Source organism: Candidatus Pseudomonas auctus (assembly GCF_048654275.1).
Classification (GTDB): Bacteria; Pseudomonadota; Gammaproteobacteria; order Pseudomonadales; family Pseudomonadaceae; genus Aquipseudomonas; species Aquipseudomonas pharyngis.
On the sequence record NZ_JBJYZK010000015.1, the window covers coordinates 112,124 to 166,995 of the forward strand.

Annotated in this window: 59 protein-coding genes (2 of these 59 running past the window's edge); 27 read left to right on the top strand and 32 right to left on the bottom strand. The window is 62.0% G+C overall.

Going from position 1 to position 54,872, the window contains the following annotated elements:
• From ACKUG4_RS23675 to ACKUG4_RS23695, 5 genes are all read right to left on the bottom strand, one after another.
• A protein-coding gene (locus ACKUG4_RS23675) for a YfhL family 4Fe-4S dicluster ferredoxin (protein WP_003195146.1) crosses the window boundary here: on the bottom strand, nt 1-239 show its 5' portion. The gene continues 13 nt to the left of window position 1, outside the view; only the first 239 of its 252 coding nucleotides appear in the window; its start codon is at nt 237-239; its stop codon lies beyond the left edge, outside the window.
• Nucleotides 240-341: 102 nt separating this feature from the next.
• On the bottom strand, nt 342-821 hold the full coding sequence (gene coaD, locus ACKUG4_RS23680) for a pantetheine-phosphate adenylyltransferase (RefSeq protein ID WP_007953414.1): 480 nt from the start codon (nt 819-821) through the stop codon (nt 342-344).
• Nucleotides 822-936: 115 nt separating this feature from the next.
• On the bottom strand, nt 937-2,532 hold the full coding sequence (locus ACKUG4_RS23685) for a GMC family oxidoreductase (protein WP_445434943.1): 1,596 nt from the start codon (nt 2,530-2,532) through the stop codon (nt 937-939).
• A gap of 42 nt (nt 2,533-2,574) precedes the next feature.
• Complete coding sequence (locus tag ACKUG4_RS23690; RefSeq protein WP_445434944.1) at nt 2,575-3,120, bottom strand: twin-arginine translocation pathway signal protein; 546 nt, start codon at nt 3,118-3,120, stop codon at nt 2,575-2,577.
• Nucleotides 3,121-3,144: 24 nt separating this feature from the next.
• Nucleotides 3,145-4,575, bottom strand: a complete 1,431-nt coding sequence (locus tag ACKUG4_RS23695) for a coniferyl aldehyde dehydrogenase (RefSeq protein WP_445434945.1) — start codon at nt 4,573-4,575, stop codon at nt 3,145-3,147.
• A gap of 146 nt (nt 4,576-4,721) precedes the next feature.
• On the opposite strand from ACKUG4_RS23695, the gene ACKUG4_RS23700 reads away from it, so the two are divergent.
• Both ACKUG4_RS23700 and ACKUG4_RS23705 read left to right on the top strand, forming a co-directional pair.
• Nucleotides 4,722-5,393, top strand: a complete 672-nt coding sequence (locus tag ACKUG4_RS23700; protein WP_039767914.1) for a TetR/AcrR family transcriptional regulator — start codon at nt 4,722-4,724, stop codon at nt 5,391-5,393.
• A 28-nt stretch (nt 5,394-5,421) separates the two neighbouring features.
• Nucleotides 5,422-6,276, top strand: coding sequence for a sulfurtransferase (locus ACKUG4_RS23705; protein ID WP_445434946.1), 855 nt, complete (start codon nt 5,422-5,424; stop codon nt 6,274-6,276).
• Nucleotides 6,277-6,280: 4 nt separating this feature from the next.
• Here ACKUG4_RS23705 and ACKUG4_RS23710 read toward each other — a convergent pair whose 3' ends face one another.
• The 6 genes from ACKUG4_RS23710 to ACKUG4_RS23735 all read right to left on the bottom strand — a co-directional run bounded on the left by ACKUG4_RS23710 (nt 6,281) and on the right by ACKUG4_RS23735 (nt 11,968).
• Nucleotides 6,281-7,111 carry an AraC family transcriptional regulator gene (locus ACKUG4_RS23710; protein ID WP_064600108.1) on the bottom strand — a complete coding sequence of 277 codons (831 nt, stop codon included), beginning with the start codon at nt 7,109-7,111 and terminating at the stop codon, nt 6,281-6,283.
• Between the two features lie 4 nt (nt 7,112-7,115).
• Nucleotides 7,116-8,114 (bottom strand): hydrolase, encoded by a 999-nt coding sequence (locus ACKUG4_RS23715; RefSeq protein ID WP_445434947.1) that lies wholly within the window; start codon nt 8,112-8,114, stop codon nt 7,116-7,118.
• 63 nt (nt 8,115-8,177) lie between these two features.
• Nucleotides 8,178-8,786, bottom strand: a complete 609-nt coding sequence (gene rsmD, locus ACKUG4_RS23720) for a 16S rRNA (guanine(966)-N(2))-methyltransferase RsmD (RefSeq protein WP_445434948.1) — start codon at nt 8,784-8,786, stop codon at nt 8,178-8,180.
• Complete coding sequence (locus ACKUG4_RS23725; protein ID WP_445434949.1) at nt 8,786-10,273, bottom strand: M16 family metallopeptidase; 1,488 nt, start codon at nt 10,271-10,273, stop codon at nt 8,786-8,788. Before ACKUG4_RS23725 ends, rsmD begins: the two co-directional genes overlap by 1 nt.
• Entirely contained in the window at nt 10,266-11,621 is a 1,356-nt protein-coding gene (locus tag ACKUG4_RS23730) for a M16 family metallopeptidase (protein WP_064600101.1), read from the bottom strand. Before ACKUG4_RS23730 ends, ACKUG4_RS23725 begins: the two co-directional genes overlap by 8 nt.
• Nucleotides 11,622-11,773: 152 nt before the next feature.
• Nucleotides 11,774-11,968, bottom strand: a complete 195-nt coding sequence (locus ACKUG4_RS23735; RefSeq protein ID WP_445434950.1) for a hypothetical protein — start codon at nt 11,966-11,968, stop codon at nt 11,774-11,776.
• Between ACKUG4_RS23735 and ftsY the strand changes: the two genes are divergently transcribed.
• The 4 genes from ftsY (at nt 11,967) to rpoH (ending at nt 16,171) form a co-directional block, all read left to right on the top strand.
• Nucleotides 11,967-13,511: a signal recognition particle-docking protein FtsY gene (gene ftsY / locus ACKUG4_RS23740; RefSeq protein WP_445434951.1), complete on the top strand. Its 1,545-nt coding sequence runs from the start codon at nt 11,967-11,969 to the stop codon at nt 13,509-13,511. The genes ACKUG4_RS23735 and ftsY overlap by 2 nt on opposite strands.
• Nucleotides 13,508-14,179, top strand: a complete 672-nt coding sequence (ftsE, locus tag ACKUG4_RS23745; protein ID WP_007953396.1) for a cell division ATP-binding protein FtsE — start codon at nt 13,508-13,510, stop codon at nt 14,177-14,179. The genes ftsY and ftsE overlap by 4 nt, the downstream gene beginning before the upstream one ends.
• The gene (gene ftsX / locus ACKUG4_RS23750) at nt 14,176-15,201 is read left to right on the top strand and encodes a permease-like cell division protein FtsX (RefSeq protein WP_445434952.1); all 1,026 of its coding nucleotides are present in this window, start codon (nt 14,176-14,178) and stop codon (nt 15,199-15,201) included. The genes ftsE and ftsX overlap by 4 nt, the downstream gene beginning before the upstream one ends.
• Nucleotides 15,202-15,316: 115 nt before the next feature.
• The gene (gene rpoH, locus ACKUG4_RS23755) at nt 15,317-16,171 is read left to right on the top strand and encodes an RNA polymerase sigma factor RpoH (protein WP_007953393.1); all 855 of its coding nucleotides are present in this window, start codon (nt 15,317-15,319) and stop codon (nt 16,169-16,171) included.
• A 70-nt stretch (nt 16,172-16,241) separates the two neighbouring features.
• Here rpoH and mtgA read toward each other — a convergent pair whose 3' ends face one another.
• Nucleotides 16,242-16,964 (bottom strand): monofunctional biosynthetic peptidoglycan transglycosylase, encoded by a 723-nt coding sequence (gene mtgA / locus ACKUG4_RS23760; protein ID WP_445434953.1) that lies wholly within the window; start codon nt 16,962-16,964, stop codon nt 16,242-16,244.
• Between the two features lie 74 nt (nt 16,965-17,038).
• Here mtgA and ACKUG4_RS23765 point away from each other — a divergent pair, with 74 nt between their 5' ends.
• From ACKUG4_RS23765 to trmB, 4 genes are all read left to right on the top strand, one after another.
• On the top strand, nt 17,039-17,419 hold the full coding sequence (locus ACKUG4_RS23765) for a DUF423 domain-containing protein (protein WP_064600093.1): 381 nt from the start codon (nt 17,039-17,041) through the stop codon (nt 17,417-17,419).
• Nucleotides 17,420-17,491: 72 nt separating this feature from the next.
• Nucleotides 17,492-17,692 carry a sulfur carrier protein ThiS gene (gene thiS, locus ACKUG4_RS23770; protein WP_007953386.1) on the top strand — a complete coding sequence of 67 codons (201 nt, stop codon included), beginning with the start codon at nt 17,492-17,494 and terminating at the stop codon, nt 17,690-17,692.
• Between the two features lie 212 nt (nt 17,693-17,904).
• A complete protein-coding gene (locus ACKUG4_RS23775) occupies nt 17,905-18,699 on the top strand; it encodes a thiazole synthase (RefSeq protein WP_007953385.1) in 795 nt (264 codons plus the stop codon).
• A 9-nt stretch (nt 18,700-18,708) separates the two neighbouring features.
• Entirely contained in the window at nt 18,709-19,434 is a 726-nt protein-coding gene (gene trmB / locus ACKUG4_RS23780) for a tRNA (guanosine(46)-N7)-methyltransferase TrmB (RefSeq protein ID WP_085646976.1), read from the top strand.
• Between the two features lie 130 nt (nt 19,435-19,564).
• Here the strand turns inward: trmB and ACKUG4_RS23785 are convergent, their stop codons facing one another.
• From ACKUG4_RS23785 to ACKUG4_RS23830, 10 genes are all read right to left on the bottom strand, one after another.
• Nucleotides 19,565-19,888 carry a DUF3392 domain-containing protein gene (locus ACKUG4_RS23785; RefSeq protein WP_011336381.1) on the bottom strand — a complete coding sequence of 108 codons (324 nt, stop codon included), beginning with the start codon at nt 19,886-19,888 and terminating at the stop codon, nt 19,565-19,567.
• 19 nt (nt 19,889-19,907) lie between these two features.
• Nucleotides 19,908-21,113, bottom strand: a complete 1,206-nt coding sequence (gene hemW / locus ACKUG4_RS23790; RefSeq protein WP_445434954.1) for a radical SAM family heme chaperone HemW — start codon at nt 21,111-21,113, stop codon at nt 19,908-19,910.
• Nucleotides 21,110-21,706, bottom strand: coding sequence for an RdgB/HAM1 family non-canonical purine NTP pyrophosphatase (rdgB, locus tag ACKUG4_RS23795; protein WP_011336379.1), 597 nt, complete (start codon nt 21,704-21,706; stop codon nt 21,110-21,112). Before rdgB ends, hemW begins: the two co-directional genes overlap by 4 nt.
• Entirely contained in the window at nt 21,703-22,137 is a 435-nt protein-coding gene (locus tag ACKUG4_RS23800) for a DUF4426 domain-containing protein (protein WP_011336378.1), read from the bottom strand. Before ACKUG4_RS23800 ends, rdgB begins: the two co-directional genes overlap by 4 nt.
• Nucleotides 22,138-22,163: 26 nt before the next feature.
• Entirely contained in the window at nt 22,164-22,784 is a 621-nt protein-coding gene (gene metW, locus ACKUG4_RS23805) for a methionine biosynthesis protein MetW (RefSeq protein ID WP_011336377.1), read from the bottom strand.
• Nucleotides 22,785-22,791: 7 nt separating this feature from the next.
• On the bottom strand, nt 22,792-23,931 hold the full coding sequence (gene metX / locus ACKUG4_RS23810; protein ID WP_007953360.1) for a homoserine O-succinyltransferase MetX: 1,140 nt from the start codon (nt 23,929-23,931) through the stop codon (nt 22,792-22,794).
• 65 nt (nt 23,932-23,996) lie between these two features.
• Complete coding sequence (locus ACKUG4_RS23815) at nt 23,997-24,287, bottom strand: DUF167 domain-containing protein (RefSeq protein ID WP_064600087.1); 291 nt, start codon at nt 24,285-24,287, stop codon at nt 23,997-23,999.
• The gene (locus ACKUG4_RS23820) at nt 24,284-24,874 is read right to left on the bottom strand and encodes a YggT family protein (RefSeq protein WP_085646972.1); all 591 of its coding nucleotides are present in this window, start codon (nt 24,872-24,874) and stop codon (nt 24,284-24,286) included. Before ACKUG4_RS23820 ends, ACKUG4_RS23815 begins: the two co-directional genes overlap by 4 nt.
• Before the next feature lie 10 nt (nt 24,875-24,884).
• Nucleotides 24,885-25,703 (bottom strand): pyrroline-5-carboxylate reductase, encoded by an 819-nt coding sequence (gene proC, locus ACKUG4_RS23825; RefSeq protein ID WP_445434955.1) that lies wholly within the window; start codon nt 25,701-25,703, stop codon nt 24,885-24,887.
• Between the two features lie 23 nt (nt 25,704-25,726).
• The gene (locus tag ACKUG4_RS23830) at nt 25,727-26,413 is read right to left on the bottom strand and encodes a YggS family pyridoxal phosphate-dependent enzyme (RefSeq protein WP_440812897.1); all 687 of its coding nucleotides are present in this window, start codon (nt 26,411-26,413) and stop codon (nt 25,727-25,729) included.
• Nucleotides 26,414-26,469: 56 nt separating this feature from the next.
• Between ACKUG4_RS23830 and ACKUG4_RS23835 the strand changes: the two genes are divergently transcribed.
• The gene (locus tag ACKUG4_RS23835; RefSeq protein ID WP_039767934.1) at nt 26,470-27,504 is read left to right on the top strand and encodes a type IV pilus twitching motility protein PilT; all 1,035 of its coding nucleotides are present in this window, start codon (nt 26,470-26,472) and stop codon (nt 27,502-27,504) included.
• A gap of 47 nt (nt 27,505-27,551) precedes the next feature.
• On the opposite strand, the gene ACKUG4_RS23840 is transcribed toward ACKUG4_RS23835, so the two are convergent.
• On the bottom strand, nt 27,552-28,169 hold the full coding sequence (locus tag ACKUG4_RS23840; protein WP_039767935.1) for a C40 family peptidase: 618 nt from the start codon (nt 28,167-28,169) through the stop codon (nt 27,552-27,554).
• 249 nt (nt 28,170-28,418) lie between these two features.
• Between ACKUG4_RS23840 and ACKUG4_RS23845 the strand changes: the two genes are divergently transcribed.
• Nucleotides 28,419-28,853, top strand: coding sequence for an NINE protein (locus tag ACKUG4_RS23845; protein ID WP_445434956.1), 435 nt, complete (start codon nt 28,419-28,421; stop codon nt 28,851-28,853).
• Between the two features lie 36 nt (nt 28,854-28,889).
• Here ACKUG4_RS23845 and ACKUG4_RS23850 read toward each other — a convergent pair whose 3' ends face one another.
• From ACKUG4_RS23850 to gshB, 7 genes are all read right to left on the bottom strand, one after another.
• Entirely contained in the window at nt 28,890-30,161 is a 1,272-nt protein-coding gene (locus ACKUG4_RS23850) for a dihydroorotase (protein WP_064600076.1), read from the bottom strand.
• The gene (locus tag ACKUG4_RS23855; RefSeq protein WP_007913665.1) at nt 30,158-31,162 is read right to left on the bottom strand and encodes an aspartate carbamoyltransferase catalytic subunit; all 1,005 of its coding nucleotides are present in this window, start codon (nt 31,160-31,162) and stop codon (nt 30,158-30,160) included. The genes ACKUG4_RS23850 and ACKUG4_RS23855 overlap by 4 nt, the downstream gene beginning before the upstream one ends.
• A gap of 27 nt (nt 31,163-31,189) precedes the next feature.
• Nucleotides 31,190-31,693, bottom strand: a complete 504-nt coding sequence (gene pyrR / locus ACKUG4_RS23860; protein WP_236187499.1) for a bifunctional pyr operon transcriptional regulator/uracil phosphoribosyltransferase PyrR — start codon at nt 31,691-31,693, stop codon at nt 31,190-31,192.
• A gap of 81 nt (nt 31,694-31,774) precedes the next feature.
• A complete protein-coding gene (gene ruvX, locus ACKUG4_RS23865; RefSeq protein ID WP_007953334.1) occupies nt 31,775-32,212 on the bottom strand; it encodes a Holliday junction resolvase RuvX in 438 nt (145 codons plus the stop codon).
• Nucleotides 32,212-32,784 carry a YqgE/AlgH family protein gene (locus tag ACKUG4_RS23870; protein WP_011336368.1) on the bottom strand — a complete coding sequence of 191 codons (573 nt, stop codon included), beginning with the start codon at nt 32,782-32,784 and terminating at the stop codon, nt 32,212-32,214. Before ACKUG4_RS23870 ends, ruvX begins: the two co-directional genes overlap by 1 nt.
• A 170-nt stretch (nt 32,785-32,954) precedes the next feature.
• A complete protein-coding gene (locus ACKUG4_RS23875; protein WP_445434957.1) occupies nt 32,955-33,854 on the bottom strand; it encodes an energy transducer TonB in 900 nt (299 codons plus the stop codon).
• A gap of 107 nt (nt 33,855-33,961) precedes the next feature.
• A complete protein-coding gene (gene gshB / locus ACKUG4_RS23880) occupies nt 33,962-34,912 on the bottom strand; it encodes a glutathione synthase (RefSeq protein ID WP_445434958.1) in 951 nt (316 codons plus the stop codon).
• 224 nt (nt 34,913-35,136) lie between these two features.
• Between gshB and pilG the strand changes: the two genes are divergently transcribed.
• The 6 genes from pilG to ACKUG4_RS23910 are packed head-to-tail and all read left to right on the top strand — an operon-like array spanning nt 35,137 to nt 45,002.
• Entirely contained in the window at nt 35,137-35,541 is a 405-nt protein-coding gene (pilG, locus tag ACKUG4_RS23885; protein WP_007953330.1) for a twitching motility response regulator PilG, read from the top strand.
• Between the two features lie 60 nt (nt 35,542-35,601).
• Nucleotides 35,602-35,967 carry a twitching motility response regulator PilH gene (gene pilH / locus ACKUG4_RS23890; protein ID WP_011336365.1) on the top strand — a complete coding sequence of 122 codons (366 nt, stop codon included), beginning with the start codon at nt 35,602-35,604 and terminating at the stop codon, nt 35,965-35,967.
• Between the two features lie 10 nt (nt 35,968-35,977).
• Nucleotides 35,978-36,517, top strand: coding sequence for a chemotaxis protein CheW (locus tag ACKUG4_RS23895; protein ID WP_007953327.1), 540 nt, complete (start codon nt 35,978-35,980; stop codon nt 36,515-36,517).
• 13 nt (nt 36,518-36,530) lie between these two features.
• A complete protein-coding gene (locus ACKUG4_RS23900) occupies nt 36,531-38,591 on the top strand; it encodes a methyl-accepting chemotaxis protein (RefSeq protein ID WP_085611970.1) in 2,061 nt (686 codons plus the stop codon).
• Between the two features lie 35 nt (nt 38,592-38,626).
• The gene (locus ACKUG4_RS23905; RefSeq protein ID WP_445434959.1) at nt 38,627-44,542 is read left to right on the top strand and encodes an Hpt domain-containing protein; all 5,916 of its coding nucleotides are present in this window, start codon (nt 38,627-38,629) and stop codon (nt 44,540-44,542) included.
• Entirely contained in the window at nt 44,535-45,002 is a 468-nt protein-coding gene (locus ACKUG4_RS23910; protein ID WP_236187497.1) for a chemotaxis protein CheW, read from the top strand. The genes ACKUG4_RS23905 and ACKUG4_RS23910 overlap by 8 nt, the downstream gene beginning before the upstream one ends.
• A 264-nt stretch (nt 45,003-45,266) precedes the next feature.
• Here the strand turns inward: ACKUG4_RS23910 and ACKUG4_RS23915 are convergent, their stop codons facing one another.
• Entirely contained in the window at nt 45,267-47,078 is a 1,812-nt protein-coding gene (locus tag ACKUG4_RS23915) for a glycosyltransferase family 8 protein (protein ID WP_445434960.1), read from the bottom strand.
• A gap of 349 nt (nt 47,079-47,427) precedes the next feature.
• Nucleotides 47,428-47,790 (bottom strand): DUF6124 family protein, encoded by a 363-nt coding sequence (locus tag ACKUG4_RS23920; protein ID WP_445434961.1) that lies wholly within the window; start codon nt 47,788-47,790, stop codon nt 47,428-47,430.
• Between the two features lie 276 nt (nt 47,791-48,066).
• Here ACKUG4_RS23920 and mdcA point away from each other — a divergent pair, with 276 nt between their 5' ends.
• From mdcA to madM, 9 genes are all read left to right on the top strand, one after another.
• Nucleotides 48,067-49,737: a malonate decarboxylase subunit alpha gene (mdcA, locus tag ACKUG4_RS23925; RefSeq protein ID WP_445434962.1), complete on the top strand. Its 1,671-nt coding sequence runs from the start codon at nt 48,067-48,069 to the stop codon at nt 49,735-49,737.
• Entirely contained in the window at nt 49,737-50,609 is an 873-nt protein-coding gene (locus ACKUG4_RS23930) for a triphosphoribosyl-dephospho-CoA synthase (RefSeq protein WP_445434963.1), read from the top strand. Before mdcA ends, ACKUG4_RS23930 begins: the two co-directional genes overlap by 1 nt.
• Nucleotides 50,609-50,908, top strand: coding sequence for a malonate decarboxylase subunit delta (locus ACKUG4_RS23935; protein WP_003229075.1), 300 nt, complete (start codon nt 50,609-50,611; stop codon nt 50,906-50,908). The genes ACKUG4_RS23930 and ACKUG4_RS23935 overlap by 1 nt, the downstream gene beginning before the upstream one ends.
• Nucleotides 50,901-51,752 carry a biotin-independent malonate decarboxylase subunit beta gene (locus ACKUG4_RS23940; RefSeq protein WP_064380119.1) on the top strand — a complete coding sequence of 284 codons (852 nt, stop codon included), beginning with the start codon at nt 50,901-50,903 and terminating at the stop codon, nt 51,750-51,752. Before ACKUG4_RS23935 ends, ACKUG4_RS23940 begins: the two co-directional genes overlap by 8 nt.
• Nucleotides 51,749-52,534, top strand: coding sequence for a biotin-independent malonate decarboxylase subunit gamma (mdcE, locus tag ACKUG4_RS23945; protein WP_445434964.1), 786 nt, complete (start codon nt 51,749-51,751; stop codon nt 52,532-52,534). The genes ACKUG4_RS23940 and mdcE overlap by 4 nt, the downstream gene beginning before the upstream one ends.
• A complete protein-coding gene (locus tag ACKUG4_RS23950; RefSeq protein WP_445434965.1) occupies nt 52,528-53,148 on the top strand; it encodes a malonate decarboxylase holo-ACP synthase in 621 nt (206 codons plus the stop codon). The genes mdcE and ACKUG4_RS23950 overlap by 7 nt, the downstream gene beginning before the upstream one ends.
• Nucleotides 53,145-54,065, top strand: a complete 921-nt coding sequence (gene mdcH / locus ACKUG4_RS23955; RefSeq protein WP_445434966.1) for a malonate decarboxylase subunit epsilon — start codon at nt 53,145-53,147, stop codon at nt 54,063-54,065. The genes ACKUG4_RS23950 and mdcH overlap by 4 nt, the downstream gene beginning before the upstream one ends.
• A 64-nt stretch (nt 54,066-54,129) precedes the next feature.
• Nucleotides 54,130-54,546, top strand: coding sequence for a malonate transporter subunit MadL (gene madL, locus ACKUG4_RS23960; protein WP_064380127.1), 417 nt, complete (start codon nt 54,130-54,132; stop codon nt 54,544-54,546).
• A gap of 1 nt (nt 54,547) precedes the next feature.
• Nucleotides 54,548-54,872 carry the 5' portion of a malonate transporter subunit MadM gene (madM, locus tag ACKUG4_RS23965; protein WP_007953314.1) on the top strand. Its footprint extends 440 nt past the window's final position, so the window shows 325 of its 765 coding nt (coding positions 1-325); the start codon lies at nt 54,548-54,550; the stop codon falls past the right edge of the window.

A 54,872-nucleotide genomic window follows, 5' to 3' on the forward strand; every position in this document is an offset into this window, starting at 1 on the left:
GTGATCTTGCGGTACTTCTCCATCAACTGTTCTTCAGTCTCCGGATGGGCTTCGTCCAGTGGAATGCAATCCACCGGGCAGACCTGCTGGCACTGCGGCTCGTCGTAGTGACCGACGCACTGGGTGCACAGGTTCGGGTCGATCACGTAGATCTCTTCGCCTTGGGAGATGGCGGCGTTCGGGCACTCGGGTTCGCAGACGTCGCAGTTGATGCAATCGTCGGTGATGATCAGGGACATGCTAACTCCAGCCGGGGCGGGGAGCCCGGGCGCTATGAATCAATGCGCGCAATTGTGCCGCATTGGCGCCCGTAGTGCACGCGGGCGCCGTTTGAACGGTCGTTACTTCTTGAAGCGCAGGGTCAGGGCCTCGGCCACCGCCGGGTGGACGAACTTGCTGATATCGCCGCCCAGGGCCGCGATTTCCCGCACCAGGGTCGAGGAAATGAACGAATAACGTTCGGACGGGGTGAGAAACAGGCTCTCCACATCCGGGGCCAACTGGCGGTTCATGTTGGCCAGCTGGAATTCGTATTCGAAGTCCGATACCGCGCGCAGGCCACGCAGGAACACGTTGGCGTTCTGCTCTTTGGCGAAATGCGCCAGCAGCGTCGAGAAGCCGACCACTTCCACGTTCGGCAGGTGTTTGGTGACCTCGCGGGCCAGCTCGACCCGTTGTTCCAGCGGGAACAGCGGATTCTTCTTGGGGCTGGCGGCGACGGCGATGATCACGTGGTCGAACAGGCGCGAGGCGCGTTCGACCAGATCGCCATGGCCCTTGGTAATAGGGTCGAAGGTACCTGGGTACAACACTCGGTTCATCGCGTCGTCCTGGCGGGAATCCGTTGGGGAGTCGGATGGTATCGCAGCCGTCCCGGTCGGGAAAGTCGCCTGTTGGATAAGAAAGCACTATAGACGAGCGGAATTTTCGTCTTTTTCACGGGTTTCTCAGCCGTTCGCCGAGAGATGTCGCCAGTTGCGCCGTCAGCCCATACACCGACAACTGCGGGTTGGCGCCGATGCTGGTGGGGAACAGCGAGCCGTCGTGAATCGACAGATTGCGCAGTTGATGATGGCGGCCGAGGCTGTCGGTGACCGCGCTTTTCGGGTCTTCGCCCATCGCGCATCCGCCCATGACGTGGGCGCTGCCCAGGCGGGTGCGATACAACTCCAGACTCAGGCTGTCGATCAACGAGCGGGCCTCGGCCAGGCTGTTCACGTAGCGCGCATCGGCGTGCATCGGCATCACCGCTTTGGCGCCGCCGGCGAACTGGATCTCGGCCATGCTGTGGAAGGATCGGCGCAAGCCTTCCCAGGTGTAAGGCGACACCTGATAGTCGAGCACTGGCGAGCCGTCACCGCGCAGCTCGACGCTGCCGCCCGGGCTGTCCGGGTGAAAACCGTCACGCAGCAGGGCCAGCATCGCGTGGGTGTGGGGCAGGTCCGCCATGTGTTGCGCGCTTTCCTGACCGAACCCGCCGAGCAACGTGGCGGCCAGCGCCGGGTGCAGCGGCGGCACTTCGAGTTTGTAGGCCATCGGGCCGGTGGTGCCGTCCTTCCACTGGAAATGGTCCGAGTAAATCGACTGCGGCGCACCGTAGAACGGGTTGATCACCTCGTCGAAACGCCCGGCGGACATGTTCACCAGATGCAGGAAGGTGCGCTTGCCCAGGCGTTTGTGCGGATCCGGCGCGTCCGAACGCATCAGCAGCGCCGGGCTGTTGATCCCGCCGCCGGCCAGCACGTAATGCCGTGCCTTGACGGTGATCGTGCGTCCAGTCGGCTCGACGCAACGTTCGTCCATCGCCACGCATTGCAGGCCGATGACCTTGTCGCCGTTGATCAAAAGCTTTTCGGCCCGGGCCAGATAGAGCAGTTCGCCACCCTTTTCCAAAGTCGCCGGAATGGTCGTGACCATCATCGATTGCTTGGCGTTGGTCGGGCAGCCCATGCCGCAGTAGCCCAGATTCCAGCAGCCGCGTACGTTGCGCGGGATCACGTGCCAGCTGTAGCCGAGTTGTTCGCAGCCTTTGCGGATCACGTCGTTGTTGGCGTTGGGCGGCACCATCCACGGGGCGACCCCGAGTCGCTGCTCCATTTTTTCGAACCACGGCGCCATGTCGGCGGGGCTGTGGCCTTTGACGTTGTGTTCCCTGGCCCAGTGTTCGAGGGTCGGTTCGGGGGTGCGAAAACTCGATGTCCAGTTGATCAGCGTGGTGCCGCCGACCGCGCGGCCCTGAAGGATGGTGATCGCGCCGTCCTTGCTCATGCGGCCGATGCCTTCCTGATAGAGGCTGCTGTAGGCCTGGTCTTCCAGCAGTTTGAAATCGCTGCTGGTCTTGAGCGGGCCTTCTTCGATCAGCAGCACTTTATAGCCGGCGGCGCTGAGGATTTCCGCCGTGGTGCCGCCGCCGGCGCCGCTGCCGATGATGGCGACATCAGCTTCCAGGGTCAGGTCATCGCTGAGTTGCGCGCCGTTGTAGGTTTTCCAGCCACGGGCGAGGCCTTCGCGAAACGGGTCGGGTACGGGCATCGATCAGGTTCTCTTATTATTGTTTTGCGTGGGTCGCCAGGCTCAAACGGCGGGCGGGCCGGGGTAACCGCAATGGGCCCAGGATTCGGCGCGGGTGTACCAGGCCATCATCACCATTTGCAGCAATGAGCTGTGGCCCATGCGCAGCAGGCTCAGAGAGCTGTTTTCCCAGCGTTCGAGGAAGTGGCGGATCGCCTCGGGGCTGGCGTTTTCCCAACTGCCCCAGATTCCGGTCAATGGTCCGCGCGTCACGGCCATGCCCAGCACGTCGAATAGTTGTCGCGTGAGCTTGAGCATTTCCGGCGACAGGTGATCGAGGCTGTAGTCCAGCGACTTAAGCGTTCCGTCGACAGCAGCGGGCATCTTTTCCACAGCAACGGCGCCCTCCAGCATCACTGGAATCAGCGCGCGCAGAAACAGCAGATCAGCGCTGCGCAGCGTGGCGAACCCGTTGGCTGAAACGCTCGACGAACAGCCGCTGAGGCTGGCACCAAGGCCAGCGGTGGCGAGGAAAGCCGTGGCACCCAGGCTGAATTTCAGCAGGCCGCGGCGCGACAGGGCAGGTGTTTCGGTCAGGCTTGGGTGCATTGTTGTTATTACCCGGCGATGACGTTAGCGAATGAACAGTTTCTGGATCAGTTTCTGAATGGATTTGCCGTAGGGCGGGTAGATCAGCTTCGCCGCATTGAAGCGCTGTTTGACCAGCACGCCCTTGGCCTTGCTGAACGTCAGAAAACCTTCGTGACCGTGGTAATGCCCCATGCCTGACGGGCCGATGCCGCCGAACGGCATGTCGTCCTGCGCCACGTGCAGCAGCGTGTCATTGAGGCAGACGCCACCGGAATGGGTTTCGCTGAGCACGCGTTTCTGTTCGCGCTTGTCGTAGCCGAAGTAGTAAAGAGCCAGAGGACGTGGCCGCTGATTGATGTAAGCAAATGCCTGATCCAGATCCTGATACGGCACGATCGGCAGCAACGGGCCGAAGATCTCGTCCTGCATGACCGTCATCTCGTCGCTGACATTCAGCAGCAGGCTGTGGGGCATGCGCCGGCCCTGGCCTTGGTCAAACAACGGAATCAGCAGCGCGCCCTTGCTGGTGGCGTCGCTGAGGTAGCTGTTGAGCCGCGCCAGTTGGCGCTCGTTGATGATGGCGGTGTAGTCCGGGTTGTCGGCGAGTGTCGGATAAAACCCGCGCACGGCCTGGCGATAGGCTTCGACGAAACCGCCGATGCGCTCTTCCGGCACCAGCACGTAGTCCGGGGCCACGCAGGTCTGGCCGGCGTTGAGGGTCTTGCCGAAAGCGATGCGCTCGGCGGCGTCCTTGAGCGGCACGTCGCGGGAGACGATGGCCGGGGACTTGCCGCCCAGTTCCAGGGTCACCGGCGTCAGGTTCTCTGCCGCTGCGCGCATCACGTGCCTGCCGACGCTGGTGGAGCCGGTGAACAGCAGGTGGTCGAAGCGCATTTTCGAAAACGCCACGCCGACATCGGCCTCGCCGAGCACCACGCACACCAGATCCTCGGGGAAGATCCGCGCCAGCAGTTCCTTGAGCAAAAGGCCCGTGGCCGGGGTCGATTCGCTGAGCTTGAGCATCACCCGATTGCCGGCCGCAAGGGCGCCGGTCAGCGGGCCGATGGCCAGGAACAGCGGGTAGTTCCACGGCACGATGACGCCCACCACGCCCAGCGGCTGGTACACGACTTTCGCCGACGCGGGCTGGAAAGCAACGCCGACTTTGCGTTTTGAAGGTTTCATCCACTGGCTGATGTGCCGACTGGCGTAGTGAATGCCGTGCAGGCTCGGCATCAGCTCGGCGAGCAGGGTTTCATCGGCGCTGCGGTGGCTGAAGTCGGAGCTGATGGCGTCGATCAAGGCCTGCCGCTCGCTGCTCAGCAAATCGCGCAGGGCCTTGAGCCATTGCTGGCGCTGGGCCGCAGGCGGCAGCGGGTTGGCGGCGTAGGCGGCACGCTGCGCGTCAAACAGCCGGTTGAGCTCTTCCAGCGGCTGTTGCAGCGTTTGCAGGTAGGCAATATCGGCAGTCATCGGCGGCTCCGGAGTTGTTGTTGTGAGGAGCTTTTTAGAGTCTATGCTCTAGAAAGTCAAATGGCTTCCTTGCGCATCCTGGTTTTATCCCGTTCCGGTTAGGCCGTAAGATGCCCCCCAACGCACTCTGAATTAAAGCTCAAGCCATGGCCCCACGGATCAAAACCAGCGAGCGCATCGTGCAGAACAGCCTCGAGCTGTTCAATCAGCAGGGCGAGCGCAGCATCAGCACCAATCACATCGCCGCCCACATGGAGATATCTCCGGGCAATCTGTACTACCACTTCCCCAACAAGCAGGCGATCATCGCCGTGCTGTTCAGTGAGTACGAAAGCCTGGTGGACAGCTTCCTGCGTCCGCCTCAGGGCCGTGCCGCGACGGTCGAAGACAAGCGCTTCTATCTCAAGGAGCTGCTGTCGGCGATGTGGCGCTACCGTTTCCTGCACCGCGATCTCGAGCATCTGCTCGACAGCGATCCTGAGCTGGCCGGGCGCTACCGGCGCTTCTCCCAGCGCTGCGTGATCCAGGGCGCGGCGATCTATGAAGGGTTCGTTGCCGCCGGAATCCTGAAGATGGACCGGGTGCAGATCGAATCCTTGACTCTCAACGCGTGGATCATCCTCACCTCATGGGTGCGCTTCCTGTGCACGACCCGGGAGAATTCCAACTACCTCAGCGAACAGGCCATCAAACGTGGCGTGTATCAGGTGCTGGTGCTGGAAGCAGGGTTCGTCACCGAGCAGGCCCGCGATGAGGTCAACGCCTTGTTCGAAGAGTTCTACGTGCCGCTGGCCCAGGCCCTCGAAGAGAGACCGTAAGCCCATTTCCTCACTGGAGTCGTTCGCTATGCCGATTGCGCAACTGATCAGCCCGACCGCACTGGATGCCCGCAAGGCGCAACCGGGGCTGGTGATTCTCGATTGCCGCTTTGCCCTCGAAGACCCGGATTACGGCCAGCGCAGCTACGCCGAGGGGCACATTGCCGGGGCACATTTCGCCGATCTTGAACGCGACCTCAGCGGCCCGGTGATCAAGGGCGTGACCGGTCGCCATCCGTTGCCGGAGCCGGCGGCGCTGATCGAACGCCTGCAAGCTTTCGGCATCAATAACGACAGCGACGTGGTTCTGTATGACGACGGCCCGGGCGCCTATGCGGCGCGGGCCTGGTGGTTGCTGGCGTGGCTGGGCAAGCGCGACGGCGTGTTCATTCTCGATGGCGGGCTCAAGGCCTGGCATGCGACGGGGCTGCCGTTGAGTCTCGATCCACCGTCAGCGGCCCGGGGCAACTTCAGCGGCAAGCCTGACATGAGCCTGCTGCTCAGCGCCGAGCAATTGCAGCAACGCCTCGGCCAGCCGGCCCTGACCCTGCTCGATGCCCGCGCCTTGCCGCGCTTCAAGGGCGAAGTGGAGCCGATCGACCCGATCGCCGGGCACATTCCCGGCGCGCAATGCGCGGCGTTTACCGACAACCTGGGCAGCGACGGGCGTTTCCTGCCGGCCGATCAGCTCAAGCAGCGTTTCGCCGCGAAACTCGGCGGGCGCTCGCCGAACGATCTGGTGGCTTACTGCGGCTCCGGGGTGACGGCGTGTCACAACCTGTTTGCCCTGTGTCTGGCGGGTTATCCATTGGGTTCGCTGTATGCCGGATCGTGGAGCGAGTGGATCAACGAGCCTGCGCGCGGTATCGCCACCGGCGAGTAAACGCTCAGCGATCCAGCCGCGCACTGCGATAGGCCGCCGGCCCCACGCCGTATACCTGTTTGAACTGGCGGCTCAGATGGCTCTGGTCGGCAAATCCCAGCTGCGTGGCGACTTCCACCGGCAGGCAGCCGCTCTGCAACAAGCCGCGCGCGCAGGCAATTCGCTGCTGCATGAGCCAGCTGTGCGGCGGCATGCCGGTGGCGCGGCGGAACACCCGGGCGAAGTGGAAGGGCGAGAGGTTCACGGCCGCCGCCAGTTCTTCCAGCGAGGGTGGCGCCGCCAGTTGCGCGTGCAGCAACTCCTTGGCCATCGCCACTGCGCGGTGCTCCTTGCCAGGGTTGCCGCTGATCTGCACCGCTGCGTGACGCTGCAACAGCAGCATCATCATTTCCCGCCACACGGTTTGCTGTTGCAACGCGGTGGCGGGGCTTTCGAGCAAGCGGTGCAACTGACAGAAACCGTTGACCAGGTCCGGATCGCGATACAGCGTCGCCCCGAAGGCCGGCATCGGTGCGGTCGGCAGTTCCAGTTCATTCAGCAGCGCGACGATCTGCCCGGTGTCGGGATAAAACGCCCGGTACAGCCAGCCGTCCTCGGTGCCCTTGTGGCCGTTATGCACTTCGTCCGGATTGATCAGCACCAGCGTGCCGCTGCCCGCCAGGTGTTCGGCGCCGCGATAACGGTAGCGCTGGGCGCCGGCCATGATCATGCCGATCACATAACCGTCGTGGACGTGCGGGGCGAAACGATGCTCGATGTAGCGCGCGGTCAACAGCTCGACCCCGGCCAGGGGCGCGGCTTGCCAGAAGCGGATCGACTCGCCCTGATCGGCCATGACCTCACCCGCGCCCCGCGTCGGCCAGCCACTGCGGAATACGTCGTTCCAGGTAATAACCCGGCTGGCGGAGCGTGCCGTCGACGAAGCCGACGTGCCCGCCCTTGTTCTGCAATTCGAATTGCGTCGTTGCCGACAACTCACTGGCCTGCGGCAGGCTGTGGGGAAACACGAACGGGTCGTCCGCTGCCTGAATGATCAGGGTCGGCGTGCGGATCTCGCCGAGAAAATAGCGGCTGGATGCCCGGCGATAGTAATCCTCGGCATCGGCAAAGCCGTGCAGTGGCGCGGTCACCCGGCCATCGAAATCCCAGAAGGTGCGCATGTTTTCCAGTGAACCGAGGGCGGCCAGTGCGGCGAGACCATCCTCGCGCCCGTCGTGCTGGAACTGACGCTGCTTGTTCTTGATGTAGGCCACCATCTCGCGCATGAAGTGCGCCTGATAGACCTTCGAGAAACCCTGGCCAATACGATCGGCGCATTGATCGAGGCGAAACGGCACCGACACCGCCACCGCACCGAGCACGCCGCTGGCGCTGCCGGTTTCCCCCAGGTGCTTGAGCAGCACGTTACCGCCAAGGGAGTAGCCGACCGCATACAGCGGCGCCAGTGGCCGCTTGGCTTTCAGATGGCGGAGGGTTTCGGCGAGGTCTTCGCTGGCCCCGGAGTGGTAGCTGCGCGGCAGCAGGTTCGGCTCGCCGGAGCAGCCGCGCCAGTTCAGCGCGACACTGGCCCAGCCTTGCGCGGCGAGCGCTGCCTGGATTCCGGCGACGTAGGGGGAGTTGGAAGAACCGGTCAGCCCGTGCAGCACCAGTACCAGTGGCGCTTCAGCGCTGTGCGGGCCATACCAGTCGAGGTCGAGGAAATCGCCGTCGTCCAGCCACAGCCGTTCGCGCTGGCGATCAAGGTGCACGGTTTTACGCCACAGCGGCCCCCACAAGGTTTGCAGGTGCGGATTGCCGAGGCCGAAGGCGGGGATGAACGGTTTTGACGAAGGGGACACGATTGCTCTCGATGCAGCGCAGCGAGTCTCGGCTGAGACTCGCCGCTTTTTCAAGCCGGTCGGTTAACCGGCGATCACTGCCATACGTTGCCATAACGCGTAGTACACCCGCCCGGATTTTTGCTCGCGGTGCAGGCGCCAGTTGCCTGGCAGGCCGAGGGTCGATGGCGCGGTTTCGCTTTCAGTGTAGATCCACGCATCGTCGGCCAGCCATTGGCGCTCTTCGAGCAGCGTGCACACGGCGGGCAGCAGGTTCTGATTGAACGGCGGGTCGAGGAACACCAGGTCGAACGCGGTCGCAGTCTGGGTTTCCAGGTAGCGCAGCGAATCGGCGGTCTGCACGTGACCGTTGGTGCAGCGCAACGTGCCGAGGTGTTCTTTCAGGCTGGACACCGCGACGTGGCTGGCATCCAGCGCCTGACCCAGGGCCGCGCCACGGGACAGTGCTTCGAGAAACAGCGCGCCGCTGCCGGCGAACGGATCGAGCACCTTGGCCCCGGCGACGTAGGGTGCGAGCCAGTTGAACAGGGTTTCACGCACCCGGTCCGGCGTCGGACGCAGGCCCGGCGCATCAGGAAAGCTCAGCTTTCGGCTGCGCCATTCGCCGCCGATGATGCGCAACTGGTTCACACCGTTGTGCAGTTTTTGTACAGGTTTCTTTGGACTGGCCATTAATGCTCCGGAACCCCGAGCGGCTGCTCGGCAGGTTTATCAGATGGGGCCGGTAACGGCTTTTGCGGCACGGTCGGGCCAGCGCTGACGATGACCAGTTTATCCGTGCTCAAGTGTTTGTTGAGGACGTCGCGAACCTGCTCGACCGTCAGGCTCTGGGACTGACGCATGAAGTCGTCCAGATAATTCAGCGGCAGGTTGTAGAAACCCATGGCGCCGAGCTGGCCGACGATATCGGCATTGCTCGCGGTGGACAGCGGGAAGCTGCCGGCCAGTTCGCGCTTGGCGTCGTCGAGTTCTTTCTGGGTCGGGCCGGTCTTGAGGTAGTCGGCGAGCACGTCCTGCACCAGTTTCAGGGTGCCTTCGCTCATTTCCGCGCGTGTCTGCAGGTTGATCATGAACGGGCCGCGCGCCTGCATCGGGCTGAAGGCCGAATACACGCCGTAGGTCAGGCCGCGCTTCTCGCGCACTTCACTCATCAACCGGGTGCCGAAACCGCCACCGCCGAGAATCTGGTTGCCCATCGACAGCGCGGCGTAATCCGGGTCGTCACGGTCGATGCCCAGTTGCGCGATCATCAGGTTGGTCTGCTTCGACGGAAACTCGATGTGGCCGATGCCGGCTTTCGGCTCGGTTGGTTGCTCGACTTTCGCCAGCGCCGGACCTTTCGGCAGCGCAGCGGACACCTGATTGGCGATCGCCTCGGCTTCGCTGCGGGACAGATCGCCCACCAGCGCGATCACCACGTTGCCGGCTGCATAGGCCTTGGCGTGGAACTCACGCAGTTGCGCCAGCGTGATCTTCGGCACGCTTTGCGCATTACCGTCGCTGGCGTGGGCGTACGGGTGATCGCCGTAGAGGCGCTTCATCAGCTCCAGGCTGGCGAGTTTGCCGGGGTTCTGTTTCTGGTATTCGAAACCGGCGAGCATCTGGTTCTTGATGCGCGCGAAGGAGTCGGCGGGGAAGGTCGGTTTGCCCACCACTTCCGAGAACAGCTTCAGCGCCGGCTCGCGTTTGTCGGCGGCACTCAGACTGCGCAGCGACGCGATGGCCATGTCCTTGTAGGCGCCGTTGCCGAAATCCGCGCCCAGGCCTTCGAAACCCTGAGCGATGGCGCCGACATCCTTGCCCGCCACGCCTTCGTTGAGCATGGCGTTGGTCAGCAGGGCCAGGCCCGGCGCGTTGCCGTCCTGGCTGCTGCCGGCGGAGAAGATCAGGCGCATGTCGAACATCGGCAGTTCGCGAGCCTCGACGAACAGCACCTTGGCGCCTTCGGCGGTGTTCCAGGTCTGCACGTCGAGCTTGCGGCTGGCCGGGGCCTTGCCGTCGAGTTCGGCCAGCGATTGCAGTTTCTGGCTGGACTTGGCGTTATCCAGCGCTTCGCTGGCCTTGGTGTTGTCGCTTGGCACCAGGTAGAACGCAGCGGAGCCGATGATGGCCACGGCGATCAGGCCGAGCAGCAGGCGTGGGGTTTTGCGCTCACTCATGAGTCGTCTCCAGTGGCAGGACGTGGGCGACGCTGAGACGTTCGCGGGTGAAATACAGCTTGGCGGCGTTCTGGATGTCTTGCGGGGTGACGCTTTCCAGATCGGCCAGTTCGGTGTCCATCAGCTTCCACGACAGACCGACGGTCTCCAGCTGGCCGATGGCGGTGGCCTGGCTGGTGATCGAATCGCGCTCGAAGACCAGGCCGGCGATGACCTGCGCGCGTACGCGCTCCAGTTCTTCGGCGGACGGTGCGGTGGTTTTCAGCTGTTCCAGCAGTTTCCACAGACCGGCTTCAGCCTGGGCCATGGTTTTTTTCTTCTGGGTGTTCGGCGTGGCCGACAGGGTGAACAGGCTGTCACCGCGAGTGTAGGCGTCGTAGCTCGACGAACCGCCGGACACCAGCTCTTCACCGCGCTCCAGTTGGGTCGGGATGCGGCCGCTGTAGCCGCCGTCCAGCAACGCCGAGATCAGGCGCAAGGCGTTGACCGAGCGTTTGTCTTCGGCAGTGGCGATGCTCGGGACGTTGAAACCGAGCATCAGGCTCGGCAGTTGAGTCTGCACGTGCAGGGTGATCTGGCGTTCACCGGGCTCGGCCAGTTCCAGCGGTTTTTTCGCCGGCGGCACGTCACGCTTCGGGATCGGCCCGAAGTAGCGCTGAGCAAGGGTCTTCACCTCGTCCGGGGTTACGTCGCCGACCACCACCAGCGTGGCGTTGTTCGGCACGTACCAGGACTGATACCAGTGGCGCAGCTCTTCGACCTTCATTCGCTCAAGGTCAGCCATCCAGCCGATGGTCGGCGTGTGATAACCGCTGGCCGGGTAGGCCATGGCCTTGTAACGCTCGAAGGCCTTGGCCATCGGCTTGTCGTCGGTGCGCAGGCGGCGCTCTTCCTTGATGACTTCGATTTCCTTGGCGAACTCGTCGGCCGGCAGGCGCAGGTTGGCCATGCGGTCGGCTTCCAGTTCGAAGGCCACGCCCAGACGGTCGCGGGCCAGGACCTGGTAATAAGCGGTGAAGTCGTCGCTGGTGAAGGCGTTCTCTTCGGCGCCGAGGTCGCGCAGGATCAGCGAGGCTTCCCCGGGGCCGACTTTTTCGCTGCCCTTGAACATCATGTGCTCGAGGGCGTGGGACAGACCAGTCTGGCCCGGGGTTTCGTAGCTGGAACCGACCTTGTACCAGACCTGCGACACCACCACCGGCGCGCGATGGTCTTCGCGCACGACGACCTTCAAGCCGTTGTCGAGGGTGAATTCGTGGGTCGGTTGCGGATCGGCCGCCAGGGCCGAAAGGGGCAGGCAGACTGTGCTGAGCAGCAGGCCTGCGGCGCGGCGGGCTAGAGCATTCATTCGTTTTTAAACCTGTTGGGCTGCCCGCTTGGTCTTAGCGTCGGCGGGCGAGAGGGTGCTAGGATACTGATCCGTTTTACTGGCGGCCACGCCTATCAGGCCACTGATCGGTCTATAGGTTGTACGGGTTACCGGCAGAAGCTTTGAGTTTCTCAGCTAAACTCTGCGTTTTCGCCGACGATGCCGTTCCAGTCCTTCGTATTTAATGACCTTTGAGGTGCTTTTGGCACCTCGACAAAATGTTGCGCGTGAACAAGCTGGGTGAAACACAGTCTGTTCTGCATCGAATATTTATTTGCCGGGGCGCCCCTGTGGCGCGTCGCTACCGTGAGATAGCCGTCCTCCATGTTTGGTTCCAACGACGACAAGAAGACCCCAGCTGCGGCTGGCGAGAAGAAAGGCCTGTTCGGATGGCTGCGCAAGAAACCGCAGGAACCCGTCGTCGAACAGCCGACTGCCATTCCTGAGCCAGCCCCTGCGCCCGCTCCCGTAACAGAAGAAGCGCCGGCACCGGTTGTGCTGCCGATCGCCGAGCCAGTGCTGCAACCGGTGGCCGAGGCCGAGCCTGAAGCGCCGGCTGCCGCCGAGTTGCCGCTGACCGCGGCCAGCGAACCGTGGCTGACCCTGCCAGTGGCGGAAGAGCCGGTGGCGCTGGTCGAAGAGGCCGCGCCGCACGTTACGCCAACGATTCCCGCGCCGGCTGCGTTCACGCCAGAGCCTGTTCAGGCGCCGGTGGTGGAAGCCGCTCCTGTCATTCCAGAGCCCATGGTTGCTCCCCCGGTTGCCCCGATTGTCGAAGCGCCCGAGCCTGCACCTGCACCTGCACCTGCACCTGCACCTGCACCTGCACCTGCACCTGCACCTGCACCTGCACCTGCACCGGTAGCAGCAGTGCCAGTCGTTCCTGTGGAAACCCAGGTCGAAGCCCCGGTCGAGCCACCGCGCACCGAAGAAACCAAGGCCGGCTTCTTCGCCCGTCTCAAGCAGGGCCTGTCCAAGACCAGCGCCAGTATCGGCGAGGGTATGGCCAGCCTGTTCCTCGGCAAGAAAGCCATCGATGACGATCTGCTCGACGATCTCGAAACCCGCCTGCTGACGGCCGACGTTGGCGTCGAGGCGACTTCGGTGATCATCCAGCGGCTGACCCAGAAGGTCGCCCGCAAGGAACTGGCCGATTCCGATGCCCTGTACAAATCCCTTCAGGCCGAGCTGGCGGCAATGCTCAAACCGGTCGAGCAGCCGCTGAAGATCGCTTCCCAGAACAAGCCGTTCGTGATTCTGGTGGTCGGCGTCAACGGCGCCGGCAAGACCACCACCATCGGCAAGCTGGCGAAGAAACTGCAGCTGGAAGGCAAGAAAGTCATGCTCGCTGCCGGTGACACCTTCCGTGCCGCCGCTGTTGAGCAGTTGCAAGTCTGGGGTGAGCGCAACAAGATTCCGGTGATCGCCCAGCACACGGGCGCGGACTCGGCTTCGGTGATCTTCGATGCCGTCCAGGCCGCCAAGGCCCGTGGCATCGACGTGCTGATCGCCGACACCGCCGGTCGTCTGCACACCAAAGACAACCTGATGGAAGAACTGAAAAAGGTTCGCCGGGTGATCGGCAAGCTCGACGCCGACGCGCCGCACGAAGTGCTGCTGGTGCTCGACGCCGGCACCGGCCAGAACGCCATCAACCAGGCCAAGCAATTCAACCAGACCGTCGAACTGACCGGCCTGGCGCTGACCAAGCTCGACGGCACCGCCAAGGGCGGGGTGATTTTCGCCCTGGCCAAGCAGTTCGGCCTGCCGATCCGCTACATCGGCGTCGGTGAAGGCATCGACGATCTGCGTACCTTTGAAGCCGAACCCTTTGTCCAGGCACTGTTTGCCGAGCGGGAGCGTTCATGATTCGTTTCGAACAGGTCGGTAAGCGCTACCCGAACGGTCACGTCGGCTTGCATGAGCTGAGCTTTCGAGTCCGTCGCGGCGAGTTCCTGTTTGTCACCGGCCACTCCGGTGCCGGTAAATCCACGTTGTTGCGTCTGCTGCTGGCGATGGAGCGTCCGACCAGTGGCAAGCTGCTGTTGGCCGGGCAGGACCTGAGCACCATCAGCAATGCACAGATTCCGTTCCTGCGTCGGCAGATCGGTGTGGTGTTTCAGAACCATCAACTGCTGTTCGATCGCACGGTGTTCAACAATGTCGCGCTGCCGTTGCAGATCCTCGGGCTGTCCAAGGTCGAGATCGCCAAGCGCGTCGATTCGGCGCTGGAGCGCGTGGCGCTGTCGGACAAGGCCGAGCTGTATCCGGGCGATCTGTCCACCGGTCAGCAACAGCGCGTTGGCATTGCCCGCGCCATCGTTCACCGTCCGGCTTTGCTGCTGGCGGACGAACCGACCGGTAACCTCGACCCGCGTCTCGCGGCCGAGATCATGGGCGTGTTCGAAGACATCAACCGTCTGGGTACCAGCGTGCTGATCGCCAGTCACGACCTGGCGCTGATCGCGCGCATGCGCCATCGCATGCTGACCCTGCAACGCGGCCGATTGATCGGCGACGGGGAGGCCGGCGTATGAGTGCAACACGTAGTCCGAAGGTTTCCGAGCGCGTGGCCCCGAAGGCCGCCGATCCGCAACCGCCAAAGAAGAAAAAGCACGACGATGACGACGGCCCGGACTTCTCCACGTTGTTCCGTGCCTGGATCGAAAGCCATCGCGCCAGCTGGATTGACAGCCTGCGTCGTCTCGGCAAGCAGCCGATCGGCAGCTTCTTCACCTGCATGGTGATGGCGGTGGCGCTGAGTCTGCCGATGGGTCTTTCGCTGTTGCTGAGCAACGTCGAGCGTCTGGGCGGTTCGTGGCAGCGCGCGGCGCAGATTTCGCTGTACCTGGAGCTCGAGGCCAGTCCCGCTCAGGGCGAAGCGTTGCGTGATCAGATCAAAGCCATGCCGGGCGTAGCTGATGCCGAATATGTCGGTCGCGACCAGGCGCTGGAAGAGTTCCAGCAGCAGTCGGGCCTGGGCGAAGCCCTGCGCGAGCTGCCGGAAAACCCGTTGCCGGGCGTGGTGCTGGTGACGCCGAACGAGGTCGACAAGTCGACCCTGGAAGCATTAAGACAAAAACTTTCCGAGCTGCCCAAGGTACAACAGGCGCAACTTGATCTAGTCTGGGTCGAGCGTCTGGCCGCCATCCTCAAGCTCGGTGACCGTTTCGTGTTCGGTCTGACGGTGTTGCTGGTTTCCGCATTACTTTTGGTGATAGGCAATACCATTCGTCTTCATATTGAAAACCGCCGCACCGAGATAGAAGTGATTAAACTCGTCGGCGGCACCGACAGCTATGTGCGTCGTCCCTTCCTTTATATGGGCGCGTTGTATGGCTTCGGTGCGGGGCTGCTGTCCTGGGGTGTATTGGCGTTCGGCCTGAACTGGCTGAACGATGCGGTGGTCGGGCTGGCCGGCTTGTACGGCAGCGATTTCGCACTGGCCGGCGTGCCAGTTGCCGACGGTCTGTCGCTCTTGCTTGGCGCGGTGCTGTTGGGTTATATCGGTGCATGGATTGCAGTCGCACGTCATCTCAGGGAGCTGGCGCCGAAGTAGAATCTTTTTTGCGCGTGATTGACCTTTCAGTGGTTAAGGAAACTTTCATTTGAGTTTCCGGTCAATTTTTCGCAATGCTGAAAAGCATGAGTATGTAAGTCGGAGGTTTTTCCGTATGTCCAATTCTTTGCAACCTGCGTATGCATTGGTTCCAGGCGCAAACCTGGAAGCCTACGTGCACACCGTCAACAGCATTCCATTGCTGACGCCGGAGCAGGAGCGTGAACTGGCCGAGAGTCTCTACTATGAGCAGGATCTGGGGGCGGCTCGGCAGATGGTGCTCGCCCACCTGCGGTTTGTCGTACACATCGCCCGTAGCTATTCCGGCTACGGTCTGGCTCAGGCTGACCTGATCCAGGAAGGTAACGTCGGCCTGATGAAGGCCGTGAAGCGTTTCAACCCGGAAATGGGCGTGCGTCTGGTGTCCTTCGCGGTGCACTGGATCAAGGCCGAGATTCACGAGTTCATCCTGCGCAACTGGCGGATCGTGAAAGTCGCGACCACCAAGGCCCAGCGCAAGCTGTTCTTCAACCTGCGCAGCCAGAAGAAACGTCTGGCCTGGCTGAACAACGAGGAAGTCCACCGTGTGGCGGAAAGCCTCGGCGTCGAGCCGCGTGAAGTGCGTGAGATGGAAAGTCGCCTGACCGGCCATGACATGGCCTTCGACCCGGCTGCGGAAGCAGACGACGACAGCGCTTTCCAGTCGCCGGCCAATTATCTGGAAGACCACCGGTACGACCCGGCGCGTCAACTGGAAGATGCCGACTGGAGCGACAACTCCAATCACAACCTGCACGAAGCGCTGGAAGTGCTGGACGAACGCAGCCGCGACATCCTCTACCAGCGCTGGCTGGCAGAAGAGAAAGCCACGCTGCACGACCTGGCGCAGAAGTACAACGTGTCGGCGGAGCGGATCCGTCAGCTCGAGAAGAGCGCGATGAACAAGCTCAAGTTGTCGATTGCCGCATAACCGGTAGTCCGGCAATAAAAAACGCCCCGATCAGTGATGATCGGGGCGTTTTTGTTTGCCTGTCGGAAAGTCATTGGGCCCAGGGCGCGCGGCGCGAATCATTGAGTGTCAGCAGGTAGCTGTCGCCGCCCAGCTGGCTCATTTGCTGGCGAATCCAGCCGGCTCGGCGCGACACATAAGCGGTCGGATGACTGGCGCTCCAGACCCGGGGATTCGGCAGCACAGCCGCCAGATAACTCGCCTGCTGCCGGGACAGCGACCTGGCGCCTACGCCAAAGTGATGCCTTGCCGCCGCTTCGGCACCAAACACGCCGTCATCCCACTCGACGCTGTTCAGGTACACCTCGAGAATCCGCTGCTTGGGCCAGAACACTTCGATCAGCGCGGTGAACCACGCCTCCAGGCCCTTGCGCAGATAGCTGCGGCCGGACCACAAGAACAGGTTCTTCGACACTTGCTGGCTCAAGGTGCTGGCACCACGGATCGAACCGCCGAGCTCGTTGTGGGCCAGTGCGGCCTTGATCGCACTCAGGTCAAACCCCCAGTGCTCGGGGAATTTCTGGTCTTCGCCGGCAATCACCGCGACCTTCAGGTCATCGGAAATCTCGTCCCACGGCTTCCAGGTGCGTTGCAGGTCGATCGGCTCGCCGTCGACCCAGGATTCGATCTTGCGCTCGACCATCAGCGCCGTGAACGGTGGCGGCACGAAGCGAAACACCAACACCAGCAATACGCTGCCGCCCGCGAACCAGAGCAGGGCCTTCGTGAAACGACGGAGAAATATACGCAGCATAGAGATGGCTTGGCCGAACCGGTTGAGCGGGCCATTATACAGACCCTGCCGATCGAGTCTGACTGGAGTTCTACATGCTGCGTAGCTTTCTGATGCTGGCTGCCTTTTTTGGTTTCACTGGTGTCGGCCTCGGCGCATTCGCCGCCCATGGCTTGAAAAACCGCCTGACACCCGAATACCTGGCGATCTTCCACACCGGCGTCACCTATCAACTGGTGCATGCACTGGCGCTGTTTGGCGTGGCGCTGCTGGCCACGCAGCTTCAGGGGCGGCTGGTCGCCTGGGCCGGCATCTCGTTCAGCGTCGGCATCCTGTTGTTCTCCGGCAGCCTGTACCTGCTGACCACCCTCGGCATCGGCAAGCTCGGCATCATCACCCCGTTCGGCGGTCTGGCATTCCTGATTGGCTGGCTGTGCCTGGGGCTGGCCGCCTGGCGCCTGTATCCAACCGCTTGACGCTTGGTGCTGACCTTTAGGTCATGATCGGGCTAGAATGCCACCCCCTAAAAAGTGATGGCGGCGTTGCGCATGCGCATTCAGTTGAACGGTGAATCCTTTGAACTGCCCGACGGTGAAACCGTTGCGGCCCTGCTGACCCGTCTGGATCTGACCGGGCGCCGCGTCGCGGTCGAACTCAATCTGGATATCGTCCCGCGCAGCCAGCATGCCGACACCACTTTGAACGACGGCGACAACGTCGAAGTGGTGCACGCCATCGGCGGCGGCTGATCCCAAACACTGTGAAAACTGCTGCGTGCTGGGCGCCTTCGGCGCACGCAAGAAATACTGCGTTAAAAACAGGCTCGGAATGCTCATTTACAACCCGTAAACTCCGCTTCCTCGCCTGTTTTTGCCTTGTCTTTCCTTCGCTCGCGACGTTTTCACAGCGTTTGGCTATTTAAGGCATTCTGCAAGACCCTCACCCCAACAGAGGATTCCCCATGAGCATCGTTCGTAGCGACAAGCCTTTCGTTCTGGCCGGTCGTACTTACCAGTCGCGTTTGCTGGTCGGTACCGGCAAGTACCGTGACATGGAAGAAACCCGCCTGGCCATCGAAGCCTCGGGTGCCGAGATCGTCACCTTCGCCGTGCGCCGCACCAACCTGGGCCAGATCGAAGGCGAGCCGAACCTGCTCGAAGTGCTGTCGCCGGATCGCTACACCTTCCTGCCGAACACCGCCGGCTGCTACGACGCAGTCGAAGCCGTGCGCACCTGCCGCCTGGCCCGTGAGCTGCTCGATGGCCACAACCTGGTGAAGCTGGAAGTGCTGGCCGACCAGAAAACCCTGTTTCCCAACGTGATCGAAACCCTCAAGGCCGCCGAAGTGCTGGTCAAGGAAGGCTTCGATGTGATGGTCTACACCAGTGATGACCCGATCATCGCCCGGCAACTGGCGGAAATCGGCTGCATCGCGGTGATGCCGCTGGCCGGTCTGATCGGTTCGGGCCTGGGGATCTGCAACCCGTACAACCTGCAGATCATCCTCGAAGAAGCCAAAATCCCGGTGCTGGTGGATGCCGGTGTCGGCACCGCTTCCGACGCCACCATCTCCATGGAACTGGGCTGTGACGCCGTTCTGATGAACTCGGCCATCGCCCACGCCCAGCAGCCGATCATGATGGCCGAAGCCATGAAACACGCGATCGTCGCGGGCCGCCTGGCCTACCTCGCCGGCCGCATGCCGAAAAAACTCTATGCCAGCGCCTCTTCGCCGCTGGATGGTCTGATCAAGTAAGAGCTATTGATGACTGAATCGAACGACACGCCAATCCAGACGGAAGAAGGCGACGAGCGCCAACACCGCCGCATCAAGAGTTTTGTGATGCGCGCCGGGCGCATGACCGAAGGCCAGCAGCGCGGCCTGGATCAGGGCGCGCCGAAGTTCGTCCTGCCGCTGGCCGATGCGCCGGTGGATTACGACCAGGTGTTCGGCCGCTCCGCGCCGCGTTCGCTGGAGATCGGTTTCGGCATGGGCCACTCGCTGCTGGAGATGGCCGCCGCTGCGCCGGAGCAGGATTTCATCGGTGTCGAGGTTCACCGTCCGGGTGTCGGCGCGCTGCTCAACGGCGTGCTGACCCAGGGCCTGACCAACCTGCGGGTCTACGATTGCGACGCGATCGAAGTGCTCAACCGCTGCATCGCCGACAACAGCCTCGATCGCCTGATGCTGTTCTTCCCGGATCCGTGGCACAAGAGCCGTCACCACAAGCGCCGCATCGTTCAGGCGTCCTTCGCTGAACTGGTACGCAGCAAGCTGAAGGTTGGCGGCATTCTGCACATGGCCACCGACTGGGAGCCGTACGCCGAATACATGCTGGAAGTGATGAACGTCGCCCCGGGCTATCGCAACCTCGCCGAAGACGGCAAGTGCGTACCCCGCCCGGCCGAACGGCCGATCACCAAGTTCGAACGCCGCGGCGAACGTCTTGGGCATGGCGTGTGGGATCTGAAGTTCGAAAAGCTCGCTTAAGCCTTACGCAGAACCCAATGTGGGAGCGAGCCTGCTCGCGATAACGGTCTGACAGTCAACGATGATGTTGAATGTTAAATCGCTATCGCGAGCAGGCTCGCTCCCACATTTGTTTTGTGTGTGCTGAAAATCAGCGGCGGTCGGCCACTACGCCAATCAACACCAGTACCACCAACAACACCGGCGCCAGGCTGTAGTTGTTGAACTGGCTCAAGCCCTTCACCACCCAGGGTGTGGCGTAGATCAGCGCCGCGCCGCTGCCGATCATGCACAGCAGGGCCATCAACGGCACGCGCAGGGCGCCGGCGATGCTGCCCAGGCGTTGCTCGACCCAGCCCTTGAAGTCGGCGCCGAACAGCACCAGCAGGCAGCCCACCAGGGCCAGAGCGATTTCCGAGAGGTTGCTGCGGCTCCAGCGGGACACGGTGGCGAGCAAGTCGAGTATCAAATCCATGCGGTTTCCTTAAGAGCGATCAGCTCAGAAATTTCTGCAGCAAGTCGTTGAGGAACAGTTGTCCGCGCTCGGTGGCCGCCAGACGTGACGGTTCGACCTGCAACAGACCGCTTTGTTCGGCCTCGCGCCGGTGTTCGTCGAGGCTCTCCAGCGGCAGGCCGGTGCGCTCCGGGTACAGGCGCGATTCGACGCCGGCGGTCAGGCGCAGGGCGTTCATCAGGAACTCGAACGGCATCTCGTCGTTGGTCAGGGCTTTCTCGCCGGCCTGGAAACTTTTGGCCGGGTTGAGGTAGTCCTTCGGCAGGCGCGTCTTCCAGGTGCGCACGATGCGCCCGTCCGGATGGCTGAGCTTACCGTGAGCGCCGGCGCCGATGCCGATGAAGTCGCCGAAGCTCCAGTAATTGAGGTTATGCCGCGCCGGGCGACCCGGTTGGGCATACGCCGAAACTTCGTACTGCGCGTAACCGTGCTCGGCCAGCAGTGCCTGTCCGGCCTCTTGAATGTCCCACAGCGTGTCGTCTTCCGGCAGCACCGGCGGCTGGTTCCAGAACACGGTGTTCGGCTCCAGCGTCAACTGATACCAGGAAATGTGCGTCGGCTTCAGGTCGATCGCCTGGCGCAGATCGCTCAGGGCATCGTCCAGCGACTGGTCCGGCAGGCCGTGCATCAAGTCGAGGTTGAAGTTATCGAACCCGGCTTGGCGCGCCATGCCAGCTGCGCGTACCGCTTCGTCGCCGTTGTGGATGCGGCCGAGGGCCTTGAGTTTTTCCTGCTGGAAGCTCTGGATGCCGATCGACAGGCGATTGATCCCCAGTTTGCGGTAGGCGACGAACTTTTCTTGCTCGAAAGTCCCGGGGTTGGCTTCCAGGGTGATTTCGATGTCGTCGGCAAACGCAATGCGCTGTTTCACGCCTTCGAGCAGGCGGCCCAGCGCTTCGGCACTGAACAGGCTCGGCGTGCCGCCGCCAAAAAAGATCGAACTCAACTCACGGCCGTACACCGCGTGCAGATCCTGATCGAGGTCGGCCAGCATCGCGTCGACGTACTCCTGCTCCGGCAGCACCGGGCTGGCGGTGTGGGAGTTGAAGTCGCAATAGGGGCATTTGCGCACACACCACGGGATGTGGATGTACAGCGCCAGGGGCGGCAGCGTCGGCAACGGCGCCCGAGGCGAGGAGGCGGCGCCGCCGATAATCAGCGACGACGCACGGGAACTATCGGTCATTTCAAGCCCAGACGCTGGCGCAGCAGATCCATTGCACGGGCGCGGTGGCTGATCTGGTTCTTGTCGCTCGGGCTCAGCTCGGCGCTGGACACGTTACGCTCCGGCACCCAGAACAGCGGGTCATAGCCGAAACCGTGCTCGCCACTGGCGGCGGTCAGAATGCGCCCGTGCCACAGACCTTCGCAGAGGATCGGCAGCGGATCATCGGCGTGACGCACCAGCGCCAGCACGCAAACGAACTGCGCACCGCGCTCGGCTTCAGGCACGTCCTTCAAGGCGTCGAGCAGTTTGGCGTTGTTCGCCGCATCGCCCTTGCCGTCGGCGTAGCGCGCCGAGTAGATGCCCGGCGCGCCGCCGAGGAAATCCACCGCCAGGCCCGAATCGTCGGCCAGCGCCGGCAGCCCGGAAATGCGCGCAGCATTGCGGGCCTTGAGGATCGCGTTCTCGACGAACGACAGACCGGTTTCTTCCGGCTCCACGCTGCTGAATTCGCCGATCGAGCGCAGTTGCACCGAGTCGCCGAGCATGGCCTGGAGTTCCTTGAGTTTGCCGGCATTATGGCTGGCCAGTACGAGTTGCTTGAGATTGATCATTGGCCAGGGAAAAGCTCTTGGTTGAAATTGAGGGTGTTGATCTTGTCGCCGGTCTGCACCTTGATTTCAAAAGTGCGGGTTTCCTGCTGTTCCACCGGGTACTGGGCGATGTAGTAGATCGCGCCCTGTTCGGTGATCTGGCGGAAGGTCAGCGGCACGCTCTGGCTGGTCAGGTCCTTGACGGTGCCGGTGACCTGGGCGATCAGCGGTTTGCCGTCCTTGATTACCGAGACATTGATCACACCCTGGTTCTTGCTGCGGATCAGCTCGGCAGCCTTGGCGATGTCCGGCGTCAGGAAGGTCGAGTTGAAGGTGTTGTAATGCACGGTGACATCACCGAACACTTCCTTGCGTTCGCCCTTGATGGCATCGGCGGCCACGGCCGACAGGCTCAGGCAGGCGGCCAATAGCGCGGTAATCAAGCGTCCCATGTTCGTACTCCTCGCAATGTCGTGGTTCAGACCGCGATTCTGTGATCCGCAAGCCCCGGGCTGCTGACGCGGTAGATACCGATCTCACCTAACAGATTAGGCCATAGCTTACTGGCCCACCCGTGGCGGTGCTGTTGATCCACGGCAAGCCGATCAATGACCTTCGCCTCACGTTCGCGACAAAGTTCTTCAAAGTCTTCGAAGGTGCAGAAGTGGATGTTCGGCGTGTTGTACCAGGTGTACGGCAGGAATTCCGACACCGGCATCCGGCCCTTGCTCGCCAGATACCAGCGGCAGCGCCAGTGACCGAAATTCGGGAAGGTGATGATGCACTGGCGGCCGACCCGCAGCATTTCGTCGAGGATCTTGTCCGGGTAGTGCACGGCTTGCAGGGCCTGGGTCATCACCACGATATCGAAGCTGTTGCTGGCGAAGTTGCCCAGGCCTTTGTCCAGGTCTTGCTCGATGACGTTGATGCCCTTGGCCACGCACTCGGCGATGTTGTCCGGGTCGTTTTCCAGGCCATAGCCGGTGACCTGCTTGTGGTCGCGCAGCCAGGTCAGCAACTCGCCGTCACCGCAACCGAGGTCGAGCACGCGGCTGCCGGCGGGGATCCATTCCTGGATGATTTCCAGATCAGCTCTCATGGCTTTCTCACAACGTAATGCGGTTCATGTAATTGCCGAACGCCTGCAAATAACGCGGGATCGGAATCAGGAAGGCGTCGTGGCCCTGGGGTGCGTCGATTTCCAGGTAACTGACGTCCTTGCGCGCGGCCATCAGCGCGTCCACCAGTTCCCGCGAACGGGCCGGGGAGAAGCGCCAGTCGGTGGTGAACGACATCACGCAGAACCTGGCTTTTGCACCTTCGAAGGTTTTCGCCAGGTTATCGTTGAAGTTCGCTGCCGGATCGAAGTAGTCCAGCGCCTTGGTCATCAACAGATAGGTGTTGGCATCGAAGCGTCCGGAGAACTCTTCGCCCTGATAGCGCAGGTAGCTTTCGACCTGGAACTCGACGCTGTGGAAGTCGTAGTTGAGCTTTTCGCTCTTCAGGCCACGGCCGAATTTCTCGCCCATGGAGTCGTCTGACAGGTAGGTAATGTGCCCGACCATCCGCGCCAGCATCAGGCCGCGCTTGGGGATCACGCCCTGTTCCTGGAACGAGCCGCCGTGGAATTCCGGGTCGGTGAGGATCGCCTGGCGCGCCACTTCGTTGAAGGCGATGTTCTGCGCCGACAGCTTGGGGGCCGAGGCGATGGCCAGGCAGTGGCGCACGCGATCCGGATACGTGATGGTCCATTGCAGCGCCTGCATGCCGCCGAGGCTGCCACCGATCACCGCGGCCCATTGGCCGATGCCAAGCAGGTCGGCCAGACGTGCCTGGCTGTGTACCCAGTCTTCCACGGTCAGCACCGGGAAGTCGGCGCCGAACGGCTTGCCGGTTTCCGGATTGAGGCTGCTCGGGCCGGTGGAGCCGTTGCAACCGCCGAGGTTGTTCAGGCTGACCACGAAGAACTTGTTGGTGTCGATCGGCTTGCCGGGGCCGATGCAGCTGTCCCACCAACCGGGCTTGCGGTCGTCGACGCTGTGGTAGCCAGCGGCGTGGTGGTGGCCGGACAAGGCGTGGCAGATCAGCACGGCGTTGCTCGCTTGCGCGTTCAGCGTGCCGTAGGTTTCGTAGATCAGGTCATAATCGGCCAGCGAACGGCCGCAGGCCAGGGCCAGGGGTTCGCTGAAGTGCGCCGTTTGCGGCGTCACCAGACCAACAGAATCGGGGGGAAAGGCAGCTGGCATCGACCCTGCTCTCGTTGAAATGAGGCGTAAGTCTAAAGACCGGTGGGGTTAGCGGCAAGCAACGATCAGGGGCGGCAGAGCCCCGGCAGATCCGGCAGCTTTTTCGGTGCGCTGATGCGCACTCGCTTCTGCCGGTTCAGCTCACCACTGAGCAAACTGACCTGACTCTTGGAAACCCCAAAAGCCTTGGCCAGAAACCCCATCAGGTAGGCATTGGCCTTGCCCTCGACCGGCGGCGCGGTCAGGCGGATTTTCAGGCGATCACCGTGCAGCCCGCAGAAATCATCGCTGCGGGCGGCCGGTTGCAGGTGACACTCCAGAATCAGGTCGTCACCGTCCCAGCGAAACCAGCTCACATCAGCAGGCGCAGGATTTCCGGCATCATCGTCATCGCCGCGAGGTTGTTGATCACCAGCATGTCGATCAGCTTCAGCACGAGGAAGGCGAAGATCGGCGACAGGTCCAGACCGCCGAGGTTCGGCACGATGCGACGGAACGGCGCCAGGGCCGGCTCACAGATCTGGTTCACCAGCTCGGCGCCCGGATTGTGGCTGCCCGGTGCGACCCAGGACAGGATGATGCTGATGATCATGGCCCAGAAGAAAATCTTCAGGAACAGCGCCGTCACGCCGATCAGCGACCAGATCAGCAGTTGCAGCGGGTTACCGGTGGTGCCGTAGGTCAGCAGCAGGGTCAGCGCCATCAGCGCCAGTTGCACGAGAATCGCCAGTACCAGCGACGACATGTCGAGGCCGAACAGGCTCGGAATGATCCGGCGCAGTGGCTTGAGCAGCGGCTGGGTGGCCTTGACCACGAACTGGCACAGCGGGTTGTAGAAGTTCGCCCGCACCAGTTGCAGGACGAAGCGCAGCAGCACGATCAGCAGGTACAGGCTGCCGAGGGTTTGCAGCACGTAGACCGCTGCGGTGTTCAATCCAATCATGTGAGGCTCCTTATTTGCCCAGTTGTTCGGCCATTTCGGCCGAGCGGTGCGCGGCGGCGCCGAGTGCTTTTTCCACCAGGGCTTCGAAGCCGCCGGCCTGGAACGATTTGATTGCAGCTTCCGTGGTGCCGGCCGGCGAGGTCACGCGGCGGCGCAGTTCGGCAGCGTCGACGTCACTGGACACCGCCATATGCGCGGCGCCCAGAGCGGTCTGCAGGGTCAGTTGCTCGGCGGTTTCCTTCGGCAGGCCGAGTTTGACGCCGGCGGCGGTCATGGCTTCGATCAGCAGGAAGAAGTACGCCGGGCCGGAACCGGAGACGGCGGTGACGGCGTCCAGTTGCTGCTCTTCGTTCAGCCACAGGGCGATGCCCACGGCGGACAGCAGTTCTTCAGCCTGTTGACGCTGCTCGGCACTCACTGCGCCGGTGGCGTACAGGCCGCTCACGCCCTGACGCAGCAGCGCCGGGGTGTTGGGCATGCAGCGCACGATCGGCTGCTCGCCCAGCCAGGCCGCCATGCTGGCGCAGGTGATGCCGGCGGCGATCGAGACCACCAGTTGATTCGGTTTCAGGCTCGGGCGAATCGCTTCGCACACGGCTTTCATGGCCTGTGGCTTGACCGCCAGCACGACAACGTCAGCGCCGTCGATGGCCTGGGCGTTGTCGGCGAAGGTTTCGATGCCGTGTTCGGCGCTGACTTTGGCGCGGGTTTCTTCGCCCGGATCGCTGGCGCGAATGTGTGCAGCTTCCAGACCCTTGGCCCGCAGGCCGCCGATCAGGCTGGCGGCCATGTTGCCGGCACCGATAAAGGCAATACGTGTGTTGCTCATGTCAGGTCCTTATCTGGAAATGGTCAAGATTGGGAATAGTCGCGGGCGCCGAACAGGGCCGTACCGATACGGACCCAGGTCGCGCCCTGGGCAATGGCCGACTCGAGGTCGTGGCTCATACCCATGGAAAGTGTGTCGAGCGGCAGATCGAGGCCGGCCTGCAATTTCTGAACTGCAGCGAATGCAGCGTCTTGCTCGGCGCGATCTTCGGTCGGCTCGGGAATCGCCATCAACCCGCGCAGTTTCAGGCGCGGCAGGGCGCTGATGGCCTGGGCCAGGGCCGGCAGGTCTTGCGGGGTGCAGCCGGACTTGCTGGCTTCACCGCTGACGTTGACCTGAATGCAGATGTTCAGTGGCGGCAGATCCGCCGGGCGTTGCTCGGACAGGCGTTGGGCGATTTTCAGACGATCCACGGAGTGCACCCAGGCGAAATGCTCGGCAATCGAGCGGGTCTTGTTCGACTGAATGGGGCCGATGAAGTGCCAGATCAAGGGCAGGTCGGCCAGTTCGAGCTGCTTGCCCAAGGCCTCTTGCAGGTAGTTCTCGCCGAAGTCGCGCAGGCCGGCGGCGTACGCTTCGCGCAGGGCTTGTGCCGGTTTGGTCTTGCTCACGGCCAGCAGCTGGACGCTGTTTTCATCGCGTCCGGCGGCAGCGGTGGCGGCATGAATACGCGAACTAACCTGGAGAATGTTGTCTGCTATCGTGGACATCAAGAGGCGCCAGCGGTCTGAAGGTTCGCGGCATTCTACTGGAATTGAGGGACGCTATGGATATCACTGAACTGCTGGCCTTCAGCGCCAAACAGGGCGCTTCCGACCTGCACCTGTCGGCCGGTCTGCCGCCGATGATCCGCGTGGATGGCGACGTTCGGCGGATCAATCTGCCGGCGCTGGACCACAAGCAGGTGCACGAGCTGATCTACGACATCATGAACGACACCCAGCGGGTGGACTTCGAGAAGCATCTGGAAACCGACTTTTCCTTCGAGGTCCCCGGTGTGGCGCGCTTTCGGGTCAATGCCTTCAACCAGAACCGGGGCGCCGGGGCGGTGTTCCGGACCATCCCGTCAAAAGTGCTGACCATGGAAGACCTGGCCATGGGCGATGTCTTTCGCAAGATCACCGATGCGCCGCGCGGGCTGGTGCTGGTGACCGGACCGACCGGCTCCGGCAAGTCCACGACACTGGCGGCGATGATCGATTACCTCAACACCCATCGCCATCACCACATCCTGACCATCGAAGATCCGATCGAATTCGTTCATGAATCACGCAAATGCCTGATCAATCAGCGCGAAGTCCATCGCGATACCCGCAGTTTCGCCACCGCGTTGCGCTCAGCGCTGCGCGAAGACCCGGATGTGATCCTGGTGGGCGAGATGCGTGATCTGGAAACCATCCGCCTGGCGCTGACCGCCGCCGAGACCGGGCATCTGGTGTTCGGCACTTTGCACACCACGTCGGCAGCCAAGACCATCGACCGGGTGGTGGACGTGTTCCCCGGGGACGAAAAGTCCATGGTGCGCTCGATGCTCTCGGAGTCATTGCTGGCGGTGGTGTCGCAGACGCTGATCAAGAAGATCGGCGGCGGTCGGGTGGCGGCGCACGAGATCATGCTGGGTACGTCGGCGATCCGTAACCTGATCCGCGAGGACAAGGTGGCGCAGATGTATTCGGCGATACAGACCGGTGGCTCGCTGGGAATGCAGACACTCGACATGTGCCTGAAGGATCTGGTGACCAAGGGCTTGATCAGCCGTGAACATGCGCGGGAGAAAGCGCGCACGCCGGATAACTTTTAGGCAAAAAAAACGCAGCCCGTGGGCTGCGTTTTTTTGTACCTGAACAATCAGCGCTGAACGACGCGCATCTGCCCCTGTTCTTTCGGCAATACGCGCTTGGCCACCACGTAATGCTTTTCCCAGTACGGCTTGTTCAGAGTGTCGATGCTCACCGCTTTGCCGCGCCGTGGTGCATGGATGAAACGGTCGTTGCCCAGGTAGATGGCAACGTGATTGACCCGACGGCTCTTGATGTTGAAGAAAATCAGGTCGCCCGGCTTCAGGTCCTTGCGTTCGACTTTCTCGCCGTGACCGCTGGCCATGGCGTTCGAGGTGCGTGGCAGGTCGAACGTGGCGTCGTTGAACGCGTATTTCACCAGACCGCTGCAGTCGAAGCCTTTACTCGGGCTGCTGCCGCCCCAACGGTATGGCGTACCGAGGACGTTTACCGCGCGACTGAGGACGTTGCTGCTTTCCTTGGTCGCCATCGGTGGCACCAGCTTGCTGCGGCCGGTGCTGCTCAGCGTGGTGTGCTTGACCTGTTTGCCTTTGTTCGAAGGAGCAGAGGCATGGGATTTAGGGGTGAAACCGTTAACGTTGGGAAGACGTTGCTCACGATTGGTGGCGTGGGCGGCCAGTGGCATTAATAGGCAAATAGTTAGCCATGTCTTGAAAAATGGACGCATTAGGCAGGGCTCTTGATGTGTTAGCGCGCAACTTTATAACAGCTTTTTTGTCACTTCCGAGGCCGTTGGTCGATTCAATCCGATGCCAACGGAACCAAATAAGCGGCAAAAAGACGCAATTGTCGGACAGAAGTCCGGTGCTATAAGGCTTTGACGGGACACACGGTAGCATTTGCCATACGTCGGCTACCTGTAAAAAAGTCACAAAGAATTAAAGAATATTTATCTATCGCGTGTATCGAGGTCTTAATGAACGGCTATCAGCTGCCCCGTGTGAAGGAAAAAGACACCCACAGCAAGGTGATCGGTTACCTGTTGTGGATTTTCGGTTTCACAGGCTCCCACCGCTTCTATTACGGCAAACCGGTGACCGGCACGATCTGGTTTTTCACTTTCGGGTTGCTGGGGATCGGCTGGCTGATCGACGTGTTCCTGATCCCGGCGATGGATCGCGAAGCTGACCTGCGTTTCGCCGCGGGCCCGATCGAGTACAACGTGGCGTGGATTCTGCTGACCTTCCTCGGCGCGCTCGGCGTGCACCGGATGTATCAGGGCAAGTGGATCAGCGGGTTGGTGTATCTGCTGACCGGCGGGTTGTTCTTTCTTGGGGTGCTGTATGACTTCTGGACGCTGAACGATCAGGTGTCGGTGCGTAATGTCGAAGGGCGCGGCGCCTTTCAGTAAGTGATGGCGAGGGAGCTGGCTCCCTCGCCATTTTTTTTACGCCTGGTGACTGATCCGGCCATCCACCAAGGTGTAACGCACCACACCCGGCAGGCTATGGCCGAGGAACGGGCAGTTCTCGCCTTTCGATAGCCAGGTTTCGCCGGCAACGGTCGAGGCCTTCGGATCGAACAGCACGATATCCGCCGCACCCCCCACCGCCAGTTTGCCCGCCGGCAGGCGCAGGGCTTCGGCCGGGCCGGCGCTCAGGCGGGCCAGCAGGGTCGGCAGGTCCAGCAGGCCATCCTCGACCAGCGTCATCGCCAGCGGCAGCAGCAGTTCGACGCTGCTGATGCCCGGTTCGGTCGCGCCGAACGGTGCCAGTTTGGCATCGCGCTCATGGGGCTGGTGATGGCTGGAAATCGCCGAAACCACGCCGGACTTCACCGCTTCACGCAGGCCTTCGCGGTCGGCGCGGGTGCGCAGCGGCGGTTGCACGTGATACAGGCTGCTGAAGTCGATCAGCGCTTCGTCCGTCAGGATCAGCTGATACAGGGCGACATCCGCCGTGACTTTCAAGCCACGAGCCTGGGCCTGAGCGATCAAGGCCACGCCGCGAGCACTGGTCAGCTGGCTGAAGTGCGCACGCACGCCGGTTTGCTCGACCAGCAACAGATCACGGGCCAGGGCCACGGTTTCAGCGGTTTCCGGGATGCCTGGCAGGCCGAGGAAGCTGGCGGTGGCACCTTCGTGGGCCAGGCCGCCGTCGGCGAGGTCGTGATCCTGCGAGTTGAAAATCACCGTCAGGTCGAACGTTGCCGCGTAATCCAGCGCCCGGCACAGGGTGCGGGTGTTGCGGAAGCTTTCCAGGCCGTTGCCGAACGCCACGCAACCGGCGTCGCGCAAGGCGACCAACTCGGCGAGTTGTTCGCCATCCAGACCTTTGCTCAGCGCGCCGATCGGGAACACCTTGGTGTTGCCGGCCTCGCGGGCGCGGTCGAGGATCAGTTCGGCCACGGCGGAGGTGTCGAGTACCGGTTTGGTTTTCGGCGGGCAGCACAGACTGGTCACGCCACCGGCCGCTGCAGCGCGGGTTTCGCTGGCGATGGTGCCTTTGCGGCTGTAGCCCGGCTCGCGCAGGGCGACGTTGAGGTCTACGAGGCCAGGAGCGGCGACAAGCCCTTGGGCGTCGATGGTTTCGACGGCGGTGAAACCGGCCGGAGCAGCGCCGAGGGCGACGATCTTGCAGGCTTCAACGTGAATATCGGTGATTTGATCCAGGCCGCTGCTTGGATCGATGACGCGGGCGCCGAGAATGCTGAGCTTCACTGGGCGTTCTCCTGCTCGAATTGGCGCTGGGCTGTTTGTCCGCTCATGGCCATGGACAGCACGGCCATACGGATCGCGATGCCGTAGGTAACTTGATTGAGGATCACCGAATGCGGGCCGTCGGCCACCGCCGACTCGATCTCCACGCCACGGTTGATCGGCCCCGGGTGCATGACGATGCAATCGGGCTTGGCGCCGGCCAGGCGCGCGGTGGTCAGGCCGAACAGGCGGTAGAACTCGCCTTCGCTCGGCAGCAGGCCGCCGGTCATGCGCTCACGCTGCAGGCGCAGCATGATCACCACGTCGACGTCTTTCAGGCCTTCGGTCATGTCGGTGTAGACCTTCACGCCGTATTGCTCGATGCCGATCGGCAGCAGGGTCTTCGGCGCGATCACGCGGATGTCCGGGCAACCGAGCGTCTTCAGGGCGAGCATGTTCGAGCGCGCCACCCGCGAGTGCAGGATGTCGCCGACGATGGCCACCGAGAGGTTCTCGAAACCGCCCTTGTGACGGCGGATGGTCAGCATGTCGAGCATGCCCTGGGTCGGGTGCGCGTGCCGGCCGTCGCCACCGTTGATGATCGCCACTTGCGGGCAGACATGTTCGGCGATGAAGTGCGCGGCGCCCGAGTCACCGTGGCGCACGACGAACATGTCGGCGGCCATGGCTTCCAAGTTGCGCAGGGTGTCGAGCAGGGTTTCGCCCTTGCTGGCCGACGAGGTCGACACGTTCAGGGTGATCACGTCCGCCGACAGCCGCTGGGCCGCCAGTTCGAAGGTGGTGCGAGTGCGGGTCGAGTTTTCGAAGAACACGTTGCACACGGTCTTGCCGCGCAGCAACGGGACCTTCTTCACGGCCCGGGCACCGACTTCGAGGAACGAGTCGGCGGTGTCGAGGATTTCCGTCAGCAACTCGCGGCGCAGGCCGTCGAGCGAGAGGAAGTGGCGCAGCTGGCCCTGATCATTGAGCTGCAGCGGGCGCTTGGTATCTAGAGGCGTCATCGCGAGGGGGACTCTCAATAGGGCGGATTAAAGGGCAAGGTCTTGCAGTTCGAGGGCCAGCTCCGGCCCGGACAGCTTGACCCGCTCGTGGGCGGCCAGCGACAGGGTCGCGCCGACCACGTTCGGGCGGATCGGCAGTTCGCCGGCGTCCAGGTCCAGCAGGCAGACCAGCGTCACGCTGGCCGGGCGGCCGTAGTCGAACAGTTCGTTCATGGCAGCGCGGATGGTCCGGCCGCTCATCAGTACGTCGTCGATCAGCACCAGATGCTGGCCTTCGATTTCGAAGGGCAGGGCGGAAGGGCGCACTTGCGGGTGCAGGCCGTTCTGGCTGAAGTCGTCGCGGTAGAAGGAAACATCCAGCGTGCCCAATGGCGCATCGCTGCCCAGCTCTTTGAGCAGGGACTGGGCGACCCAGACGCCGCCGGTGCGGATGCCGATGTAACGCGGTTCGCTGATTTCACGCTGGGCAAGGTGCGCCTTGAGGCGGGTCGCCATCTGGCTGATCAGATCGGCGGGATTGGGCAGGCTCATGGTTGCTCCTTCTCGGGGTCGAGCCGGTTCTCGCGAACCGGGGCTCGGGTTGTAACCAAAAGAAAAGCGCCGTAGCGCTTGTCAGGATTCAAATAGTGCGGTGTTTTCGTCGAGCCAGCCTTGCAGCAGCAGGGCGGCGGCGATGGCGTCCACCGGGTTGTCGCGGTAGCTGCCCTTCTGCCCACCGCGCACCAGTCGCTCGCCCTTGGCTTCGAAGGTCGTCAGGCGCTCATCGTGGGTATAGAAAGGCAGGTTGAAGCGGCCATTGAGGCGGCGGGCGAATTTCTCGGCGCGGGCGCACATCTCGCTGGGCGTGCCGTCCATGTTCAGCGGCAGGCCGACCACCACGGCGTCGGGTTTCCATTCCTTTATCAGGGCTTCGACCTGATTCCAGTCCGGCACACCGTTTTGCGCCTTCAAGGTGCACAGTTCGCGGGCCTGGCCGGTAATCACCTGGCCGACCGCCACGCCGATCTGTTTGGTGCCGTAGTCGAAGCCGAGGATCAGGCGCAGGGCCATCAGGCGTGTCCTGCCTGGCTGGTCAGCAGGCTGAGGTTGATCCCCAGGTGCCTGGCCGCTGCTTCCAGGCGCAGTTCACTGCTGGTGTTGAACAGGATGTCGGCGTCGTAGGGGCAGGTCAGCCAGGCGTTGTCGGCCAGCTCGGCCTCCAGTTGCCCGGCTTCCCAGCCCGCATAACCGAGGGTGATGACGCTTTTGGCCGGGCCCACGCCATCGGCGATGGCGAACAGCACGTCCTGCGAGGTGGACAGGGCCAGATCGCCCTCCAGCTCGACGGTCGCCTGGAACGTCTTGCCCGCCGGGTGCAGGACAAAACCGCGATCAGTCTGCACCGGGCCGCCGATGAAGATCGGCACATGCTGGCACAGCGCTGGCGGGTCGATGTCAGGGCGCAGTTGTTCGAGGATGTCGGCCAGATTCAGCTCTTGCGGTCGGTTGACCACCAGCCCCATGGCGCCATTGGCCGTGTGCTCGACGATGTAGGTCAAGGTGTGGGCAAAGTTCGGGTCGGCCATGTGTGGCATGGCGATCAGGAAGTGATGCTTGAGGTAGCTGGGGCTGACGTTTTTCATGTGCGGTAGTGTGGCGTTCGGGGGGCGAACTGACAAGCTGGAGATGTAAGCAATACACCGATCCAATGTGGGAGCGAGCCTGCTCGCGAAAGCGGTGTGTCATTCAATATAGATGTAGCTGATCCACCGCATTCGCGAGCAGGCTCGCTCCCACAGGGGGCCGCGGACGGTCAGTTACTGGAGAGCTTGTCACCCCGGGCGAATTTCCAGGTGCGGATGATTTCCAGCCGGTCGATGTCCGACAGGTCCCCGGTAAACGGTGCAAACGGTGCCGCCAGTCGCACGATACGTTGCGCCGCCTGATCCAGCAGCGGCTGGCCGGAAGACTCCAGCACCAGCACTTCGTACAGCGAGCCATCGCGGTTGATCGACACCATCAGGCGCAGATTGCCGTAGATCTGCTTGCGCCGGGCTTCGTCGGGGTAATTGAGGTTGCCGATGCGCTCGACCTTCTTGCGCCACTCGTCCTTGTACCAGGCGCCCTTGTCGCGCATGGTCGACGCGGCGCTGAGGCGGTGGATGCGCGGACGCTTGGCATACAGCTGTTGTTCGTTGGCCAGTTCGGCTTCAAGGCTGGCGATGTCGCTGGAGAGCTGCGAGCTGTCGAAGGTCGGGGCGTCGACCGTCGGTTTGGTCTCGGTCCTGGCTTCTTCTTTCTTGGTCGGCGCTTTTTTCGGTTTCGGCGCGACGGTGGTCACGGCCGCCTTGGGCGCGGCTTCCTGCACTTCCGGCTTGGCGGCCGGTGGCGGGGTGACTTTCTTGACTTCGTTTGCCTGGAACGGCGCGACCTCGGTGGTCTTGGGAATCGCCTTCTTGTCGAGGGTGCCGCTGCCTTCCTGGTTTTCCTGGGCGAGGAAGTCAGCCTTGGCCGGCTTCTTTTCGCTCTTGAAGGTAGCGAGGGTGATTTCCAGGGTTTTGCTGATCTGCTTGGGCTCGACCATGCTGAAACCCACGCCGAGCAGCAGCGCCAGGTGGATCAGCGCCGCGAGAAACAGGGTAAATCCGAGGCGATCGACCGGGCGCACGCCTTTATGGGCGAGTTCAGCGGGCAGATCGGACGGAAGTGTCATGACAAGAAAACCAACATCGCGTTTTTCACAGGCCGCGCATGATAACGCAATGTTGGTTTCACGCCTTGGGCTTCAAGCATCAAGCGACAGGCTGCATGTGATGCACATCAAGCTTGCAGCTTTTTCTCGATCGCATCCATCAGCATCCCGCCGATGTCGGTGCCGAAGGCATTGTCGATTTCGCGGATGCAGGTCGGGCTGGTGACGTTGATTTCGGTCAGGTGCTCACCGATCACGTCCAGGCCGACGAACAGCAGGCCTTTCTCGCGCAAGGTCGGGCCGACCTGGGCGGCGATCCAGCGATCCTTGTCGGTCAACGGACGAGCTTCGCCACGGCCACCGGCTGCGAGGTTGCCACGGGTTTCGCCCTGGGCCGGAATCCGCGCCAGGCAATAATCCACCGGCTCGCCGTCGATCATCAGGATGCGCTTGTCGCCGTCCTTGATCGCCGGCAGGTAGGCCTGGCCCATGATCTGCTGGGCGCCGAGGGCGGTCAGGGTTTCCAGAATCACCGACAGGTTCGGGTCGCCGGCGCGGTGACGGAAGATCGAAGTACCGCCCATGCCGTCCAGCGGCTTGAGGATCACGTCGCCATGTTTGGCGGCAAATTCACGCAGCACGTCGGCGCGGCGGCTGACCACGGTCGGCGGCGTGCACTGCGGGAACAGCGTGGCAAACAGCTTTTCGTTGCAGTCGCGCAGGCTCTGCGGTTTGTTGACCACCAGCACCCCGGCGGACTCGGCCTGTTCGAGCAGGTAGGTGGAGTAGACGAACTCCATGTCGAACGGTGGATCCTTGCGCATCAGGATCACGTTCAGATCGCTGAGCAGCGAATCCTGCTCGGCGCCCAGTTCGAACCATTTTTCCGGGTTGGCGAAGACTTTCAGCGGCTTCATTCGCGCCCGTGCCTGGCCTTCACCCTGGTAAAGGTCTTTCTGTTCCATATAGAACAGTTCCCAGCCGCGCTTCTGCGCCGCCAGCAGCATGGCCAGCGAGCTATCCTTTTTATAGGAAATGCTGGCGATAGGGTCCATGACAATCCCGACGCGAACGCTCATTGGGTTTTCCTCGAAAATTGGCTACCGGATCGGTATGAAAAAAGTGCCGCCAGAGTGGCGCCGGGCGGGTTTTCGGTCAAGGAAAAACCCGTCGATAGATTGCGTCTGGAGACTGTGCTAAAAAGGCTCCCAGCCGCGCTGGCCCTTGAGCATCAAGGGTTTCCAGCCATCAGTCATCGCAAAACGGACAAATTGATTCGCAAAGGCGACGGTAGAGCCCCCTTATGGAACAGCAGTCCAGCGCCTTGAAGGTCATGGTGATCGACGACTCGAAAACGATTCGTCGCACCGCCGAGACCCTGTTGAAAAATGCAGGGTGCGAAGTCATCACCGCGATCGACGGTTTTGACGCCCTGGCGAAGATCGCCGACCACCATCCCGGGATCATCTTTGTCGACATCATGATGCCGCGTCTGGATGGTTATCAGACCTGCGCTTTAATCAAGAACAACAATGCGTTCAAGGGCACGCCGGTGATCATGCTGTCGTCCCGGGACGGGCTGTTCGACAAGGCCAAAGGGCGGATTGTCGGTTCCGATCAATTTTTGACCAAGCCTTTCAGCAAGGAAGAACTGCTCGACGCGATCTCGGCCCATGTTCCGGGCTTCGCTGCCGCTTTGCCGCAGTAAGACACGCACAGAGACGCTCGGCCAGCGGGCCCGGTGTCGACAAGAAAAATGGGGAAGACCATGGCACGTATCCTGATCGTCGATGATTCGCCGACCGAAATGTACAAACTCACCGGCATGCTGGAAAAGCACGGGCACGAAGTGCTCAAAGCCGAAAACGGCGCCGACGGCGTGGCCCTGGCCCGCCAGGAAAAACCCGACGCGGTGCTGATGGACATTGTCATGCCCGGCCTCAACGGCTTTCAGGCTACCCGCCAGTTGACCAAGGATGCGGAAACCAGCCACATCCCGGTGATCATCATCACCACCAAGGATCAGGAGACCGACAAGGTCTGGGGCACCCGCCAGGGCGCCAGGGACTACCTGACCAAACCGGTCGACGAAGACACGCTGATCAAGACCCTGAACAACGTGCTGGCCGGTTGATCGCGCCGCCATGAGCGAGTCGCTGACCGCGTTCGAACTGTTGTGGCAGATCGACCAGCGCTGTCGCCTGCTGGCGGCGGACCTGCCGTCGCAACCGGCGCGCCAGGATCGCTGGAGCGGCATCGGCTTTCGTCTGGGCGAGCACTGGTACGTCACGCCGATGGGCGAAGTCAGCGAAGTGCTGCCCGAACTGCGTGTCACCCAGCTGCCGGGCGTCAAGCCATGGGTCAAGGGCGTGGCCAATCTGCGCGGACGGCTGCTGCCGGTCATGGACCTGTGCGGCTTTTTCGGCCATGAGCTGTCACCGATGCGCAAACAGCGGCGGGTATTGGTGGTAGAGCATCAGGACGTGTTTGCCGGGTTGCTGGTCGATGAAGTCTTCGGCCTGCAGCACTTCGAGCAGGACAGTTTCGAATCCGTCTCGATCAGTAAACGGCAAGGCTCCAAAGGCGAGTTCATCAAGGGCTATTTCCGGCGCGAGCAGAACTGGCGGGTGTTCAGCCTGTTTGCGCTGGCGCAGTCACCGAGTTTCATGCACGTCGCGGTTTAACAGGCGAGGACCGATGATCAAAGCAAAAACAGGCAAGCCCGCAGAAGGCTCGCGCAGCCGCTCGCAGATCATCGTGCTGTTTATCGCACTGATCGTGTTCATCATGCTGCTGTTCGCCAACTTCGCTTACCTCAACACCCAGGCCAACTACGACAAGCAGTACATCGGCCACGCCGGCGAGCTGCGGGTGCTGTCGCAGCGGATCGCCAAGAACGCCACCGAGGCTGCCGCCGGCAAAGCCGCAGCGTTCAAGCTGCTCAGCGATGCGCGCAATGATTTTGCTCAGCGCTGGGGTTACCTGAAGAAAGGCGACCCGAGCACCGGCTTGCCGCCGGCGCCATCCGTCGTGCGGCCGGAAATGCGCGCCGTGCAGCTGGACTGGGAGCGCCTGCTGAAAAACACCGACGCGATTCTTTCCAGCGAACAGACCGTGCTGTCCCTGCATCAAGTGGCCGCGACCCTGGCCGAAACCGTGCCGCAGTTGCAGATCGAATACGAAAAGGTCGTGGAAATCCTCCTCCAACGCGGCGCTCCGGCGGCGCAGGTGGCGATGGCCCAGCGTCAGTCGCTGCTGGCCGAACGGATTCTCGGCGCGGTGAACACCGTGCTCTCGGGCGATGAAAACTCCCAGCAGGCTGCCGACGCGTTCGGTCGCGATGCCGCACGCTTCGGCCAGGTGCTCAACGGCATGTTGCAAGGCAACCCGGCGCTGAAAGTCAGCCAGGTCGAAGACCGCGATGCCCGTGCGCGTCTGAGCGAGATTTCCGAGCTGTTCCAGTTCGTCTCAGGTTCCGTGGATGAAATCCTCGAAACCTCGCCGGAGCTGTTCAAGGTCCGTGAGTCGGCCACCAATATTTTCAGCCTGTCGCAGACCTTGCTCGACGAAGCCTCGCACCTGGCCAGCCGTTTCGAAAACCTTGCCGGCGGGCGTAACACCGACACCATCGGCGGCTACGTACTGGGCCTGCTGGCGCTGGCCTCGATCATCCTGATCGGCCTGGTCATGGTCCGGGAAACCAACCGTCAGTTGCGCGAAACCGCCGAGAAAAACGAACGCAACCAGAACGCGATCATGCGCCTGCTCGACGAGATCGAAGACCTCGCCGACGGCGACCTGACCGTGACCGCCTCGGTGACCGAAGACTTCACCGGGACCATCGCCGACTCGATCAACTATTCGGTCGACCAGTTGCGCGATCTGGTCGCCACCATCAACCTCACCGCCGGCCAGGTCGCCGCTGCGGTGCAGGAAACCCAAGCCACCGCCATGCATCTGGCCCAGGCCTCGGAGCATCAGGCCCAGCAGATTTCCGAAGCCTCGACCGCGATCAGCGACATGGCCCAGTCCATCGATCAGGTATCGGCCAACGCCGCCGAATCTTCGGCGGTGGCCGAACGTTCGGTGGAGATTGCCAACAAGGGCAACGAAGTGGTGCACAACACTATCCACGGCATGGACAACATTCGCGAACAGATCCAGGACACCGCCAAGCGCATCAAGCGCCTGGGCGAGTCGTCCCAGGAAATCGGCGACATCGTCAGCCTGATCGATGACATTGCTGACCAGACCAACATCCTCGCCCTCAACGCGGCGATTCAGGCGTCGATGGCCGGTGATGCCGGGCGCGGTTTTGCCGTGGTGGCCGACGAAGTGCAGCGGCTGGCCGAGCGCTCGTCCGCTGCGACCCGGCAGATCGAAACGCTGGTGCGGGCGATCCAGACCGACACCAACGAAGCCGTGATTTCCATGGAGCAGACCACCACCGAAGTGGTGCGCGGCGCGCGGCTGGCGCAGGATGCCGGTGTGGCCCTGGAAGAAATCGAAGGCGTGTCCAAGACCCTCGCGGCGCTGATCCAGAGCATTTCCAACGCGGCGCAGCAGCAGACGTCTTCGGCCGGGCAGATTTCCCTGACGATGAACGTGATCCAGCAGATCACTTCGCAGACCTCGTCCGGCTCCACGGCCACCGCCGAGAGCATCGGCAACCTGGCGAAAATGGCCAGCCAGTTGCGTCGCTCGGTGTCCGGGTTCACCTTGCCGGCGGCGTCTGCGCCCGTCTCGGACAAGGCGTGAGGCCTGCGGGCGAGGCAATGTCGAGCGGAGTGGTTATGGGTGACCGGCACGATTACGTGGCCCTTGAATGGGTCAAGGGTGAAATCGCCGAGACGCTGAGGCAGGCGCATCAGGCCATCGAAGCCGTGCTCGACGATCCGCAGTCCGTGCCCGGGCTGGACGAATGCCTGGCCTGCATCCATCAGGTGCACGGCAGCCTGCAGATGGTCGAGTTCTACGGCGCGGCATTGCTCGCCGAAGAAATGGAACACCTGGTCGAAGCGTTGCAGAGCGACCGCGTCAGCCACCGTGACGAAGCGCTGCACTTGCTGTTGCAGGCGCTGGGTCAGTTGCCGATCTACCTCGACCGCGTGCAGGGCGCCCGCCGCGACCTGCCACTGGTGGTGCTGCCGCTGATCAACGACTTGCGCAGCGCCCGGGGCGAAAGCCTGTTGTCGGAAACCAGCCTGTTCAGCCCGCAGTTGCCTGAACTTGCGTCTTTGGGCGAGGAAACCCTGGCGCTGCTGGAGCCGGCAGAGCTGCCGAATGTGTTGCGCAAATTGCGTCAGATGCTGCAAATGGCGCTGGTCGGATTGCTCCGCGAACAGGATGACCAGACGCACCTCGGTTATCTGGCCAAGGTCTTTACCCGCCTCGAAGCGTTGAGCGGTAACTCGCCGCTGAGCCCGTTGTGGCAGGTCGCGTCGGCGCTGGTCGAGGGCATGCGTGAAGGGCGGATCGCCAACAGTCCGGCCCTGCGCAGCCTGTTCAAGGACGCCGACAAGGAACTCAAGCGCCTGCTCGAACAGGGCATGCCCGGCCTCAACCAGCCGCCACCGCCTGAACTGCTGAAAAGCCTGCTGTTTTATATCGCCAAAGCCGAACATCCCACCGGGCAGATGCTGACCATGAAAGATCGCTACTCCCTGGACGACGCGCTGCCCGACAGCGCGATGGTCGACGAAGAACGCGCGCGTCTGGCCGGCCCCGACCGCGATGCCATGCGCTCGGTGCTCGCGGCGCTGTGCGAAGAGCTGGTGCGGGTCAAGGAACGCCTCGACCTGTTCGTGCGCAGCGACCGCCAGCACGCCTCGGACCTGGACAGCCTGCTGGCACCGCTGCGGCAGATCGCCGACACCCTGGCGGTGCTCGGTTTCGGCCAGCCGCGCAAGGTGATCATCGATCAACTGGCGGTGGTGCTCAGCCTCGCTCAGGGCCAGCGCGAACCGAACGACGCCACGCTGATGGACGTCGCCGGCGCCTTGCTCTACGTCGAAGCAACGCTGGCCGGGATGGTCGGCACGGTGGAACCGGAGAGCCCGGATGACTCGCGGCTGCCGACCACCGACCTGACGCAGATTCATCAGATCGTGATCAAGGAAGCGCGCATCTGTCTGCAACAGGCCAAGGACATGATCGTCGACTACATCGACGCCGACTGGGATCGCCAGCAACTGCAAAGCCTGCCGGCGCTGCTGACCCAGGTGCGCGGCGCGCTGGCGATGATTCCGCTGGCGCGGGCGGCCAGCCTGCTCGAAGCCTGCAACGGATTTATCCGCGAGCACCTGTTGCTCGACCCGCACGAGCCGGGGTGGCAGCAACTCGACAGCCTCGCCGACGCCATCACCAGCCTCGAGTATTACCTCGAGCGCCTGACCGACGACCCGCAGGCACCCAGCGAACACTTGCTGGATATCGCGCAGAAAAGCCTCGCCAGTCTCGGTTTCTTTCCTGACGAACAGCCCGGCGAGCCGCATGTGCCGGTGCTCGACGATGTGCTCAGCCCCAGCGAAGCGCTGGTGATGCAGGATTTGCAGGAGCTGGACGACCCGCAGATCGTGCAGTCGTTGGCCGAAGTGCTGGCCAGCCCGGTCTCGGCGGTCAACCCGCCGGCGCTGACCACGCCGGGTAGCCTGCTGCCACCACCGGCCGATGAAGAACCGGTGGATGACGAGCTGCGCGAAGTGTTCCTCGAAGAAACCGGGGAAGTGCTCGAGGTGCTGAGCGACTACCTGCCGCGCTGGTCTGCCGAGCCCGATGACCGCGCCGCCCTCAGTGAGCTGCGCCGCGGCTTCCATACGCTGAAGGGCAGCGGCCGGATGGTGCGCGCGCTGGTCCTCGGCGAGCTGGCCTGGGCGGTGGAAAACCTGCTCAACCGCGTGCTGGAACACAGCGTCGAACCCGGCCCGGCGGTGCGCCAGTTGCTGGCCGACACGCTGCTGCTGTTGCCGGACCTGATCGCCGAATTCGCCACCAACGGTCAGCGTCAGCGCCACGATGTCGATCAACTGGCGGCCCGCGCCCATGCGCTGGCCAAGGGTGACACACCGCTGCCCGCCGAAGATGTGGAAGATGTCGCGGCCCTCGATCCGCTGTTGCTGGAGATTTTCCGCAACGAAGCCGAAACCCACCTCGCCAGCCTCAATCGCTTCCTCGATCAGGCTGCCGAGCATGTGCCGTTGCAGGCCAGCGACGAGTTGCAGCGCGCGCTGCACACCCTCAAGGGCAGCGCCTCGATGGCGGGGGTGTCACCGATTGCCGAACTGGCGGCGTCGCTGGATAAACTGGCCCGGGAATTCAAGGCCCATCAACTGGCGCTAGACCTCGACGAAGTGGAACTGCTGCTCGAAGCCGAGGGCCTGTTTCGCGTCGGTCTGCGTCAGCTCAAACACGATCCGCTGGCGCCGATTGTCGGCGCGCAGTCGCTGATCAAACGCACCGAAACCCTGCTTGGCGAGCGTTTGGAGTCGATCCTCAGCGCCCCCAGCAGCGCCTTGCGGGTCAAACGCGATCCGCAACTGATCAACAACTTTCTGGCCCAGGGCATGGACATCCTGCTCGACGCCGAAAGCCTCTTGCAGCGCTGGCAGCAGCACCCCGGCGAACGTCAGGAACTCAGCGCGCTGCTGGATGAGCTGACCACCCTGGGCGAGGGCGCACACCTGGCGGATCTGCTGCCGGTGGATGTGCTGTGTGAAGCCTTGCTCGATCTATACGGCGCCGTCGAGGAAAGCAGCCTGGCGGTCAGCGAGCGGTTTTTCCATGAGGCGCAGCAGGCCCATGAAGCGCTGATCAACATGCTCGACGAACTGGCCGCCGGCCAGGAAATCACCCCGCAACCGCAACGCATCCGAGCCTTGCACGAACTGCTCGACGAGAGCCTCGACCCGTCGGCCATGGGCCTGATCCGCAGCGATGGCAGCCGCACCACGAGCATCCGCGAACTGGGCAGCGCCACCGCCGAACTGCAACAACACAGCGCCGACAGCGGGCCGGACGACGAGATCGTCGAGATCTTCCTCGAAGAGGCGGTGGACATTCTCGACAGCGCCGGCCAAGCCTTGCAGCGCTGGCTGAAGGATCCGGAAAACGGCGCACCGCTGTCGTCGCTGCAGCGGGATTTGCACACGCTCAAGGGCGGCGCGCGGATGGCCGAGGTGGCGGCCGTCGGTGATCTGGCCCATGAGCTGGAAGGCCTTTACCAAGGGCTGGTGGATCGTCGGTACAGCCACAGCGAAGCTCTGGATCGATTGCTGCGCCAGAGCCATGAGCGCCTGGCGCTGTTCCTCGAACAGTTGCACCGGCACCAGCCGCTGGATCCGGCGCAGGACCTGATCGAGGCGATCCGCCGCTTTCGCCAGGGCCCGAGCGCCAGTCCTGAGACGCCGACCGCTTCCGCCACGCAGGATGGCCCCGGCCACGATCCGGAGCTGCTGGAGATCTTCCTTGAGGAAGGTTTCGACATCATCGAAAACTCCGGCGCCGCGTTGCTGCGCTGGCAGGCCGAACCCGGCAATCGCCAGGAAGTGGAAACCCTGCTGCGCGATCTGCACACCCTCAAGGGCGGCGCGCGGATGGTGGAAATCGGCCCGATCGGCGACCTTGCTCATGAGTTGGAAAACCTTTACGAAAGCCTGTCTGCCGGCACCCTGCAGGGCAGCGCCGAACTGTTCGCGCTGTTGCAGCGCGGCCATGACCGCTTGGCGCAGATGCTCGACGGGGTGCGCGCCGGTCAGCCGTGTCCGCCGGCGGACCGCCTGATCAGCGCGATCCAGAATTTCAGCCATCCCGTGCTGGTGCAAACCCCGGCGCCCGTGCCGCCGGTTGCGGTCAAGGCCGAGCCTGCGGCCCCGGCGCCCGAGACCGGGGCGGACATGGTCAAGGTCTCCGCCGAACTGCTCGACGAGCTGGTCAACCTCGCTGGCGAAACCTCGATTTTCCGTGGGCGCATCGAGCAGCAAGTCAACGATGCGCAGACCGCCCTGCACGAGATGGAAACCACCATCGAGCGCATGCGCGACCAGTTGCGCCGGCTCGACACCGAAACCCAGGGGCGGATCCTCAGCCGTCAGCAAGTGGATGCCGAACGCCTCGGTTACGAAGATTTCGACCCCCTGGAAATGGACCGCCATTCGCAGTTGCAGCAGCTGTCACGGGCGCTGTTCGAGTCTGCTTCCGACTTGCTGGACTTGAAGGAAACCCTCGACCGGCGCACCCACGACGCGGAGAACCTGTTGCAGCAGCAGGGGCGGATCAACACCGAGTTGCAGGAAGGCCTGATGCGCACGCGCATGGTGCCGTTCGAGCGCATGTTGCCGCGTCTGAAACGCATCGTGCGCCAGGTCGCCGAAGAGCTGGGCAAGGACGTGGCGTTCAGCGTCGGCAACGCCGAAGGCGAGATGGACCGCAACGTCCTCGAGCGCATGGCGGCACCGCTGGAACACATGCTGCGCAATGCCGTCGACCATGGCCTGGAGTCCGCCGAAGTACGGCTGGCGGCGGGCAAACCGGCGCAGGGGCAGATCAGCCTCGACCTGTCCCGCGAGGGCGGCGACATCGTGTTCGACATCCGCGACGATGGCGCCGGCGTGCCGCTGGATGCCGTGCGGCGCAAGGCGATCAAGCGCGGCCTGCTGGCGCCGGACGCCGAGATCAGCGACCGCGAGGTGTTGCAGTTCATCCTCCAGCCAGGTTTTTCCACGGCCGAGAAAATCACCCAGATTTCCGGGCGCGGCGTGGGCATGGATGTGGTGCATGAAGAAGTGCGGCAACTGGGCGGCACCATGAGCATCGATTCGGTGCCGGGGCAGGGCGTGCATTTTCGCATTCGCCTGCCGTTCACCGTGTCGGTCAACCGTGCACTGATGGTGCAGTGTGGCGAGGATCAATACGCGATTCCGCTGGACACCATCGACGGCATCGTCCGCGTACTGCCGAATGAACTGGACGGGCATTTCCGTCTCGACCCGCCGACTTATCAGTATGGCGGCCAGTGTTATGAGCTGTGCTATCTGGGCGAGCTGCTGAAAACCGTGCCACGGCCGAAACTGTCCGGCCAGAGCCTGCCGGTGCCGGTCTTGCTGGTGCAGTGCAACGACCGGCACATCGCCGTGCAGGTCGACACGATGGCCGGCACCCGCGAGATCGTGGTCAAGAGCCTCGGCCCGCAGTTCGCATCGGTGCAGAGCGTGTCCGGGGCGACGATTCTCGGCGATGGCCGGGTGGTGCTGATTCTCGACCTGCTGGCGCCGATCCGCGCGATGCAGGCGCGATTGCCGCAGCGTCCGGCCGGCCATGAAATCGAGAGCGAACCGCACAAGCCGTTGCTGGTGATGGTGGTCGACGACTCGGTGACGGTACGCAAGGTCACCAGCCGTCTGCTCGAACGCCACGGTATGAACGTGCTGACCGCCAAGGACGGGGTCGATGCCATGCTGCTGCTGGAGGAACACATGCCGGACCTGATGCTGCTCGACATCGAAATGCCGCGCATGGATGGCTTCGAAGTGGCGACCCAGGTACGCCAAGATGAACGCCTGCAGCATCTGCCGATCATCATGATCACCTCGCGCACCGGACAGAAACACCGCGACCGCGCGATGGCCATCGGCGTCAACGACTACCTCGGCAAGCCTTACCAGGAATCGGTGCTGCTCGAAAGCATCGCCCTGTGGAGCAAAAAACATGCATGAACCCCGGCACAACCAACGCAGCAGCCAGCTCACCGGGCTGCTGCTGCCGCTGGCGGATCGCAATCTGATCCTGCCCAACGTCGCCGTCGCCGAGCTGATCGACTACCAGTCCAGCGCCTTCGATCTCGACACACCGCCGTGGTATCTCGGTCGGGTGACCTGGCGTGAGCGGCAGATTCCGCTGCTGAGTTTCGAGTCGGCGTGCGGCAACAAGATCGTCATCGGCGAACGGGCACGGATCGTCATCCTCAATGCCCTCGGCGGGCGGCCGGAGTTGAAGTTCATCGCGCTGCTGGTGCAGGGGATTCCGCGCTCGTACAAGCTCGACAGCCAGTTGAGTTATGTCGACGTGCCGTTGTGTGCGCTGGAGCAGGCGGCGGTGCAGGTCGGGGAGCAGGTGGCGAAGGTGCCGGATTTGTTGGCGTTGGAGGAGTTGCTGGTAAACGCCGGCCTGGTCTGACCGACCTCAGTTTCAGAGCTGGCAACGCGACGGCTTTTGTGGCGAGGGAGCTTGCTCCCGCTGGGCTGCGCAGCGGCCCCATTATTTCCAGCGCGCTAAACATTCTGCGCTACTGACAGTTCATTTCATCCGAAAGACGCAAGAGGCCGCTTTGCGACATTTAGCTGCAGCCAACCAACCACTCAGCCGTTCACTACCCCCTGTGACGCTGGCGCTTGCGTATTTTTCCCGAGCTTCTAATCGTCGCTTATTAATTTGATAAAACTAACTTGGCATCATTTCTTTATTTACACACTCCAGCTCATCAAGCCCAAATTTTTCTGAATCTTTTTTTGCAAGTGACATTTGGTTATGCCATAGGGACACCGCATGCCCACCTCGATGAGCAACTTCCCATGGTTTTGGACAATCTAAGAAATGCAGTATGACACTCTCACTTTCTCGGTTAGTCAACATGCCGGGAAATAAAAAAGTATTATATTTTCTGGGTAGTGGATGAAAATGACCTTTTAGCGCTCGATTAATCGCGCACTGATCGTGAAATATTAACTCTACATCCGGGTCCAATACGTAGCCTATTGCCTTTTTCAAAATGACCTCGGTTGCCGGATGCTTGAGATCAAATAACATGACACCAGAATTCATGTATTTTTTATTTGATATCCCATGAATCTTCATCGCTCGAACAACTTTATCTATCGGCCTATCTACGGCGCCAGACACTGGGTAACCCAGCTGATTAGTAGCAAAAATGGGTGTGAGATCGTTAGTTATCACAACGTCAGCGTCTAAATAAAGCAACTTATCATAGCCTAGGCGGGACAGCATTTTTATAGCGAACAATCTACCGTAAGCCATAGGTGGAAGTGTGCGTAGACTCAGGCAGCCGTAATGCTCTCGGGTCTTGCTGATGTCTGGCATGTTTTCGTGAATTAGTAAAAAATCTGGCCATTCCTCAAACTTTGACAATTGTCGGGATATCATTATCCAGAATGGCATTTCTACCTCAGGCAGAAATAGTGCAAGCACTGGTTTCTCTGAACAATGAGACATTTCCCTTACCAAGCCAAAAATTGCCACGAGTGCCGGGACTCGATAAGAACGATCAATACAAAAAAGAATAACGTTTTTGGCATCTGGATTTTTCAGTGGCGATCCAAATGTATTAAAATCTAAAAAACCAGAATCAGATAAATCATATCCGGACGTTAAGCCATAAGCGGAGCAAATTGCCTCTCTGCAAGAAAGCAAATCTGGAAAACGATACCAGCCTTCAACATCCTCTATCATTCCTACCACCTCTTGAGCCCCTGCTTTGCTGTCGATTACCCGTAGGACAGTTTGCATTTGTGTGTGATAGCAAAATTCAGGGCGCAACCAGTATTTTAATAACGCTCTACCAATAACAAAGTTTCCCACTTCAATATGGTAATAAATAATTCTTCCTAGGAGCGATGATGGCACACATGAAAGTTCCGAATACCCAGCAATCAGCTTTCCTGCCTCATCCAGCCTATTATGTTCGCAGAGAAAGTCTATTCTAAATTCCGCGAGGCTTGACTCCATCATAAAGTCTTGAGGAGTTATTTTTAAAAATAGCTCATCGACCTCTCTTTCTCCATAACATTCAGCAGTCAGCCTCAGCTCTAAAGCTTTTATTTTCAGATCATACGGGCAAACACCGACAAGATACTGTATTAAGGTTTTAGCGGATTCGATCTCATTCTTGCACAATAGACCAGACGCTAAATCAACTAATTCTTTTGAGTATGCTGTAACAAACTCAAATAAAGGATGAGAAATCAAATTAACGATAAATCGATCCGCACCATAGAGAACCGCGAGTGATAGCAAGGTCCTAATGGATCGACCATCGGTACTGCCATATATTCCATCCAAGAACAGTATTAGTTCATCAGTAGAGGTACTGTTTAACGCAAACCTTATTGTGAATACCTCAAGGTCAGATAAATTTTCCCGAGGTGTTTTTTTATCGCAGATGCGATAGTCTCTTTGCGTTAAATCCAGCGATTTTTGCAAATCAAGTATCATTGACTTTTTTTGGAGATCTATCATCTAAGCAGTCCTCTCGCGACGATGCGTTCACCCGCCCAGCGAAAAAGTGGAGCTATAGTTGTTCAATAGACAACAATTTAATATTTATGAATTTCATTGGGTTTTACACTAACTCAACCGGCGACTGAGTCGCACCTGTCAAAAATGACAGTCAGTTATATTGTTTTGCGATGAAAATGTCATTTTAGTGACCGATTACCTTGGCCTGGGCCATTGCAATAGCTTTTGTGGCGAGGGAACTTGCTCCCGCTGGGCTGCGCAGCGGCCCCATTATCTCCAGCACGCTGAATATTTAGCGCCTGCTGCGCAGTCGAACGGGAGCAAGCTCCCTCGCCACAGAGGTTTCGCGTCAGCGCTTGGCCTGAGCCAACGCCTCCTGATGATCCAACGCCCGCTCCACCAACAAATGCACTCCATCCGCCATACGGCTTAACGCCAAGGCCACAGACCGACGCGAGCCCTCCACATCGTCCGCCAGATCCGCCGCAATGGCGCTGATGGACAGCAAGTCTTCGGAAGCATTGGCCAGCAGGGCTTCGGTAGTGATACCAGGCGCAACGGTGAACAGCTGGAATTTTCGGCGCTTGTCCGATTTTTCGGACGCGGGTGGGAAGTAATGGGAGAAGGCGCGCTCGGCGGCTTTCTTGAGCTTTTCGTCTTCGTGGGGGGATTGGGAGTTTGTATCTGGGGGATTGGGAGTGACTTTGAACATAGTAGTACCTTCATTTAGTGATTTTTAGCTGCACCATTCGATTTCCAGGCGAAGGGGTGGCAGCTGTACGCAGGCTGGAAATCCGGGGGTAAATGAAGAAAACGTTGCATGTCTCAAAGCTGTGTCGCCTCACTGGCCCTATCGCTGGCTTGCCAGCGATGACGTCAGTTCAGGCAACCATTACTCTGACCGTAACAATCCACCACCCAGCTTGATTGATGCCCCCACCCGACACTCCTAAGGTAGCTCCACGACAGCGAACCCCGTGGAGCGAGCATGACAACAACCATTTCCCCCGACTCGCGCTGGACGCGGCGGCGTGACGAGAAGCAGCGGCGCCTCGACAAAGTGCGCGGGCTGGCCGACGGTGCGGTGTTGCCCACCGACAAAATCGTCGCGGCACTCGAAGCGCTGATCCATCCGGGCGACCGTGTGGTGCTGGAGGGCAACAACCAGAAGCAGGCGGATTTCCTCTCGCGCTCTCTGGCCAAGGCCGATCCTGAAAAGCTCCACGACCTGCACATGATCATGCCCAGCGTCGGCCGTTCCGAGCATCTGGACCTGTTCGAACGCGGCATCGCCCGCAAGCTCGATTTCTCCTTCGCCGGCACCCAGAGCCTGCGCATCAGCCAGTTGCTCGAAGACGGTCTGCTGGAAATCGGCGCGATCCACACCTACATCGAACTCTACGCCCGGCTGGTGGTGGACCTGATCCCCAACGTCGTGCTCTCGGCCGGGTTCATGGCTGACCGGGCCGGCAACATCTACACGGGCCCAAGCACCGAAGACACCCCGGCGCTGATCGAACCGGCGGCGTTCAGCGACGGCATCGTCATCGTTCAGGTCAATCAACTGGTGGACGATGTCAGCGAACTGCCCCGGGTGGATATTCCGGCGTCGTGGGTCGATTTCGTGGTGGTGGCGGACAAGCCGTTCTACATCGAGCCGCTGTTCACCCGCGACCCTCGCCACATCAAGCCAGTGCACGTGCTGATGGCGATGATGGCGATCCGCGGGATCTACGAAAAACACAACGTGCAGTCGCTGAATCACGGCATCGGTTTCAACACCGCTGCCATCGAGCTGATTTTGCCGACCTACGGCGAATCCCTCGGCCTCAAGGGCAAGATCTGCCGCAACTGGACGCTCAACCCGCACCCGACGCTGATCCCGGCGATTGAAAGCGGTTGGGTCGAAAGCGTGCATTGCTTCGGCACCGAACTGGGCATGGAAAACTACATCGCCGCTCGCCCCGATGTGTTCTTCACCGGTCGCGACGGCTCGCTGCGTTCCAACCGGATGTTCTGCCAATTGGCCGGGCAGTACGCGGTGGACCTGTTCATCGGCGCGACCCTGCAAGTCGATGGCGACGGCCATTCCTCCACCGTGACCCGTGGCCGTCTCGCCGGTTTCGGTGGCGCGCCGAACATGGGCCACGACCCGCGCGGCCGTCGTCACGGCACTCCGGCCTGGCTCGATATGCGCCATGACGATTCGCAGCAGCCGATGCTCGAGCGCGGCAAGAAACTCGTGGTGCAGATGGTCGAGACCTTCCAGGAGGGCGGCAAACCGACCTTCGTCGAAACCCTCGACGCGGTGGAGGTGGCGAAAAAAAGCGGCATGCCGCTCGCGCCGATCATGATCTACGGCGACGACGTTACTCACCTGCTCACCGAAGAAGGCATCGCCTACCTGTACAAGGCGCGTTCGCTGGAAGAGCGTCAGGCGATGATCGCTGCGGTTGCGGGCGTCACCGCCATCGGCCTGCGGCACAACCCGAAAGACACCGAACGCATGCGCCGCGAAGGCCTGATCGCCTTGCCCGAAGACCTCGGCATCCGCCGCACCGATGCCACCCGCGAACTGCTGGCGGCGAAAAGCGTGGCCGATCTGGTCGAGTGGTCCGGCGGCCTCTACAACCCGCCCGCCAAGTTCAGGAGCTGGTAATGCACGCATTCAACCTGCAACCGAAAACCATCACCCTTGCGGAACGGCTGGCGGACCTGGCCGTGGACGCGCTGATCGACGAAGCCGACCTGTCGCCGAAACCGGCGTTGGTCGACCGCCGTGGCAACGGTGCTCACACCGATCTGCACCTGGGATTGATGCATGCCTCGGCGCTGGCGCTGTGGCCGGCGTTCAAGGAAATGGCCGAGGCCGCGCTTGAATTCGGCGAGATCGGCTTACCGCTGCGCGAAGCCATCGGCCGCATCGGCCGGGAAGGCGAGCAAGCGATGCTCGCCACCACCCACGGCGTGAACACCCATCGCGGGGCGATCTGGGCGTTGGGCCTGCTGGTCACGGCTGCTGCGCTGGACACGAAATCCACCAGCGCCAGCGCTGTCACGCTGCGCGCTGCGCGTCTGGCGTTGCTCGATGATTGTTATGCGCCGCGTCCGCTGAGCCATGGCGCCCAAGTCGCCCAACGCTATGGCGCTCGCGGCGCCCGGGAAGAAGCGCAACTCGGCTTCCCGTCCGTAGTGCAGCGTGGCCTGCCGCAGCTCAAACGCAGCCGTGCCGCCGGCCATGGCGAACAGAACGCCCGGCTCGATGCCTTGCTCGCAATCATGACTGAGCTGGCCGACACCTGCGTGCTGTACCGCGCTGGCGAACAGGGCCTGCACGCGATGCAGCACGGCGCCCAGGCAGTGCTCGACGCCGGTGGCAGCGCCAGCCTCACCGGTCGCCGTCGCCTGCACGAACTCGATCAACAACTCATCGCATTGAATGCCTCGCCCGGTGGCGCCGCCGACTTGCTCGCCGCCAGCCTGCTGCTTGACCGGATCGAGCGCGACGGCATCCTTCAGGGAGCGTTTTGATGGAAACCTTATCCTTTGAATTCCCCGCCGGGCAGCCGCCACGCGGTCGGGCGCTGGTCGGTTGTGTCGGTTCGGGCGATCTGGAAGTGCTGATCGAACCGGGCCTGGCCGGCAAGCTGACGATCAACGTGCAGACCTCGGTCAACGGCGCGCAGCAGCGCTGGCAGCATCTGTTTGCGCGGATGTTCGACGGCACCACGCCACCGGCGATGGCCATCGATATCCACGACTTCGGCGCGACCCCTGGCGTGGTGCGCCTGCGGCTGGAACAAGGCTTCGAGGAGATCGGCCATGACTGACACCTCGGCACTTCTACACAAACACAGCTTCGTCGAACTCGGCGCACGGCAGCGGGCGAAAGCCTTGCTCGACGCCGGCACCTTCCGCGAACTGCTCGATCCGTTTCAACGCGTCATGTCGCCGTGGCTGGAACGCCAGGGCGTGGTGCCCCAGGCCGATGACGGTGTGGTGATCGCCAAGGGCAGCCTCGACGGTTTGCCGGTGGTGATTGCCGCCATCGAAGGCGCGTTTCAGGGCGGCAGCCTCGGTGAAGTCGGCGGCGCAAAGATCGCCGGCGCGCTGGAACTGGCCGCCGAAGACAACCGCAAAGGCATCCCGACCCGCGCCATCCTGCTGCTGGAAACCGGCGGCGTGCGCCTGCAGGAAGCCAACCTTGGCTTGGCGGCGATTGCCGACATCCACGCGGCGATTGTCGATCTGCAGCAATACCAACCGGTGGTTGGCGTGGTGGCCGGCAGCGTCGGTTGCTTTGGCGGGATGTCGATTGCCGCCGCGCTGTGCAGCTATTTGCTGGTGACCCAGGAAGCACGCCTCGGCCTGAACGGCCCGCAGGTGATCGAGCAGGAAGCCGGGATCGAGGAATACGACTCTCGCGACCGGCCCTTCATCTGGAGCCTGACCGGTGGCGAGCAACGTTTCGCCAGTGGTCTGGTGGACCGTTATGTCGCCGATGACGTGGCGCAGATTCGCCAGCAGGTCGGCGAGTTGCTGCAACAAGGCTTGCCGGCGCAACCGCGCAGTCAACGGGCCGAGTGGTTCCTGCAACGCCTGACGAGCCTGGACACTGACAAGCAAATCGAGCCTTCGGTGGTTCGCGATCTGTATCAAGGAGAGCGCTCATGAGTGGTTATTCCGTGCGCGGTTTGAACTGGTTCAACGCCTTGAGCGCTGGCGCGAATGCCGTTGAAGGTTTGCCGCCCTCGCTGAAGGTCGCCGACGGGGCACTCGGGCGTTTTATCGCGGTGGTCGCCGATCCGCAAAACCGTTTCCCTCGCGCCCGCAACGGCGAAGTCGGATTGCTCGAAGGCTGGGGCCTGGCCAAGGCGGTGGATGACGCGATCACCGCTGACCGCGACAAGACGCAAAAACGCCCTTTGATCGCCATCGTCGATGTGCCGAGCCAGGCCTACGGTCGCCGCGAAGAAGCCCTCGGCATTCACCAGGCCCTGGCCGGTGCGGCGCACGCTTATGCCCGTGCGCGGCTGGCCGGGCATCCGGTAATTGCGCTGCTGGTGGGCAAGGCCATGTCCGGGGCGTTTCTCGCTCACGGATATCAGGCCAATCGCTTGATCGCCCTGCGCGATCCGGGGGTGATGGTGCACGCGATGGGCAAGGCTTCGGCGGCACGGGTGACCTTGCGCAGCGTCGAAGAACTGGAAGCCCTGGCGTCCAGCGTGCCGCCGATGGCCTATGACATCGACAGCTATGCCAGCCTCGGATTGCTCTGGGAAACCTTGTCGGTGCAGCAGATCGAACAGCCGACGGCGGAGGATCTGGCGCGGGTCGGCGAATGCCTGAAGCAAGCCATCGAAGATATTGGCGCGACTGATTTGAGCAATCGTCTCGGCGCGAAAAACCGCGAAGCCTCCAGCCGTGTACGTGAATTGCTGAGGGCGCAGTGGTGAACAGCGTTCTCGCCCACGACCTGCTGTGGGGCATGACGCCGGCGCAGTTGCCGGCGGAAGCGCCGCAGTGGGCGATTGATTCGCTGGCTGCCGGGCAACCGGTGGTGGTGCGGCGGGCGTTGAGTGAGGAAGGACTTGTGGCAGTGGGCGTGCGCGGTCGGTTGCGCGAGCAGCGGCTGGCGGCGTTTATGTCTGTCGATTCGATTGCCTGTCGGGTCAGCCCGGAAGCGCTTTGTCATGTAGAGAGCGCGCGTGATCTGCCGGTCATGCAGGCGCTGCGGCAACTGCGGCCGGTGCTCGATGATTGCGGTTGGATCTGGGGTGTCAGTGGCAGTGTCGGGTTTGAGCTGGCCAGTGGATTTACGGCAATGCACGAGCGCAGCGATCTCGACTTGATTCTGCGTACACCGCAACTCATTACCCGTAACCAGGCGCGCAAACTGGTGGCGCATTTCGATCAGGCGATCTGCCGGGTCGACCTGCAATTGCAGACGCCGTTCGGTGCCGTCGCCCTGCGCGAATGGGCCGGAAATGCTTCGCGGGTGCTGCTGAAAAACGCCCATGAAGCCTGTCTGGTGTCTGATCCGTGGAACCCGCAGGAGCAGGCAGCGTGAGCAGCCTGCTGGTGTTTCCCGGCCAGGGCGCGCAGCAGCCCGGCATGCTTCAGCGTTTGCCTCGGGAAACGCTGATCGAGGCCAGCGACGAGCTCGGTGAAGATGTCTTGCGGCTGGATTCCAGCGAAGCGCTGCGCAGCACCCGGGCGGTTCAGCTCTGCTTGCTGATCGCCGGCGTTGCAGCCTCGCGGCAGTTGTTGCAGGACGGACTCACCGCAGATTACGTCGCCGGCCTGTCCATTGGTGCCTACCCGGCAGCGGTGGTCGCCGGAGCATTGAGCTTCAGCGATGCGCTGCATCTGGTCAGCCTGCGCGGCGAGTTGATGCAGCAGGCTTATCCACAGGGCTTCGGCATGACCGCGATCATCGGCCTGCAATTATCCACAGTCGAAATGCTGCTGGCGCAGGTGCACGGCGCAGAAACACCGGTGTACCTGGCCAATATCAACGCCGATAACCAGGTGGTGATTGCCGGCAGCGACAAGGCGATGCAAGCGGTCGCCGAGCTGGCGCGCAGTCGTGGCGCCGGTCTGGCAAAACGGCTGGCGGTCAGCGTGCCGTCGCACTGCCCGTTGCTGGATGAGCCTGCGCAAACCCTCGCCGAAGCGTTCACCAGGGTAGAACTGAAAACACCGAACATCGCTTACCTGAGCGGCAGTCGCGCCAGGCCTGTGACCAAGGTAGAAGCGCTGCGCGACGACCTCGCCTTCAACATGTGCCGCGTGGTGGACTGGCGCGGCACCGTACAAAGCGCCTACGAGCGCGGCGTACGTCTACAGATCGAACTGCCGCCCGGTGCGGTGCTGACCGGGTTGGCGCGCCGGGTGTTCGAACAGGGGACTGTCACTGCCTTCGACAGTGCCCGGCTCGACACCTTGCAGGCGCTGTTGCGTGAAGAGGAGGGCCGCCGACTCTAGACCGCCGCGACTCATGCTTCGAACAACAAAAACAATTCGACGATGCACTTTGAGGACTACAACAATGATTATTTACGGTGTGGCGCTGCTGGCGATCTGTACGCTGGCAGGGGTGATCATGGGTGACATGCTCGGTGTTCTTCTGGGCGTCAAATCCAACGTCGGCGGGGTCGGCATCGCCATGATCCTGTTGATCTGCGCGCGGTTGTGGATGCAGAAACGCGGCGGCATGACCAAGGATTGCGAGATGGGCGTCGGCTTCTGGGGCGCCATGTACATTCCGGTGGTGGTGGCGATGGCCGCGCAACAGAACGTCGTCACCGCCCTGCACGGCGGCCCGGTGGCAGTGCTGGCGGCGATCGGTTCGGTGCTGGTCTGTGGCTGCACCATTGCCCTGATCAGCCGCACCCACAAGGGCGAGCCCTTGCCCGACGAACCGGCGGAAATCTCCCCGGTCGGCACACCGGTAGGAGGTCGCTGATATGTGGGATCTCATTGAAAAAGGTCTGGAACACAACGGTCTGATCACTGCCTTTGCCTTCGTCGGCGTGATCATGTGGGTCTCGGTGATTCTCTCCAAACGCCTGACCTTCGGGCGGATTCACGGCTCGGCGATTGCCATCGTCATCGGCCTGGTGCTGGCCTGGGTCGGCGGGACGATGACGGGCGGGCAGAAAGGCCTGGCGGACCTGACGCTGTTCTCCGGCATCGGCCTGATGGGTGGCGCGATGCTGCGGGATTTCGCCATCGTCGCTACCGCATTTGAGGTGCAGGCCACCGAGGCGAAGAAGGCCGGGATGATCGGCG

Coding starts and splice junctions, on each gene's coding strand:
- ACKUG4_RS23905 (WP_445434959.1), top strand. CDS start 38,627: ATGGGTGACCGGCACGATTACGTGGCCCTTGAATGGGTCAAGGGTGAA.
- ACKUG4_RS23735 (WP_445434950.1), bottom strand. CDS start 11,968: ATGGAGGACGGCTATCTCACGGTAGCGACGCGCCACAGGGGCGCCCCG.
- ACKUG4_RS23875 (WP_445434957.1), bottom strand. CDS start 33,854: ATGACACTTCCGTCCGATCTGCCCGCTGAACTCGCCCATAAAGGCGTG.
- ACKUG4_RS23685 (WP_445434943.1), bottom strand. CDS start 2,532: ATGCCCGTACCCGACCCGTTTCGCGAAGGCCTCGCCCGTGGCTGGAAA.
- ACKUG4_RS23690 (WP_445434944.1), bottom strand. CDS start 3,120: ATGCACCCAAGCCTGACCGAAACACCTGCCCTGTCGCGCCGCGGCCTG.
- ACKUG4_RS23935 (WP_003229075.1), top strand. CDS start 50,609: ATGGAAACCTTATCCTTTGAATTCCCCGCCGGGCAGCCGCCACGCGGT.
- mdcE (WP_445434964.1), top strand. CDS start 51,749: ATGAGTGGTTATTCCGTGCGCGGTTTGAACTGGTTCAACGCCTTGAGC.
- ACKUG4_RS23695 (WP_445434945.1), bottom strand. CDS start 4,575: ATGACTGCCGATATTGCCTACCTGCAAACGCTGCAACAGCCGCTGGAA.
- ftsE (WP_007953396.1), top strand. CDS start 13,508: ATGATTCGTTTCGAACAGGTCGGTAAGCGCTACCCGAACGGTCACGTC.
- ACKUG4_RS23840 (WP_039767935.1), bottom strand. CDS start 28,169: ATGCGTCCATTTTTCAAGACATGGCTAACTATTTGCCTATTAATGCCA.
- ACKUG4_RS23920 (WP_445434961.1), bottom strand. CDS start 47,790: ATGTTCAAAGTCACTCCCAATCCCCCAGATACAAACTCCCAATCCCCC.
- thiS (WP_007953386.1), top strand. CDS start 17,492: ATGCGCATTCAGTTGAACGGTGAATCCTTTGAACTGCCCGACGGTGAA.
- ACKUG4_RS23705 (WP_445434946.1), top strand. CDS start 5,422: ATGCCGATTGCGCAACTGATCAGCCCGACCGCACTGGATGCCCGCAAG.
- metW (WP_011336377.1), bottom strand. CDS start 22,784: ATGAGAGCTGATCTGGAAATCATCCAGGAATGGATCCCCGCCGGCAGC.
- ACKUG4_RS23710 (WP_064600108.1), bottom strand. CDS start 7,111: ATGGCCGATCAGGGCGAGTCGATCCGCTTCTGGCAAGCCGCGCCCCTG.
- pilG (WP_007953330.1), top strand. CDS start 35,137: ATGGAACAGCAGTCCAGCGCCTTGAAGGTCATGGTGATCGACGACTCG.
- proC (WP_445434955.1), bottom strand. CDS start 25,703: ATGAGCAACACACGTATTGCCTTTATCGGTGCCGGCAACATGGCCGCC.
- rsmD (WP_445434948.1), bottom strand. CDS start 8,786: ATGGCCAGTCCAAAGAAACCTGTACAAAAACTGCACAACGGTGTGAAC.
- madL (WP_064380127.1), top strand. CDS start 54,130: ATGATTATTTACGGTGTGGCGCTGCTGGCGATCTGTACGCTGGCAGGG.
- ACKUG4_RS23930 (WP_445434963.1), top strand. CDS start 49,737: ATGCACGCATTCAACCTGCAACCGAAAACCATCACCCTTGCGGAACGG.
- ACKUG4_RS23765 (WP_064600093.1), top strand. CDS start 17,039: ATGCTGCGTAGCTTTCTGATGCTGGCTGCCTTTTTTGGTTTCACTGGT.
- ruvX (WP_007953334.1), bottom strand. CDS start 32,212: ATGGCCCTGCGCCTGATCCTCGGCTTCGACTACGGCACCAAACAGATC.
- ftsY (WP_445434951.1), top strand. CDS start 11,967: ATGTTTGGTTCCAACGACGACAAGAAGACCCCAGCTGCGGCTGGCGAG.
- ACKUG4_RS23775 (WP_007953385.1), top strand. CDS start 17,905: ATGAGCATCGTTCGTAGCGACAAGCCTTTCGTTCTGGCCGGTCGTACT.
- metX (WP_007953360.1), bottom strand. CDS start 23,931: ATGCCAGCTGCCTTTCCCCCCGATTCTGTTGGTCTGGTGACGCCGCAA.
- ACKUG4_RS23900 (WP_085611970.1), top strand. CDS start 36,531: ATGATCAAAGCAAAAACAGGCAAGCCCGCAGAAGGCTCGCGCAGCCGC.
- trmB (WP_085646976.1), top strand. CDS start 18,709: ATGACTGAATCGAACGACACGCCAATCCAGACGGAAGAAGGCGACGAG.
- ACKUG4_RS23830 (WP_440812897.1), bottom strand. CDS start 26,413: ATGTCCACGATAGCAGACAACATTCTCCAGGTTAGTTCGCGTATTCAT.
- ACKUG4_RS23730 (WP_064600101.1), bottom strand. CDS start 11,621: ATGAATGCTCTAGCCCGCCGCGCCGCAGGCCTGCTGCTCAGCACAGTC.
- ACKUG4_RS23725 (WP_445434949.1), bottom strand. CDS start 10,273: ATGAGTGAGCGCAAAACCCCACGCCTGCTGCTCGGCCTGATCGCCGTG.
- coaD (WP_007953414.1), bottom strand. CDS start 821: ATGAACCGAGTGTTGTACCCAGGTACCTTCGACCCTATTACCAAGGGC.
- ACKUG4_RS23700 (WP_039767914.1), top strand. CDS start 4,722: ATGGCCCCACGGATCAAAACCAGCGAGCGCATCGTGCAGAACAGCCTC.
- ACKUG4_RS23870 (WP_011336368.1), bottom strand. CDS start 32,784: ATGAAAAACGTCAGCCCCAGCTACCTCAAGCATCACTTCCTGATCGCC.
- rdgB (WP_011336379.1), bottom strand. CDS start 21,706: ATGATCAATCTCAAGCAACTCGTACTGGCCAGCCATAATGCCGGCAAA.
- ftsX (WP_445434952.1), top strand. CDS start 14,176: ATGAGTGCAACACGTAGTCCGAAGGTTTCCGAGCGCGTGGCCCCGAAG.
- rpoH (WP_007953393.1), top strand. CDS start 15,317: ATGTCCAATTCTTTGCAACCTGCGTATGCATTGGTTCCAGGCGCAAAC.
- ACKUG4_RS23855 (WP_007913665.1), bottom strand. CDS start 31,162: ATGACGCCTCTAGATACCAAGCGCCCGCTGCAGCTCAATGATCAGGGC.
- hemW (WP_445434954.1), bottom strand. CDS start 21,113: ATGACCGATAGTTCCCGTGCGTCGTCGCTGATTATCGGCGGCGCCGCC.
- ACKUG4_RS23785 (WP_011336381.1), bottom strand. CDS start 19,888: ATGGATTTGATACTCGACTTGCTCGCCACCGTGTCCCGCTGGAGCCGC.
- ACKUG4_RS23915 (WP_445434960.1), bottom strand. CDS start 47,078: ATGATAGATCTCCAAAAAAAGTCAATGATACTTGATTTGCAAAAATCG.
- pilH (WP_011336365.1), top strand. CDS start 35,602: ATGGCACGTATCCTGATCGTCGATGATTCGCCGACCGAAATGTACAAA.
- ACKUG4_RS23835 (WP_039767934.1), top strand. CDS start 26,470: ATGGATATCACTGAACTGCTGGCCTTCAGCGCCAAACAGGGCGCTTCC.
- ACKUG4_RS23845 (WP_445434956.1), top strand. CDS start 28,419: ATGAACGGCTATCAGCTGCCCCGTGTGAAGGAAAAAGACACCCACAGC.
- pyrR (WP_236187499.1), bottom strand. CDS start 31,693: ATGAGCCTGCCCAATCCCGCCGATCTGATCAGCCAGATGGCGACCCGC.
- mtgA (WP_445434953.1), bottom strand. CDS start 16,964: ATGCTGCGTATATTTCTCCGTCGTTTCACGAAGGCCCTGCTCTGGTTC.
- ACKUG4_RS23940 (WP_064380119.1), top strand. CDS start 50,901: ATGACTGACACCTCGGCACTTCTACACAAACACAGCTTCGTCGAACTC.
- ACKUG4_RS23800 (WP_011336378.1), bottom strand. CDS start 22,137: ATGGGACGCTTGATTACCGCGCTATTGGCCGCCTGCCTGAGCCTGTCG.
- ACKUG4_RS23895 (WP_007953327.1), top strand. CDS start 35,978: ATGAGCGAGTCGCTGACCGCGTTCGAACTGTTGTGGCAGATCGACCAG.
- mdcA (WP_445434962.1), top strand. CDS start 48,067: ATGACAACAACCATTTCCCCCGACTCGCGCTGGACGCGGCGGCGTGAC.
- ACKUG4_RS23820 (WP_085646972.1), bottom strand. CDS start 24,874: ATGATTGGATTGAACACCGCAGCGGTCTACGTGCTGCAAACCCTCGGC.
- ACKUG4_RS23910 (WP_236187497.1), top strand. CDS start 44,535: ATGCATGAACCCCGGCACAACCAACGCAGCAGCCAGCTCACCGGGCTG.
- gshB (WP_445434958.1), bottom strand. CDS start 34,912: ATGAGCGTTCGCGTCGGGATTGTCATGGACCCTATCGCCAGCATTTCC.